At 72.8% G+C, this 57,671-nt stretch carries 45 protein-coding genes and 1 pseudogene; 22 read left to right on the top strand and 24 right to left on the bottom strand.

Features of this window, described 5'->3' with window-relative positions:
- Positions 1-121: 121 nt before the first annotated feature.
- The 6 genes from ACIBPB_RS16975 (at position 122) to valS (ending at position 10,435) form a co-directional block, all read left to right on the top strand.
- A complete protein-coding gene (locus tag ACIBPB_RS16975) occupies positions 122-1,636 on the top strand; it encodes a DNA-3-methyladenine glycosylase 2 family protein (RefSeq protein ID WP_396840503.1) in 1,515 nt (504 codons plus the stop codon).
- The gene (locus tag ACIBPB_RS16970; RefSeq protein ID WP_396840502.1) at positions 1,633-2,145 is read left to right on the top strand and encodes a methylated-DNA--[protein]-cysteine S-methyltransferase; all 513 of its coding nucleotides are present in this window, start codon (positions 1,633-1,635) and stop codon (positions 2,143-2,145) included. Before ACIBPB_RS16975 ends, ACIBPB_RS16970 begins: the two co-directional genes overlap by 4 nt.
- A 37-nt stretch (positions 2,146-2,182) precedes the next feature.
- Positions 2,183-3,994 carry an ABC transporter ATP-binding protein gene (locus ACIBPB_RS16965; protein ID WP_396840501.1) on the top strand — a complete coding sequence of 604 codons (1,812 nt, stop codon included), beginning with the start codon at positions 2,183-2,185 and terminating at the stop codon, positions 3,992-3,994.
- Between the two features lie 146 nt (positions 3,995-4,140).
- A complete protein-coding gene (locus ACIBPB_RS16960; protein WP_396840603.1) occupies positions 4,141-5,973 on the top strand; it encodes an ABC transporter ATP-binding protein in 1,833 nt (610 codons plus the stop codon).
- A gap of 196 nt (positions 5,974-6,169) precedes the next feature.
- On the top strand, positions 6,170-7,732 hold the full coding sequence (locus tag ACIBPB_RS16955; protein ID WP_396840500.1) for a S1 family peptidase: 1,563 nt from the start codon (positions 6,170-6,172) through the stop codon (positions 7,730-7,732).
- A gap of 87 nt (positions 7,733-7,819) precedes the next feature.
- A complete protein-coding gene (gene valS / locus ACIBPB_RS16950) occupies positions 7,820-10,435 on the top strand; it encodes a valine--tRNA ligase (RefSeq protein WP_396840499.1) in 2,616 nt (871 codons plus the stop codon).
- 96 nt (positions 10,436-10,531) lie between these two features.
- Here the strand turns inward: valS and ACIBPB_RS16945 are convergent, their stop codons facing one another.
- Genes ACIBPB_RS16945 through ACIBPB_RS16930 form a run of 4 tightly spaced genes read right to left on the bottom strand, consistent with a single transcriptional unit; the run spans position 10,532 to position 13,983 of the window.
- Complete coding sequence (locus tag ACIBPB_RS16945) at positions 10,532-11,242, bottom strand: ABC transporter permease (RefSeq protein WP_357314004.1); 711 nt, start codon at positions 11,240-11,242, stop codon at positions 10,532-10,534.
- Between the two features lie 2 nt (positions 11,243-11,244).
- Positions 11,245-12,198: an ABC transporter ATP-binding protein gene (locus ACIBPB_RS16940; RefSeq protein WP_396840497.1), complete on the bottom strand. Its 954-nt coding sequence runs from the start codon at positions 12,196-12,198 to the stop codon at positions 11,245-11,247.
- A complete protein-coding gene (locus ACIBPB_RS16935) occupies positions 12,195-13,076 on the bottom strand; it encodes an ABC transporter permease (RefSeq protein ID WP_396840496.1) in 882 nt (293 codons plus the stop codon). The genes ACIBPB_RS16940 and ACIBPB_RS16935 overlap by 4 nt, the downstream gene beginning before the upstream one ends.
- On the bottom strand, positions 13,069-13,983 hold the full coding sequence (locus ACIBPB_RS16930; protein WP_357314011.1) for an ABC transporter ATP-binding protein: 915 nt from the start codon (positions 13,981-13,983) through the stop codon (positions 13,069-13,071). Before ACIBPB_RS16930 ends, ACIBPB_RS16935 begins: the two co-directional genes overlap by 8 nt.
- A 166-nt stretch (positions 13,984-14,149) precedes the next feature.
- On the opposite strand from ACIBPB_RS16930, the gene cysC reads away from it, so the two are divergent.
- The 3 genes from cysC to galT all read left to right on the top strand — a co-directional run bounded on the left by cysC (position 14,150) and on the right by galT (position 17,875).
- Positions 14,150-15,679, top strand: a complete 1,530-nt coding sequence (cysC, locus tag ACIBPB_RS16925) for an adenylyl-sulfate kinase (RefSeq protein WP_396840495.1) — start codon at positions 14,150-14,152, stop codon at positions 15,677-15,679.
- A 334-nt stretch (positions 15,680-16,013) separates the two neighbouring features.
- Positions 16,014-16,802: a DeoR/GlpR family DNA-binding transcription regulator gene (locus ACIBPB_RS16920; protein ID WP_396840602.1), complete on the top strand. Its 789-nt coding sequence runs from the start codon at positions 16,014-16,016 to the stop codon at positions 16,800-16,802.
- Positions 16,799-17,875, top strand: coding sequence for a galactose-1-phosphate uridylyltransferase (galT, locus tag ACIBPB_RS16915; RefSeq protein ID WP_396840493.1), 1,077 nt, complete (start codon positions 16,799-16,801; stop codon positions 17,873-17,875). The genes ACIBPB_RS16920 and galT overlap by 4 nt, the downstream gene beginning before the upstream one ends.
- 339 nt (positions 17,876-18,214) lie before the next feature.
- Here galT and ACIBPB_RS16910 read toward each other — a convergent pair whose 3' ends face one another.
- The 3 genes from ACIBPB_RS16910 to ACIBPB_RS16900 form a co-directional block, all read right to left on the bottom strand.
- Positions 18,215-19,432: an NADP-dependent isocitrate dehydrogenase gene (locus ACIBPB_RS16910; RefSeq protein WP_396840492.1), complete on the bottom strand. Its 1,218-nt coding sequence runs from the start codon at positions 19,430-19,432 to the stop codon at positions 18,215-18,217.
- Between the two features lie 174 nt (positions 19,433-19,606).
- Entirely contained in the window at positions 19,607-20,557 is a 951-nt protein-coding gene (mdh, locus tag ACIBPB_RS16905; protein ID WP_396840491.1) for a malate dehydrogenase, read from the bottom strand.
- Between the two features lie 100 nt (positions 20,558-20,657).
- The gene (locus tag ACIBPB_RS16900; protein ID WP_396840490.1) at positions 20,658-21,521 is read right to left on the bottom strand and encodes a bifunctional methylenetetrahydrofolate dehydrogenase/methenyltetrahydrofolate cyclohydrolase; all 864 of its coding nucleotides are present in this window, start codon (positions 21,519-21,521) and stop codon (positions 20,658-20,660) included.
- 410 nt (positions 21,522-21,931) lie between these two features.
- On the opposite strand from ACIBPB_RS16900, the gene ACIBPB_RS16895 reads away from it, so the two are divergent.
- The 5 genes from ACIBPB_RS16895 to ACIBPB_RS16875 all read left to right on the top strand — a co-directional run bounded on the left by ACIBPB_RS16895 (position 21,932) and on the right by ACIBPB_RS16875 (position 27,747).
- Positions 21,932-23,536: an ABC transporter substrate-binding protein gene (locus ACIBPB_RS16895; protein WP_396840489.1), complete on the top strand. Its 1,605-nt coding sequence runs from the start codon at positions 21,932-21,934 to the stop codon at positions 23,534-23,536.
- 188 nt (positions 23,537-23,724) lie between these two features.
- Positions 23,725-24,663 (top strand): ABC transporter permease, encoded by a 939-nt coding sequence (locus tag ACIBPB_RS16890; protein ID WP_357314026.1) that lies wholly within the window; start codon positions 23,725-23,727, stop codon positions 24,661-24,663.
- A gap of 72 nt (positions 24,664-24,735) precedes the next feature.
- Positions 24,736-25,692, top strand: a complete 957-nt coding sequence (locus ACIBPB_RS16885; RefSeq protein WP_396840488.1) for an ABC transporter permease — start codon at positions 24,736-24,738, stop codon at positions 25,690-25,692.
- A gap of 5 nt (positions 25,693-25,697) precedes the next feature.
- On the top strand, positions 25,698-26,735 hold the full coding sequence (locus ACIBPB_RS16880; RefSeq protein WP_396840487.1) for an ABC transporter ATP-binding protein: 1,038 nt from the start codon (positions 25,698-25,700) through the stop codon (positions 26,733-26,735).
- A complete protein-coding gene (locus ACIBPB_RS16875; protein WP_396840486.1) occupies positions 26,719-27,747 on the top strand; it encodes an ABC transporter ATP-binding protein in 1,029 nt (342 codons plus the stop codon). The genes ACIBPB_RS16880 and ACIBPB_RS16875 overlap by 17 nt, the downstream gene beginning before the upstream one ends.
- Before the next feature lie 195 nt (positions 27,748-27,942).
- Here the strand turns inward: ACIBPB_RS16875 and ACIBPB_RS16870 are convergent, their stop codons facing one another.
- From ACIBPB_RS16870 to purN, 4 genes are all read right to left on the bottom strand, one after another.
- A complete protein-coding gene (locus ACIBPB_RS16870) occupies positions 27,943-30,576 on the bottom strand; it encodes a glycosyl hydrolase (RefSeq protein ID WP_396840485.1) in 2,634 nt (877 codons plus the stop codon).
- Between the two features lie 161 nt (positions 30,577-30,737).
- Positions 30,738-31,268 carry a hypothetical protein gene (locus ACIBPB_RS16865; protein ID WP_396840483.1) on the bottom strand — a complete coding sequence of 177 codons (531 nt, stop codon included), beginning with the start codon at positions 31,266-31,268 and terminating at the stop codon, positions 30,738-30,740.
- A gap of 259 nt (positions 31,269-31,527) precedes the next feature.
- A complete protein-coding gene (gene purH, locus ACIBPB_RS16860) occupies positions 31,528-33,096 on the bottom strand; it encodes a bifunctional phosphoribosylaminoimidazolecarboxamide formyltransferase/IMP cyclohydrolase (protein ID WP_396840482.1) in 1,569 nt (522 codons plus the stop codon).
- A complete protein-coding gene (gene purN, locus ACIBPB_RS16855) occupies positions 33,093-33,713 on the bottom strand; it encodes a phosphoribosylglycinamide formyltransferase (protein WP_046568411.1) in 621 nt (206 codons plus the stop codon). The genes purH and purN overlap by 4 nt, the downstream gene beginning before the upstream one ends.
- Before the next feature lie 241 nt (positions 33,714-33,954).
- Here purN and ACIBPB_RS16850 point away from each other — a divergent pair, with 241 nt between their 5' ends.
- Positions 33,955-34,548: a DUF4190 domain-containing protein gene (locus tag ACIBPB_RS16850; protein WP_396840481.1), complete on the top strand. Its 594-nt coding sequence runs from the start codon at positions 33,955-33,957 to the stop codon at positions 34,546-34,548.
- A gap of 60 nt (positions 34,549-34,608) precedes the next feature.
- On the opposite strand, the gene ACIBPB_RS16845 is transcribed toward ACIBPB_RS16850, so the two are convergent.
- The gene (locus ACIBPB_RS16845; RefSeq protein ID WP_396840479.1) at positions 34,609-35,907 is read right to left on the bottom strand and encodes a DUF6350 family protein; all 1,299 of its coding nucleotides are present in this window, start codon (positions 35,905-35,907) and stop codon (positions 34,609-34,611) included.
- Between the two features lie 158 nt (positions 35,908-36,065).
- On the opposite strand from ACIBPB_RS16845, the gene ACIBPB_RS16840 reads away from it, so the two are divergent.
- Positions 36,066-36,335 (top strand): DUF4190 domain-containing protein, encoded by a 270-nt coding sequence (locus tag ACIBPB_RS16840; RefSeq protein ID WP_396840478.1) that lies wholly within the window; start codon positions 36,066-36,068, stop codon positions 36,333-36,335.
- Between the two features lie 56 nt (positions 36,336-36,391).
- On the opposite strand, the gene sucD is transcribed toward ACIBPB_RS16840, so the two are convergent.
- The 4 genes from sucD to ACIBPB_RS16820 form a co-directional block, all read right to left on the bottom strand.
- Positions 36,392-37,279, bottom strand: coding sequence for a succinate--CoA ligase subunit alpha (gene sucD / locus ACIBPB_RS16835; RefSeq protein ID WP_357314055.1), 888 nt, complete (start codon positions 37,277-37,279; stop codon positions 36,392-36,394).
- Positions 37,280-37,281: 2 nt separating this feature from the next.
- Entirely contained in the window at positions 37,282-38,460 is a 1,179-nt protein-coding gene (gene sucC / locus ACIBPB_RS16830) for an ADP-forming succinate--CoA ligase subunit beta (protein WP_396840476.1), read from the bottom strand.
- A 182-nt stretch (positions 38,461-38,642) separates the two neighbouring features.
- A complete protein-coding gene (locus ACIBPB_RS16825; protein ID WP_396840475.1) occupies positions 38,643-39,209 on the bottom strand; it encodes a hypothetical protein in 567 nt (188 codons plus the stop codon).
- 1,237 nt (positions 39,210-40,446) lie between these two features.
- On the bottom strand, positions 40,447-40,851 hold the full coding sequence (locus tag ACIBPB_RS16820) for a cobalamin B12-binding domain-containing protein (protein WP_396840474.1): 405 nt from the start codon (positions 40,849-40,851) through the stop codon (positions 40,447-40,449).
- A 409-nt stretch (positions 40,852-41,260) separates the two neighbouring features.
- Between ACIBPB_RS16820 and ACIBPB_RS16815 the strand changes: the two genes are divergently transcribed.
- Positions 41,261-41,974 carry a M23 family metallopeptidase gene (locus tag ACIBPB_RS16815; RefSeq protein ID WP_396840473.1) on the top strand — a complete coding sequence of 238 codons (714 nt, stop codon included), beginning with the start codon at positions 41,261-41,263 and terminating at the stop codon, positions 41,972-41,974.
- A gap of 250 nt (positions 41,975-42,224) precedes the next feature.
- Entirely contained in the window at positions 42,225-43,010 is a 786-nt protein-coding gene (locus ACIBPB_RS16810) for a M23 family metallopeptidase (RefSeq protein ID WP_396840472.1), read from the top strand.
- Positions 43,011-43,071: 61 nt separating this feature from the next.
- Here ACIBPB_RS16810 and pcrA read toward each other — a convergent pair whose 3' ends face one another.
- Positions 43,072-45,543, bottom strand: coding sequence for a DNA helicase PcrA (pcrA, locus tag ACIBPB_RS16805; protein WP_396840471.1), 2,472 nt, complete (start codon positions 45,541-45,543; stop codon positions 43,072-43,074).
- A gap of 287 nt (positions 45,544-45,830) precedes the next feature.
- Between pcrA and ACIBPB_RS16800 the strand changes: the two genes are divergently transcribed.
- Entirely contained in the window at positions 45,831-46,187 is a 357-nt protein-coding gene (locus tag ACIBPB_RS16800; protein WP_396840470.1) for a chorismate mutase, read from the top strand.
- Positions 46,188-46,285: 98 nt separating this feature from the next.
- Here ACIBPB_RS16800 and ACIBPB_RS16795 read toward each other — a convergent pair whose 3' ends face one another.
- The 5 genes from ACIBPB_RS16795 to ACIBPB_RS16775 all read right to left on the bottom strand — a co-directional run bounded on the left by ACIBPB_RS16795 (position 46,286) and on the right by ACIBPB_RS16775 (position 52,044).
- Complete coding sequence (locus ACIBPB_RS16795; RefSeq protein ID WP_396840469.1) at positions 46,286-47,302, bottom strand: ABC transporter ATP-binding protein; 1,017 nt, start codon at positions 47,300-47,302, stop codon at positions 46,286-46,288.
- A complete protein-coding gene (locus ACIBPB_RS16790) occupies positions 47,295-48,338 on the bottom strand; it encodes an ABC transporter ATP-binding protein (protein WP_396840468.1) in 1,044 nt (347 codons plus the stop codon). The genes ACIBPB_RS16795 and ACIBPB_RS16790 overlap by 8 nt, the downstream gene beginning before the upstream one ends.
- Before the next feature lie 10 nt (positions 48,339-48,348).
- Positions 48,349-49,335: an ABC transporter permease gene (locus tag ACIBPB_RS16785; RefSeq protein WP_396840467.1), complete on the bottom strand. Its 987-nt coding sequence runs from the start codon at positions 49,333-49,335 to the stop codon at positions 48,349-48,351.
- Positions 49,328-50,254, bottom strand: a complete 927-nt coding sequence (locus ACIBPB_RS16780; protein ID WP_396840466.1) for an ABC transporter permease — start codon at positions 50,252-50,254, stop codon at positions 49,328-49,330. Before ACIBPB_RS16780 ends, ACIBPB_RS16785 begins: the two co-directional genes overlap by 8 nt.
- Before the next feature lie 146 nt (positions 50,255-50,400).
- Complete coding sequence (locus ACIBPB_RS16775; protein ID WP_396840465.1) at positions 50,401-52,044, bottom strand: ABC transporter substrate-binding protein; 1,644 nt, start codon at positions 52,042-52,044, stop codon at positions 50,401-50,403.
- 432 nt (positions 52,045-52,476) lie between these two features.
- Between ACIBPB_RS16775 and ACIBPB_RS16770 the strand changes: the two genes are divergently transcribed.
- Positions 52,477-53,211, top strand: coding sequence for a PIG-L deacetylase family protein (locus ACIBPB_RS16770; RefSeq protein ID WP_396840464.1), 735 nt, complete (start codon positions 52,477-52,479; stop codon positions 53,209-53,211).
- A gap of 50 nt (positions 53,212-53,261) precedes the next feature.
- On the opposite strand, the gene ACIBPB_RS16765 is transcribed toward ACIBPB_RS16770, so the two are convergent.
- Both ACIBPB_RS16765 and ACIBPB_RS16760 read right to left on the bottom strand, forming a co-directional pair.
- Entirely contained in the window at positions 53,262-53,939 is a 678-nt protein-coding gene (locus ACIBPB_RS16765) for a response regulator transcription factor (protein ID WP_357314088.1), read from the bottom strand.
- 2 nt (positions 53,940-53,941) lie between these two features.
- Positions 53,942-55,183 (bottom strand): PspC domain-containing protein, encoded by a 1,242-nt coding sequence (locus ACIBPB_RS16760; RefSeq protein ID WP_396840463.1) that lies wholly within the window; start codon positions 55,181-55,183, stop codon positions 53,942-53,944.
- Positions 55,184-55,382: 199 nt separating this feature from the next.
- On the opposite strand from ACIBPB_RS16760, the gene ACIBPB_RS16755 reads away from it, so the two are divergent.
- Together ACIBPB_RS16755 and ACIBPB_RS16750 are read left to right on the top strand one after the other, a co-directional pair.
- Entirely contained in the window at positions 55,383-57,161 is a 1,779-nt protein-coding gene (locus ACIBPB_RS16755; RefSeq protein WP_396840462.1) for a PspC domain-containing protein, read from the top strand.
- Positions 57,158-57,391, top strand: a pseudogene (locus ACIBPB_RS16750) (hypothetical protein); the annotation flags it as partial. The gene ACIBPB_RS16755 and the pseudogene ACIBPB_RS16750, both read left to right, overlap by 4 nt.
- Between the last annotated feature and the right edge of the window lie 280 nt (positions 57,392-57,671).

Genomic DNA, 57,671 nt, shown 5'->3' with positions numbered 1-57,671 from the left:
GCTCCGCCGACGCGCCGGCGGGGCGGGCGGGGACGGGGAGGGCCGAGGGGCGGGGAGGCGCGTACGGTCAGGTCCGAATCCCGCCAGCCGGCGGCGGGACCTGCGAGGCAGGATCGATGGCGTGGAGTTGGACTTCGAACGGTGCTACCGGGCCGTCGACAGCCGCGATCAGCGGTTCGACGGGTGGTTCTACACGGGCGTGACGTCGACCGGGATCTACTGCCGGCCGTCCTGTCCGGCGATGACGCCGAAGCGGCAGAACGTCCGGTTCTTCCCGTCGGCGGCCGCCGCGCAGGGCGCCGGGCTGCGCGCCTGCCGCCGCTGCCGGCCGGACGCCGCCCCGGGCTCCCCGCAGTGGGACGTCCGGGCGGACGTGGTGGGCCGGGCGATGCGGCTGATCGCGGACGGGGTGGTGGACCGGGACGGCGTGCCCGGGTTGGCCGCCCGGCTCGGCTACACCGAGCGGCACCTGCACCGGATGCTCCACGCCGAGCTGGGCGCCGGGCCGCTCGCGCTGGCCCGGGCGCAGCGGGCGCAGACCGCCCGGATCCTGATCGAGACCACCGAGCTGGGCATGGCCGAGATCGCCTTCGCCGCCGGGTTCGGCAGCGTCCGGCAGTTCAACGACACGGTCCGCGAGGTGTACGCGGCCACCCCGTCCGACCTGCGGATCAGCCGGGGCGGCCGGCCGGTGACGGGCGGGGCGGGCACCATCTCGCTGCGGCTGGCATACCGGCCGCCGTTGCACGCGGCGGCGCTGCTGGACTTCCTCGCCCTGCGCGCGCTGCCCGGGGTGGAGGAGGTCCGCGACGGGACGTACCACCGGGGGTTGCGGTTGCCGCACGGTCCCGGCAGCGTCGCGCTGACCCCGGCCGACGGCCACGTGGCCGCCACCCTGCGCCTGGCCGACCTGCGCGACCTGGCGCCGGCGGTGGCCCGCTGCCGTCGCCTGCTCGACCTGGACGCCGACCCGGTGGCGGTCGACGCCGTCCTGGCCGCCGACCCGGTCCTGGGGCCGGCCGTGCGGGCCGAGCCCGGGGTCCGGCTCCCGCACGCGGTGGACGGTTTCGAGATGGCCGTCCGCGCCGTCACCACCCAGCAGATCTCACTCCGGTCCGCCCGGACCACGCTCACCCACCTGCTCGCCGCCGTCGCCGGCGGCGGCCCGACCGGGCGCGGCGGCGTCGGCCCGGACGGGGACGGCCCGGACGGGGACGCCCCGGATGGCGGCGGCCCGGACGGGAACGACCGGCCGGAGCTGTCCGCTTTCCCAGATCCGGCGGCGGTGGCGGCGGCGCCGGACCAGGCGTTCCGGATGCCGGCCGCCCGGCGGGAGACGCTGCGCGCGCTCGCCCGGACGGTCGCCGCCGGCGACCTGGACCTGGAACCCGGCGGGGACCGGGAGGAGACGGTACGGCGGCTGGCCGCGCTGCCCGGGATCGGCCCGTGGACCGCCGGCTACGTGGCCATGCGGGCGCTCGGCGACCCGGACGCCTTCCTCCCCACCGACCTGGGTGTACGCCGGGGCGCGACCGCGCTCGGCGCGCCCGACGACCCGAAGACCCTGCACGCGTACGCGGACCGCTGGCGCCCCTGGCGGTCGTACGCGGTGATCCGACTCTGGAGAGCGGCATGAACACACTGGACAGCACCGTCATCGACACCCCCGCCGGCCCGTTCAGCGTCCTCACCGGACCGGACGGGGCGGTCCGCGCCGCCGGCTTCACCGCCGCCCCGGCCGATCTCGCGCCGCTCGTGCACCCGAGCCTGCGCGGCGAGTTGCGGGAGCGGGCCGACCTCGGCCCGGTGACCGCCGCGGTCCGGGCGTACCTGGCCGGCGAGCTGACCGCGATCGACACCGTCCCGGTGCGGCAGCACACCGACGGCGCCTTCCTGGCGCACGCCTGGCGGGTGCTGCGGGAGGTGAAGCCGGGCGAGCCGGTGACGTACACCGGGTTCGCCGGGCTGGCCGGCCGCCCCGCGGCGGTCCGCGCGGCCGCGGCGGCCTGCGCCCGCAACGCCGCCGCCCTCTTCGTGCCCTGCCACCGGGTGCTGCGCACCGACGGCACGCTCGGTGGCTACCGGTGGGGCCTGGACGTGAAGAACTGGCTTCTCGGGCATGAGGGACGGTTGACGGCTAGCTGACAGCCACCGTGTCGCACCCGGCCGCTACCGTCGGATAGTGCCTGCGCAGAGCGACGGCAACCCGGCGGTGCGTGACCACGCCCGTCCCCACCCGCTGCGCAACCTCTGGCGACTGCACCCCTACCTGCGCCCGTACGCGGCCGAGTTCTCCTGGCTGCTGCTCGCGGCGCTGGCCGCCACGGCGGCCGGCCTGGCGGTGCCGCTGGTGGTGCAGCGGGTGGTGGACGGGCCGGTGGCCCGGCACGACGAGGCCGGGCTGCTCCGGCTCGGCGCCCTCGCTCTCGCGCTCGGCCTGGCCGAGGCGGTGCTGATCTTCATCCGCCGATGGACCCAGTCCTCCTCCTCGGTCGGCATGGAGGCGGCGATCCGCGCCGACATCTACGCGCACCTGCAACGCCTCCCGGCCGGCTGCCACGACCGCTGGCAGTCCGGCCAACTGCTCTCCCGGATCACCGGCGACCTGTCGGTGATCCGCCGGTTCCTCTCCTTCGGCCTGCTCTTCCTGGTGCTCAACCTGGTCACCTACGCGGCCGTGGTGGTGCTGCTGATCCGGCTGCACCCGTGGCTCGGCCTGCTGGTGGCGGCGAGCGCGTTGCCGCTGTTCCTGATCAGCCGCCGGTTCGCCCGGCACTACCACGCGGCGTCCCGGCGGATGCAGGACCAGCAGGGCGACGTGGCCACCCTGGTCGAGGAGACCGCGCTGGGGCTGCGCACCGCGCGGGCGTACGGGCGGGGGCCGGAGCTGGTCACCCGCTTCGTGACCGGCGCGCGGGCCCTGCACGACACCGGCATCGGCAAGGCCCGGCTGCTGGCCCGCACCTCTGCGCTGTTCGACCTGGTCGGCAACCTCACCCTCGGGGTGGTGCTGGTCGCCGGGGCCACGGCGGTGGCCCGGGGCGGGCTCACCATCGGCGAGCTGGTCGCCTTCGTCAGCCTCCAACTGATGCTGATCTGGCCGGTGCAGTCGCTCGGCTGGATCATCGCCAACGGCCAGGAGGCGGCGACCGCCGCCGACCGGATCCAGGAGGTGCTGGACACCCCACCGGCCATCGTGGACGCGCCGCACGCCCGGACGCTGGACCGGGCCGAGGTGTGCGGCCGGCTGCGCTTCGAACGGGTGGGCTTCCGCTACCCGGGCGGGCCGCCGGTGCTACGCGAGATCGAGCTGACCGTCGAGCCCGGCGAGACGCTGGCCCTGGTCGGCGCGACCGGCTCCGGCAAGAGCACCCTGCTGTCCCTGGTCCCCCGGCTGCACGACGTCACCACCGGCCGGATCACCCTGGACGGGCACGACCTGCGCGACCTGCGCCTGGGCTCGCTGCGCCGACTGGTCGGGGTGGCCTTCGAGGAGCCCACGCTCTTCTCCATGTCGGTCTGGGAGAACCTCACCCTGGGCCGACCCGAGGCCGGCGAGGACGAGGTCCGCGCCGCGCTCGCGCTGGCCCAGGCGGAGTTCGCGTACGACCTGCCGTGGGGGCTGGCCACCCGGGTGGGCGAGCAGGGCCTCTCCCTCTCCGGCGGGCAACGGCAGCGGCTCGCGCTGGCCCGGGCGGTGCTCGGCCGGCCCGCGCTGCTCGTCCTCGACGACCCGCTCTCCGCGCTCGACGTGCACACCGAGGCGCTGGTCGAGGCGGCGCTGCGCCGGGTGCTGCGGGACACCACCGCGCTGCTGGTGGTGCACCGCCCCTCCACGGTGGCGCTCGCCGACCGGGTGGCCCTGCTCGACGGCGGGCGGATCGTCGCCGTCGGCACCCACTCGACGCTGCTGGCCGAGGTGCCGGCGTACCGGGCCGTGCTCTCCGCCGAGCCGGACCGGCGGCACGACGGCGCCGGGCTGGTCCGGTCGTGACAGGGGCCGCCGCCGGGCCACCCCGGATCCCCCGGCAGCGCGGTGACCCCGACCCCGACCACCCCCCGAAACCCGGCGACCCCGACTCCGACCCGGCACGCCGTCCCGGCAGGCCCGAGCCGTCGCGGCAGCCCGGCGAGCCGGAGCTGTCGCGGTGGCGGGGGCGGGCCACCGACCCGGACGCCGACCGCAGCCGGGCCGAGGACTCCGCGCCGGAGGCGGTCGCCCGGCTCCGGGCGCGCAGCCGCGTCCTGCTCGGCCGGGTGTTACGCCCGCACCGGCGCCGGCTCGCGCTCGCGGTGGCCCTGCTGCTGGCCCAGAACGCCGCCGCCATGGCCGGGCCCTACCTGGTCATGCTCGGCATCGACCGGGGCATCGGCCCGCTGCGGTCCGGTGACGCGGGTCCCCTGGTCGCCGTCGCGGCCGCGTTCGCCGTGGCCACCGGCACCGAGTACGCGGCCCGGCGCGCCTTCCTCCTGGTGGCCGCCCGGATCGGTCAGGCCGTGCTGCTCGACCTCCGCGGCCGGGTCTACGGCCACTTCCTCCGCCTCGACGTCGGCTTCCACGAGCGCTACACGTCCGGCCGGATGGTGTCCCGGCTGACCAGCGACCTGGAGTCGATCGCCGAACTGGTCGACGGCGGCATCGACAAGCTGGTGATGGCCGCGCTGTCGGTGCTCTCGGTGGCCGGCATCCTGCTCTGGCTCGACCTGCCGCTGGCCGCGGTCACCCTGCTCGCCTTCCCGTTCCTGTTCTGCCTGTCGCGGTGGTTCGCCCGCGCCTCCGCCGGGGCGTACCGGCGGACCCGGGAGGCGGTGGCCCTGGTCATCGTGCACTTCGTCGAGTCGTTGCGGGGCATCCGCGTGGTGCAGGCGTACCGGCGGGAGCCGCGCAACCAGCTCATCTTCGGGGCCGTCAACGACGGCTACCGGCAGGCCAGCCTCTCCGCCTTCCGGCTCATCGCGGTCTACTCGCCGGGCATCCGGCTGATCGGGAACCTGACCACCGCGCTGGTGCTCGCCTACGGCGGCGTCCGGGTCCTGGGCGGGCGGGCCGAGGTCGGCGTGCTCGCCGCGTTCCTGCTCTACCTGCGCCGCTTCTTCGAGCCGATGGAGGAGCTCAGCCAGTTCTACAACGCGTTGCAGTCGGCCACCGCGGCGCTGGAGAAGCTCGCCGGGGTGCTCGACGAACGGCCGGCCGTGGCCGAGCCGGCGCGGCCGGTGCCGCTGCCCGCCGTGGCGCGGCGGGGCGCGGTGGCGTTCCACGCGGTCCACTTCGGGTACCGGCCGGACGAGCCGATCCTGGCCGGGTTGGAGCTGACCGTGCCGGCCGGGCAGACCGTGGCGTTGATCGGGCCGACCGGGGCCGGTAAGTCGACCATCGCCAAGCTGCTCGCCCGGTTCCACGACCCGCCCGCCGGCACGGTCAGCCTGGACGGGGTCGACCTGCGGGACCTGGCCGACGCGGAGCTGCGCCGGGCCGTGGTGCTGGTGACCCAGGAGACCCACCTGTTCAGCGGCTCGGTGGCGGAGAACATCCGGTTCGGCCGCCCGGACGCCGACGACGCCGCGGTGGCGGCCGCCGCCCGGGCGATCGGCGCGCACGAGTTCATCGCCGCCCTACCCGACGGGTACGCCACCGACGTGCGCCGCCGCGGCAACCGGCTCTCCGCCGGGCAGCGGCAGCTCGTCGCGTTCGCCCGGGCGTTCCTGGCCGACCCGCGGGTGCTGATCCTGGACGAGGCCACCTCGTCGCTGGACGTGCCGACGGAACGCCTGGTGCAGCGGGCGCTGCACACGGTGCTGCGGGACCGCACCGCGCTGGTCATCGCGCACCGGCTCTCCACGGTGGAGATCGCCGACCGGGTGCTGGTCCTCGACGGCGGCCGGATCGTCGAGGACGGCCCGCCGGCCGAGCTGGCCGCGGCCGGCGGCCGGTACGCCGAGCTGCACCGGCGGTGGCGCGACTCGCTGATCTGAGCGGACCGCCGTCCCGCCGCCAGCACCGGCGGTTCCGGCGGCGCACCCGCCCCCGCGACGTCCGGTGGGACAGCGCCGGCAGGCCCGGCTACACTGGCCGCTCGTCGATCGGCCACCCTCCGCGCCGGGACTGCCGCACCGCGGTGCCGGCCGCGCTGCTGCCGATCGGGCACGCGGACACGGGGAGGATCGCGGCGTGCGCGCAGGACCAAGAACGATCATCATCGGGCTGGCGGTTGTCGCCACGGTGTCGGCCGGCGTCGCGACGCTGACCGCCGGGGCGGGCGCCCCGGATCCGGGCACCGCGCCGGCCGCCGCGGCCCGGCCGGCCGAGGACCAGACGAGCGGCGGCCCGGCCGGCGGCACGGCCGGATCGGCGGCCCCGTCGGCCTCCGGCGACCGCCGGCCCGTCCGGTCCGGCGCCGGCAGCGGATCGGCCGCCGGCCGGAGCAGCAGCGAGCTGGCCCAGGCCGCGCCCGCCTCGGTCGCCTACCTGACCGACCGCTACCGGATCCCGGCGGCCGAGGCGGCCCGCCGGCTGGCGTTGCAGGAGCGCTCCGGGGCGCTGGCCGGGACGCTGGCCGCCCGCTTCCCCGACGAGTACGGGGGCATGTGGCTGGACCAGGCCGGCGGCGGCCTGCTCACCATCGGGGCGACCCGGCCGGAGGCGATCCGCCCGGCCCTGGCGGCCGATTCCGACGCGGCCCACCTGCGGGTGGTGCCGGTGCGTGCCTCGTTGGCGCGGCTCACCGACGCCGCGGCCCGGCTCGCCGGCACCCTCGGCGTGACCGCGGGCGCCGACGTGGTGGTCGACCAGCGGGCCAACGAACTCGTCGTGCTCACCGACGGCACGGACGACGCGCGGCTGGCCGAGGCGCTCGCCGGAGCCGGCGTACCGGCCCGCAGCCAGGCCCGGATCGCGGCGGGCACCGTCGAGAAGGCCTGCGACCCGCGCTACTGCGACCAGGCCCCGATGCGCGGCGGGATCCGGCTGGACGTGCCCCGGGACAACGGCACGGTCGGCGGTTGCACCACCGGCTTCAACGTGCGCGACAAGAACAACGTCGACTACGTGCTGACCGCCGGGCACTGCGTGCTGAGCAGCACGCACACCCACCGGGACCGCACCTGGCACCAGTACCTCGGGCCGAAGAAGCCGGTCGGCTACGAGTCGACCAACCCGGGGCTCGGCGAGAACGCCTACCCGAACGACTACGCGATCATCCCGTACCAGAGCGGCGCGCTGCGCGGGTGGGCGTACCCGGTGCGCAAGACCGGCGGCACGCCCAGCCTGGTCAACTACTGGTGCGTCAAGGACAACCCGCGCTGCACCGGCAGCCGCGACGTCGCGATCACCGGGTACGTGCCGGTGACCCAGGTCAAGGCCGGCTGGGTGGTCTGCGCGACCGGCTCCGCGTACACGCCGAAGTCGGGCGAGGTGTACGTGGACTCCGGTGCCGGGGCCGGCTACCTGCCCGGCACCCGGTGCGGCGAGGTCCTCGGCACCAGCACCGGCGGCATCGACGTACGGATCTGCGCCCGGCCCGGGGACAGCGGCGGTCCGCTCTTCACCGAGACGGACGGCAAGGCGCTGGGCATCCTCTCCTTCGGCGACGACGGCTCCGGTGCGTGCACCAACCCCAACGAGCAGAACCACTACGCGCCGGTCTCCACCATCCTGGACCGGGCCAACGCGCGCACCGGGCTCGGGCTGCGCCTGGCCACCCAGGGCCCGTTCTACGTGCGGCCCACGCCCTGACCGGGCCGCCGGTGAGCCGCGACCGGCTCACCGGCGGCGCGCCGGAATGACGTCGCCCGGGCCCGGTGCGGGGCCTAGCATCGACGGATGACCGATACGGCGAGGACGGCCCGCGCCGGCATCCCCGAGCGTCCGACCCTGGACGGCATCGAGGAGACCTGGGCGCGCCGCTGGCAGGAGGACGGGACCTACACGTTCGACCGCTCGACGCCGGCTGTCCGGGATCGGGGCGCGGCGTCGGCCGCGCCGGACCCGGACGGTCGTGGGCAGGACGTGTACTCCATCGACACCCCGCCGCCGACCGTATCGGGCGAGCTGCACATGGGGCACGTCTTCTCCTACACGCACACCGACACGGTGGCCCGGTTCCAGCGGATGCGCGGCCGGAACGTGTTCTACCCGATGGGCTGGGACGACAACGGCCTGCCCACCGAGCGCCGGGTGCAGAACGTGTACGGGGTGCGGCCCGACCCGGCGCTGCCGTACGACCCGGACTGGCGGCCGCCGGCCACGCCGATCAGCGAGGCGGCCCGGAAGGACCCGGTCACCATCTCCCGGCGCAACTTCATCGAGCTGTGCGAGCTGCTCACCGCGGAGGACGAGAAGGTCTTCGAGGCGCTGTGGCGGCGGCTCGGGCTGTCGGTGGACTGGTCGCTGACGTACACCACGATCGGCCGGCTGGCCCGGGCGACGAGTCAGCGGGCGTTCCTGCGCAACCTGGCCCGGGGCGAGGCGTACCAGGCGGAGGCGCCGACGCTGTGGGACGTCGGGTTCGGCACCGCGGTGGCCCAGGCGGAGCTGGAGGACCGGGAGCGGCCGGGCGCGTACCACCGGCTGCGTTTCCGCCGCCCGGACGGCGGCGAGGTGCTGATCGACACCACCCGGCCGGAGCTGCTGCCGGCCTGCGTGGCGCTGGTCTGCCATCCCGACGACGACCGGTACGCCGACCTGGTCGGCGGGACCGTGCGCAGCCCGCTGTTCGGGGTCGAGGTGCCGGTGCACGCGCACTCGCTGGCCGACCCGACCAAGGGCACCGGCATCGCGATGGTCTGCACCTTCGGCGACCTGGCCGACGTGACCTGGTGGCGGGACCTGGAGCTGGACACCCGGGTGGTGATCGGCCGGGACGGTCGGCTGCTCCGCGAGCCGCCGGCCGGTGTGCCGGCCCAGCCGTACGCGGCGCTGGCCGGGCAGACCGTGAACGGGGCCCGACGGACCATCGTGGAGCTGCTGGCCGACGCCGGTGACCTGGTGGGCGAGCCGCGCCCGGTGACCCACCCGGTGAAGTTCTACGAGCGCGGCGACCGGCCGCTGGAGATCGTCTCCACCCGGCAGTGGTACCTGCGCAACGGCGGGCGGGAGCCGGGCCTGCGCGAGGAACTGCTGGCCCGGGGCCGGGAGCTGCGCTGGGTGCCGGAGCACATGCGGCACCGCTACGAGCACTGGGTGGGCGGCCTGACCGGGGACTGGCTGGTGAGCCGGCAGCGCTTCTTCGGCGTGCCGGTGCCGGTGTGGTACCGGCTCGACGACGCTGGCGAGCCGGACTACCGCAACCCTCTCACACCGGACGAGGCGGCACTGCCGGTCGACCCGTCCAGCGACCCGCCGCCCGGCTTCGACGAGGCGCAACGCGGGGTGCCCGGCGGCTTCGTCGGTGACCCGGACGTGCTGGACACCTGGGCCACCTCGTCGCTGACCCCGCAGATCGTGGGCGGCTGGGAGACCGACCCGGAACTGTTCCGCCGGGTGTTCCCGATGGACCTGCGCCCGCAGGGGCAGGAGATCATCCGGACCTGGCTGTTCGCCACGGTGGTCCGCGCGCACCTGGAGCACGGCGAGCTGCCCTGGCGGGACGCGGTGCTCTCCGGCTGGATCCTCGACCCGGACCGGAAGAAGATGTCGAAGTCCAAGGGGAACGTGGTCACCCCGATGGGCCTGCTGGAGCAGCACGGTTCCGACGCGGTGCGCTACTGGGCGGCCAACGGCAAGCCCGGGATGGATCTCGCCTTCGACCCGGCCCAGATCAAGGTGGGCCGCCGGCTCGCCACCAAGCTGCTCAACGCGTCGAAGTTCGCGCTGGGGCTGGGCGCCGCCGACGCGTTGCGTGCCCCGGCGACCGCGCCGCTGGACACCGCCATGCTCGCCGAACTGTCCGCCGTGGTCGCCACCGCGACCACGGCCTTCGAGGGGTACGACCACACCGCGGCCCTGATCGCCACCGAGGCCTTCTTCTGGCGGTTCTGCGACGACTACATCGAGCTGGTGAAGGAGCGCGCCTACGGCACCGGGCCGGGCGCCGACTCGGCCCGGGCGGCGCTGGCCACCGCCCTCTCGGTGCAGTTGCGGCTCTTCGCGCCGGTGCTGCCCTTCGTCACCGAGGAGGTCTGGTCCTGGTGGCGGTACGGGTCGGTGCACCGGTCGACCTGGCCCACCACGTACGAGGTGGGCCGGGCCGTCCAGGGGCCGGCCGACCCGGAGCTGCTGCGGCTGGCCGCCGACGCGCTGGGGCAGGTGCGCCGGGCCAAGTCGGAGCGGAAGCTGTCGATGAAGGCGGACGTGCCGCTGGCCGAGGCGCTCGGCCCGGCCGCCCTGCTGGAACGGCTCACCCTGGTCGCCGACGACGTCCGGGCGGCCGGCCGGATCGCCAAGCTCGACCTGCTGCCGGACCGCACCACCGAGCTGGTGGTCGCCTGCGCGTTCTGAACGCGTGGATCCCCGGCGAGAGTGGCCGCCGCGTCGCGGACCGCCGCTCTCGCCGGGGACCGGTGACCGCCCGGGAAGGGTGGGCGGTCGCGCGGATCAGCTCGTCTCGCCGGCCACGCTGAACGAGCGCAGCCGGTCGACGGCCAGCACCGTGCAGCCGGCCGCGAGCAGGGCGGTCAGCACGCCGGCGACCGGCACCGACACCGTGGTGCCGAGCAGGTCCGTGGGGGCCATCCGGTCGGCCAGCGCGATCACCCACTGCTGGACGGAGAGCACCTTGGTGCCGTCCACGAAGCGGCCGAGCAGCCCCTCCCAGATCAGCACATAGACCAGGCCGAGCAGCACCGGCCGGCGGGTGAGCAGGCTGAGCGCCAGGAACAGCGCCGAGTAGGCCAGCGCGCCGAGCGCCGACGCGGCGGCGAGCGCCAGTCCGAGGCGTACCGAATGGGCGAGCACGCCCGCGACGTAGAGCGGGATGGCGACGGTGGCCGCGCTGACCGCGGTGGCCACCGCCAGCTTGGGCAGCACGATCTGCCAGCGCGGCAGCGGCTTGGTGAGGATGTGCACCACCGTGCCGTCGTCGATCTCGGCGCCGAGCACGCCGGTGCCGATGATCAGCGAGACCACCGGCAGCACCACGGCGAGCCCGAGCCCGACCAGCACCGCCGGCCCCCACTGGCCGGGGTCGACGCCGAGCGAGCGGGAGAGGATCGCCAGCGCCAGCAGCAGCGCGGGCAGCGGGAGCAGCAGCAGGAACCGGCGCCGGCCGAAGAGGCCGCGCGCGGTGATCCAGGTAACGGTCGACATGGTCAGCTCCCCACCAGGTAGGAGAAGACGCTCTCCAACGATTCGTCCTCGGGCGTCAGCGACCGGACCCGGAGCCCCCGGGCCAGCGCGATCTTCGGCAGCGCCCGGGTGAAGGCGCCGTAGTCGCCGGCCCGGACGGTGAGCCCGGCGGGGCCCAGCTCCACCCCGGTCACCGACTCCTCGGCGATCAGCGCGACCGCGAGCGCGCGGTCGTCGGTGGAGCGGACCGCGAACACGTGCGGCCGGTTGGTCATCAGCCGGCGGATGGTCCGGTAGTCGCCGGAGGCGGCGAGCCGGCCGGCGACCATCACCTGCACGGTGCCGGAGACCTGCTCGACCTCCTCCAGGATGTGCGAGCTGAACAGGATGGTCCGGCCGGCGTCGCCGAGGCGGTGCAGCAGGGCCATCATGTGCAGCCGCTGGCGCGGGTCCATCCCGTTGAACGGCTCGTCCAGCAGCAGCACCCGCGGTTCGTGCACCAGCGCGGCGGCGACCCGGGTGCGCTGCCGCATGCCCTTGGAGTAGGTGCCGATCTTCCGGTCCTGCGCGCTCTCCATCTCGACCAGCGCGATCGCCCGGCGGGCCGCCTCCTCCGGGTCGGGCAGCCGGTGCAGCTTCGCGCTGGCCAGCACGAACTCGTACGCGCTGAGGAAGGTGTGCACGGCCTCCCGCTCGCTGACCAGGCCGAGCCCCCGGTAGACGTCGGGGTTGCGCCAGGTCGGCGCCCCGTCGAGGGTGACCTCGCCCCGGGAGGGCGCGAGGAAGCCGGCCATCATGTGCAGCAGCGTGGTCTTGCCGGCGCCGTTCGGCCCGAGCAGGCCGGTCACCCCGGGGCCGAGCCGCATGGTGACGTCGTTGACCGCCACCACGTTGCCGTACCAGCGGGACACGCCGGCGAGGTCGAGGGTCGAGGCGGGGGTCGCCGGGGCCGCCGGCTCCGTGCTGATCGTGGTCATCGGGCGGCCACCTTCCGGTATCGCAGCAGCAACAGGGCGACGCAGCCGGTCACCAGCAGCACGGCGGCGGCCACGTAGACCGGGCCGAAGCCGCCGATCTCGCTTTCGCTCTGCCCGGCGGGGACGAGCAGGTCGCCGAGGGTGTACTGGCCGACGGCATGGACCAGGGCGGTGGGCGAGCCGAGCAGCGCCAGCTCGTTGACCGTCCGGGACGGCATGATCGACAGGATGCCGACGATCGGTGCGGTCATCAGGAACACGGCCACGATGCCGCCGGCCGCGAACGCCCGCTTGCCGGTGAGCGAGGCGATGAGCAGCCCGATCGAGGCGAAGACCACCGCCCAGAGCGCCGCATAGAGCAGGCCGGGCAGCAGGTCGCCCAGCTCGTTCCAGACCCCGCGCATGCCGGTGTCGGTGGTGAACGCGGCGCCCAGGAACATCAGCAGTTGCGGCGCGCCGAGCAGCAGCCAGAGCGCGGTGGCCAGCGCGCCGAGCTTGGCCAGCGCGTAGTCGCCGCGCGGCAGCGGCCGGGAGAAGTAGAGCGGCAGCACGCCGCTGAGCAGGTCGCGGGAGACCAGCTCCGGTGCGACCACCGCGACGAAGAAGATGACCAGCCAGCTCATCGTGTCGGCGAACTGGGCGTACGTCATGACGACCTCGCCGAGCTGGGTACGCACCGCGGTGAGCCCGGCGGCCACGATGAACACGATGCCCATCACCAGCCACGGGAAGATCTTCGCCTTCGCGGAGCGGCCCAGCCCGAACGCGGTCCGCAGGCCGTGCAGGTAGAGCGCGCCGAAGACGTGCCGGCGGCCCAGCCGGGGACCGGTGTAGCGCTGGTATCCGATGTCGTGGATGACGCCGGTCGGTTCAGGCATGGCTGGGCTCCCTCGTGGCGAAGAGTTCGGCCACCCGGTGCCGGCGCTGGTCCAGCCGGTGCAGCGGGAGGTCCAGCTCGGCGACCGCGCCGAGGATCTGGTCGTAGGTGGCGTCGTCGGCCAGCGGCACGAGCAGCAGCCGGCCCTCCCGGCTCACCGGCAGGCCGAGCCCGGCGAGCCGGGTGGCGAGGTCGTCGGTGCCCTCGCTGACCTCCACGGCCAGCACGTCGGTGGCGGAGGTCATCGCGGCGACCCGGTCGGCGCGGAGCAGCCGCCCGCCGTCGATGGCGACCAGCGTGTCGCAGATCCGCTCGACCTCGCCGAGCAGGTGCGAGCAGACCACCACGGAGATGCCGAACTCGGTGCCGATCCGGTGGATGAGGGCGAGCATGGCGTCCCGGCCGGCCGGGTCGAGGCCGTTGGTCGGCTCGTCGAGCAGCAGCAGGTCGGGGTCGTGCACCAGGGCCTGGGCGAGCTTGACCCGCTGCTTCATGCCGGTGGAGTAGCCACCGACGGCCCGGTGCCGCTCCTCGTGCAGCCCGACGTGGCGCAGCGCCTCGGAGGCCCGTTCCCGGGCGACGGTGCGCGGCAGGCCGCTCATCCGGCCCAGATGGGTCACCAGCTCGGCGGCGGTGAGGTCGGGCGGCAGGGCGTCGTGCTCGGGCATGTAGCCGACCCGGGCGCGGACCGCCGCCGGGTCGGTGGTGGGGTCGAGGCCGAGCACGCTGACCCGGCCGGTGGTCGGGGCGAGCAGGCCCAGCAGGATCTTGATCAGGGTGGACTTGCCGGCGCCGTTGGCGCCCACCAGCCCGATGATCCCCGGCTCGACCGACACCGTGAGGTCGGCCAACGCGGTGACCCGGCCTCCGTACGTCTTGGTCAGCGACTCGGTCGCGAGCAGTGTCACGCCGACAGCCTAGAAAGTCGGGGCGGTCCCGGGTATCGGGAAACGCTCGGGGTTGCCCCTGATTCCGCCCCGACGCCGGATGCGGTGGACCGGGTCGGGAGTGGCGCTCTCGACCGATCGCCGGTGGGCTGAGAAACTGTGTGCCGGCCGGTGACTTGGGGGTTCGATGAACAACGGGTGGGTGCTGCCCGAGGACGTGTTGCGGGATGCGCCGACGTACGCGCTCCGCAACGCTGAGCTGGCCGATCTGGAGTTGCTGCTGACCGGGGCGTACGCCCCGCTGACCGGCTTCATGACCCGCGCCGACCTGGTCGCGGTGGGCCGGCGCGGCCGGCTGGCCGACGGCACCCCGTGGTCGGTGCCGGTGACCCTGCAGGTGCCGGCCGGACTGGCCGACGGGCTCGCGCTGGACTATCCGCCGCGCCGCGCGCTGGTGCTGACCGACGGCGAGGGCGCACCGGTCGCCGCCATGGACGTGACCGACGTCTGGCCGACCCGCGAGGGCGTGGTGGGCGTGGGGGGCGCGGTCCGCCGGCTGGGCGACGGCGGTCACGGGCCGTTCCAGCGGCTGCGGCGCAGCCCCGAGGAGATCCGTGCGCTGCTGCCCCCGGGGCGGGTGCTCGGCGTCTTCGCCGACCGTCCGCTGCACCGCCCGCAGCTCGCCCAGATCGCCCACGCCGCCCGCACCCTGGGCGCGCACCTGCTGGTGCTGATCCCGGTGGGCGAGGAGGCGACCGGCGGGCTGCCGGCCGAGGCGCTGGTCCGCGGCGTCTTCGCGGCCCGGGACCGGATGCCCCCGGCCACCCTGGTGGCGGTGCCGCTGGCCCGGCGGCGCGACGAGATCAGCGACGCCCTGCTGCGGGCCCGGGTCGCCGCCGCGTACGGGGTGACCCACCTGCTCTCCACCGAGGGCATGCTCTCCGGCGCGGGCCTGCGGGTGCTGGTGCCCCGGGAGCTGGCCTACGACAACCGGGACGGGCAGTGGCGCTGGCGGGAGGACATCCCGCCGCGCAACCGGCGGCTGGCGCTGAGCCAGGCGGAGATCGACGACCTGCTGGACCGGGGCTTCCCGCTGCCGGAATGGCACACCCCGCCGGCGGTGGCCAAGGAGCTGGCCCGGGCCCGCCCGCCCCGCCGGCACCGGGGCCTGGTGATCTTCCTGACCGGACTCTCCGGCTCGGGCAAGTCGACCATCGCCCGCGGGCTGGCCGACCTGCTCCGGGAGAACGGCGACCGGACCGTCACCCTGCTGGACGGGGACGTGGTGCGCCGGGAGCTCTCCGCCGGGCTGGGCTTCAGCAAGGCCGACCGGGACGCCAACGTGCGCCGGATCGGCTGGGTGGCCGCCGAGATCGCCCGGCACCGGGGCGTCGGCATCTGCTGTCCGATCGCCCCGTACGCGGCCGCCCGGGCCACCGCCCGGGAGATGGCGCACGCGGCCGGGGCGGGTTTCCTGCTGGTCCACGTGGCCACCCCGCTCGAGGTGTGCGAGCAGCGGGACCGCAAGGGCCTGTACGCCCGCGCCCGCGCCGGCCTGCTCACCGGGATGACCGGCATCGACGACCCCTACGAGGAGCCGACCGACGCGGACCTGCTGGTGGACACCTCCGACCTGGCCGTCGACGAGGCGGTGCAGCAGGTGATGGACCACCTCGTCGAGGCGGGCTGGGTGGAGCCCCGCCTCCGCTCGGCCTGACCGTCCCGCACCCGGCCGCCGCCTCGGCCGCGCGCCGGCCGTCCGGCGCCGGCCCGCCGACAGCCGCCTGGCCCGCGCTGGCCCGCCGACCGCCGCCTGGCCCGCGCTGGCCCGCCGACCGCCGCCTGGCCTGCGGTGGGTGCTGCCCGGCCTGCGCCTCGGGTGCCGTCCGATCCGCGCGCGGGCCGGCTGGTCCGGTCGCGGCCGTCCCGCCCTGGCCCGGGCGCGGCAGGTCCGCACCCCTTGCTTCCGTCGTGCGCTGGTGCGCGCTAGTGTTCGTCTTTGTTGGAACGCGTTCGACCGCGTGGAGACGTGGTGGCGGGAGGTGGGGCGGGTGCTGGCGCGGCAACGGCAGGCGGCCATCCTGGAACGGGTCCGCGCCTCCGGCGGGGTACGGGTCACCGACCTGGCCGGCGAGTTCGGCGTCTCCGACATGACCATCCGGCGCGACCTGGAGACGCTGCACGAGCAGGGCCTGCTGGCCAAGGTGCACGGTGGCGCCACGCTCGCCGGTCCCGGCTCCACCGACGAGCCCGGCTTCCACGCCAAGTCGGTCCGCCAGGCCGGCGAGAAGGCCGCCATCGCGGCCCGGGCCGCGCAGCTCGTCCCGCCCGGCGCGGCGGTCGCGCTCTCCGCCGGCACCACCACGGCCGGGCTGGCCCGCCGCCTGGTCGACGTGCCCGGCCTCACGGTGGTGACGAACTCGCTGCCGGTGGCCGAGATCCTGCACGTCGGCGGCCGGCCCGACCAGACCGTGGTGCTCACCGGCGGCGTACGCACCCCCTCGGACGCGCTGGTCGGCCCGCTGGCCGTGGCGGCGCTCGGGGCGCTCCACCTGGACCTGCTCTTCCTCGGCGTGCACGGGATCAGCGAACGGGCCGGGTTCACCACCCCGAACCTGATGGAGGCGGACACCGACCGGGCGCTCGTGGCGGCCGCGGACCGGCTGGTGGTGCTCGCCGACCACACCAAGTGGGGCACGGTCGGCATCTCCTCGATCGTCGGCCTCGACGCGGCGGACGTGCTGGTCAGCGACGACCGGTTGGCGCCCGACGCGCGACGGGTACTCGGGGACAGGGTGGGTGAGCTGGTCATCGTGCCGGCCACGGAGGGGGCGCAGTGAAGCGTACGCAGATCGAGCTGGCCGACGGCCGTGAGTTGATCTACTTCGACGAGCGGGACGACGCGGTCCGCGACCAGCCGGACCGGCGCGATCTGCCCCCGCCGCCGCCGGCCTCCCAACTCCGGTACGACCCGCTCACCGACGAGTGGGTGGCGGTGGCGGTGCACCGGCAGACCCGCACCTTCCTGCCCCCGGCCGACGAGTGCCCGCTCTGCCCGTCCCGGGGCGACCGGCTCAGCGAGATCCCGGCCCCGGACTACGACGTGGTGGTCTTCGAGAACCGCTTCCCGTCGCTGAGCCAGCGGCTCGCCGACGAACCGGCCACCGAGATCACCCCGTTCACCCCGGTCCGCCCCGGACGCGGCCGGTGCGAGGTGGTCTGCTTCACCGACGACCACAACGCCTCGTTCGCCAGCCTCTCCCCCCGCCGGGTGCGCACCGTGCTGGACGCGCTCGCCGACCGGACCACCGCGCTGAGCGCCCTGCCCGGCGTCGAGCAGGTCTTCCCGTTCGAGAACCGCGGGGTGGAGATCGGCGTGACCCTGCACCATCCGCACGGGCAGATCTACGCGCTTCCCTTCGTGACGCCGCGGACCCGCACCATGCTCGCCGCCGCCCGCCGGCACGCCGAGCACACCGGCGGCAACCTCTACGCCGACGTGCTCGCCGCGGAGCGCGCCGCCGGGGACCGGGTGGTGGCGGCCAACGACCACTGGACCGCGTACGTGCCGGCGGCCGCCCGCTGGCCGTTCGAGGTGCACCTGGCCCCGCACCGGCCGGTGCCGGACATCCCGGCGCTGGACGACGCCGAACGGGACGCCTTCGGCCCGCTCTACCTGGACGTGCTGCGCCGCTTCGACGGGCTGTTCGACCTGCCGATGCCGTACATCGCGGCCTGGCACCAGGCACCGGTGCGGATCGACCGCGAGCTGGGCCACCTGCACCTGCAGCTGTTCAGCGTCCGGCGGGCCAAGGACAAGCTGAAGTACCTGGCCGGCACGGAGTCGGCGATGGGCGTCTTCATCAACGACATCGCGCCCGAGCGGGCCGCGGAACTGCTCCGCGCCGCGTGACGGGAGGGGCCGCCTGACGCCTGCGGTGGTGCCGTGGCCCCTGCTCAACACCCGGGCCGGCCCGAGCCGGCGGAGCCGGCTGAGCCCGGTTTGCGCCGGACAACAGGGCGCGGGGGGCCCGGGACAGGGCCCCCCGCAAGGGAAGGGACGGCTGGCTGTGCGTGACAGCCGGGGGACGGCTGGCTGATCGCCGCGAGACGACCGCGTCAGCCCTCCTGGACGGGGACTGGCATCCGTCCACCCTGTTCAACGAGGCGCGCCAGGTCGAGGTGACGCGGCCTCGGGTACGCGGAAGCCCGCCGACCGGGCGGTCGACGGGCTTCCGGGCGAACGGAACGGTCAGGCGGCGAGCCGGCGGGCCAGGTTCTCGTCCAGCGCGTTCATGAACTCGTCGGTGGTCAGCCACGGGGCGTCCCGCGAGATGAGCAGCGCCAGGTCCTTGGTCATCTGGCCGCCCTCGACGGTGTCGACGATGACCTGCTCCAGGGTGTTGGCGAACTCGGTGACCGCCGGGGTGCCGTCCAGCTTGCCCCGGTGGGCCAGGCCCCGGGTCCAGGCGTAGATCGAGGCGATCGGGTTGGTCGAGGTCTTCTCGCCCTTCTGGTACTGCCGGTAGTGCCGGGTGACGGTGCCGTGCGCGGCCTCGGCCTCGACCGTGCGGCCGTCCGGGGTCATCAGCACCGACGTCATCAGGCCCAGCGAGCCGAAGCCCTGCGCGACGGTGTCGGACTGCACGTCACCGTCGTAGTTCTTGCAGGCCCAGACGAACCCGCCCTCCCACTTGAGCGCGGCGGCGACCATGTCGTCGATCAGCCGGTGCTCGTAGGTGATGCCGGCGGCCTCGAACTCCGACTTGAACTCGTTCTCGAACACCTCGGCGAAGATGTCCTTGAACCGGCCGTCGTACGCCTTGAGGATGGTGTTCTTGGTGGACAGGTAGACCGGGTAGCCGCGGTCCAGGCCGTAGCGCATCGAGGCGCGGGCGAAGTCCCGGATCGACTCGTCGAAGTTGTACATGCCCATGGCGACGCCGCCGCCGGGGAAGTTGGCGACCTCCATCTCCATCGGCGCGCCGCCGTCGGCCGGGGTGTAGGTGATGGTCACCGTGCCCGGGCCGGGGACGACGAAGTCGGTGGCCTTGTACTGGTCGCCGTGCGCGTGCCGGCCGATGATGATCGGCTTGGTCCAGCCAGGGACGAGCCGCGGCACGTTCGACATGATGATCGGCTCGCGGAAGACCACGCCGCCGAGGATGTTGCGGATGGTGCCGTTCGGCGACCGCCACATCTTCTTCAGGCCGAACTCCTCCACCCGGGCCTCGTCCGGGGTGATGGTGGCGCACTTGACGCCGACGCCGTGCTCCTTGATGGCGTTGGCGGCGTCGACGGTGACCTGGTCGTCGGTGGCATCGCGGTGCTCGATCGACAGGTCGTAGTAGTGCAGGTCGACGTCGAGGTAGGGCAGGATCAGCTGCTCCCGGATCTGCTTCCAGATGATCCGGGTCATCTCGTCGCCGTCGATTTCCACGACCGGGTTGTTTACCTTGATCTTCGCCATCGGCCGGCGCTCCTCTCGGGGGACACGTGCTCAAGCAGTACGAGCGTACTGGAAACCGCCCGGGACTGCCCCACCGCCCACCCCCGCCTTGTCGATCATGAACTTGTCGCCTCGACGGACCGCTACCACTTCATGATCAACGCGGTCGGGTGGGTGGGGGTGGGTGGGCTTGGGTCACATGTTGGCGACGTCGGCCTGCTTGGCGCGGACCGCCTCGGCGGCCTCCTTGAGGGCGGCCAGCTCGTCGGCGTCCAGGTCGGTCTCGACGACCCGCTTGACGCCCTCGGCGCCGATCTCGGCCTCGACGCCCAGGTAGACGCCGGCGATGCCGTACTGCCCGTCGACCCAGGCGCAGACCGGCATGACGTCGCCGGAGTCCTCGGCCACGGCCTTCGCCATCCGGGCCGCCGCGGCGGACGGGGCGTAGTACGCCGAACCGGTCTTGAGCAGCGCGACCACCTCGGCGCCACCGTTGCGGGTCTTGACGACCAGGTCCTCGATCTGCTCGGCCGGCATCACGTCGCGCAGCGGCTTGCCGTTCACCGTGCTCTTGGACGGGACCGGGACCATGGTGTCGCCGTGCGAGCCGAGGGTCAGCGTCTTCACCGACTTGACCGGTACGTTCAGCGCCTCGGCGACGAAGTTGGTGAAGCGGGCGGTGTCCAGCATGCCGGCCTGGCCGAGCACCCGGTTCTTGGGGAACTGGGTGGCGAGCTGGGCCAGCGCGGTCATCTCGTCGAGCGGGTTGGAGACGACGATGACGACGGCGTTCGGGGCGTACTTGGCCACGTTCTCGGCGACCTGGCGGACGATCTTGGCGTTGGTCTCCAGCAGATCCATCCGGCTCATGCCCGGCTTGCGCGGCAGGCCCGCGGTGATGACCACGACGTCCGAGCCCTCGATGGCCTCGTAGCCCTCGCCGTTCGGGCCGGTGGTGACGCCGACGACCTTGGTCTCGAAGCCCTCGACCGCCCGCGACTGGTTGAGGTCCAGCGCGAGGCCCGCCGGCTTGCCCTCCACGATGTCGGTGATCACGACGGTGTCGAAGACGTCGTACTCGGCCAGGCGCTGTGCGGTGGTGGAGCCGTAGAAGCCGGCCCCGACGACAGTGACCTTCTTACCCATGGTCGTCCCACTCCCTGATACCAGTCGGTTTTCCGGACCGTATCAGCCATCCTGGCACTGATCGGGCCAGGGGCGGACAGTTATGACATGCCTGGGCGGGTCAGTCCTGCCGCTCCGCGCGCTCGACCACGTTGGTCAGCAGCATGGCCCGGGTCATCGGGCCGACCCCGCCCGGCATCGGCACCAGCTTGCCCGCCACCTCGACCACCTCCGGGTCCACGTCGCCGGTGTAGCGGCCCTTGCCGTCCGCGCCGACCACCCGGGTGATGCCCACGTCCACCACGGTCGCGCCGGGGCTGACCATGTCGGCGGTGAGCAGACCCGGCACCCCGGCCGCCACGATCACGATCTCCGCCTCGCGGGTGCGCGCGGCCAGGTCCAGCGTGCCGGTGTGGCAGAGGGTCACCGTCGCGTTCTCGCTGCGCCGGGTCAGCAGCAGGCCGAGCGGTCGGCCGACCGTGTTGCCCCGGCCGACCAGGGCCACCCGGGCGCCGCGCAGCGGCACGTCGTGTCGGCGCAGCAGCTCGATGATGCCGCGCGGGGTGCAGGGCAGCGGGGCGTCGTAGCCGAGGACGAGGCGGCCCAGGTTGACCGGGTGCAGCCCGTCGGCGTCCTTTTCCGGGTCGATCAGCTCAAGCGCCCGCTGGGTGTCCAGGTGCGCCGGGAGCGGCAGCTGGACGATGTAGCCGTGGCAGGCCGGGTCGGCGTTCAGCTCGGCCAGCACCGCGTCGAGCTGCTCCTGGGTGGCGTCGGCGGGCAGCTCGCGCCGGATCGAGGCGATGCCCACCTCGGCGCAGTCCCGGTGCTTGCCGTTGACGTACGCCTGGGAGCCGGGATCCGCCCCGACCAGGACCGTGCCCAGTCCGGGGGTGATGCCCCGCTCCGCCAGCGCCTTGACCCGCGCCCGCAGCTCGTCCTTGATCTCCGCCGCGGTCGCCTTGCCGTCGAGGATGGTCGCCGTCACGCATGGATCGTCTCACGGCGCGCGCCGGGCGGGTCGCCGACGGCGAACGGTGACGATCCGTCAGGTGGCGATTGTCACTGAGAGTAACCAAATGTGCCGCAGGCCACGCCCGGAGCCGGACGCCAGACACCGGACCGGACGACCGGGACGGCCTCGCCGGATCAACCCGGCCGCATCGTGAGCACGCCGTATCGCGCAGCCGCGCGGGGCAGAAGCCCTGGCCAGAGGCATTTACGGGTTTTGCCGTACCACGCCGACCCGGCGGCGACAAGCCCGGTCGGCACCTTCCGTTACCGGTTCGCAACCCTTCCGTTGTCGATCGCCAGCGCGCGACCTACCGTTACCGATCGTTGCGCAGCGTTACCCAGCGTCGGGCCTGACTGCGCAGCATGAGGAGATGAGGAGAGTTCATGCGTGTTCGTAGACTCGCCGCCTGGGCCGCCCTCCCGCTCGTGGTGACGCTGGGCCTGGCGGCCTGCGGCAGCGGCGGGAACGGTGACTCGAGCGGCAGCGGCCAGGGTGCGGGCGTCAGCATCCAGATCGCGGAGCCGCAGCACCTGGTTCCCACCAACACCACCGAAACGTCCGGCTCGCAGGTGCTCGCCGGCCTGTTCAGCCCGCTCGTCGACTACGACGCGCAGAACAAGCCTTACGAGGTGGCCGCCGAGTCGGTGACGTCGTCCGACAACAAGGTCTGGACGATCAAGCTCAAGGACGGCTTCACCTTCCACGACGGCCAGAAGGTCACGTCGGACGACTACATCAACGCCTGGAACTACGGCGCGTACGCGCCCAACGGCCAGGGCGCCAGCTACTTCTTCGAGAAGATCGCGGGCTACCAGGACCTGCAGGGTGAGAAGCCGAAGGCCACCACGATGTCCGGCCTGGAGAAGGTGGACGACCTCACCTTCCGGGTGACCCTCTCCGAGCCGTACATCGACTTCAAGTCGATGCTCGGCTACACCGCGTTCTACCCGCTGCCGAAGGCCGCGTTCTCCGCGCCGGGCGTGCTCAACGACTCGTACGAGCAGGCGCCGATCGGCCAGGGCCCGTTCAAGATGAAGGGCACCTGGCAGCACGACAGCAAGCTCGAGGTCGAGCGCTACGACGCCTACCCGGGCGAGAAGCCCCGGGTGAAGGACGTCGAGTTCCGGGTCTACCAGCAGCTCACCGCCGCGTACTCGGACCTGCAGTCGGACAACCTCGACGTGCTGCCGACCATCCCGACGGAGAACCTGAGCACCGCGCAGAGCGACCTGGGCGACAACTACCAGACCAGCCCGATGTCGTCGTTCCAGTTCCTGGCCTTCCCCACGTTCGAGAAGGAATACAGCAAGCCGGACGTGCGCAAGGCGATCTCGATGGCGATCGACCGGGACGAGATCACCAAGTCGATCTTCAAGGAGTCCCAGCAGTCCGCCCGCTCGTTCGTCTCGCCGGTCCTGCCGGGCTACCGGGACAACACCACGGGCGCCGCGGGCCAGTTCAACCCGACCGAGGCCAAGAAGCTCTACCAGGCCGCCGGCGGCCCGTCGAAGATCACCATCTCCTACAACGGGGACGGCGGCCACAAGGACTGGGTCGACGCGACCTGCAACCAGCTCAAGGCCAACCTGGGCGTCGACTGCGTCGGCTCGGCCGAGCCGAAGTTCGCCGACCTGCTGACCAAGGTCGAGAAGAAGCAGCCGGTGGGTCTGTTCCGGATGGGCTGGGTCATGGACTACCCGTCCATGGAGGACTACCTCGGCCCGCTGTACAGCACCAACGGTTCGTCGAACTACTACGGCTACAGCAACCCGGAGTTCGACCGCCTGGTCAAGGAGGGCTCGGCCGCTCCCACCCAGGAAGAGGCGATCAAGAAGTACCAGCAGGCCGAGGACATCCTGGCCAAGGACATGCCGGTGATTCCGCTCCGCTTCGGCGAGAACGTGTTCGGGCACTCCAACAAGGTCAAGAACGTCCAGATGGACCTGTTCCAGCGGGTCAACCTCGTCAAGATCGAGGCGGCCGGCTGAGCTGACCACGGCACGGGCCACCCGGGGCGACCCGGGTGGCCCGCACGTGGCGGTGCGGCCCGCCGACGGCCCGCGGGGCCGATCCCGGCACGGGCCGCGCCGGCCCGAGGGGACCGGTGGCTAATTTCCGGTACACCAGAGATGTCATCCAGCGCCCCTTTCGCGCTATTCCGGAGAGACTGGCAAGCATGTTCCGCTTCATCCTGCGGCGCCTCCTGCAGATGGTCCTCGCGTTCTTCGGGACCACGCTGATCGTCTACGCGCTGATGTTCGCCGGGCAGGGCGACCCGATCCAGGCCCTCGCCGGGGAGCGACCGGTGACCGCGGCCCAGCGGGCATATCTCACGGAGAAGTACCACCTGGACGCCACCGGCGTCGGCGGCTTCTTCTACCGCTACTTCGACTACGTCAAGAACCTGCTCCAGGGCGACCTGGGCCAGTCGCTCACCGGCCGGCAGATCGGCGACATCCTCCAGCAGGCCTGGCCGGTCACCGTCCGGCTGGCGCTCATCGCGCTCGCCGTGGCCATCCTCTTCGGCGTCACGGCCGGCGTGATCGCCGGTATCCGCCGGGCGAGCATCTTCGACAACTCGACGCTGGTGCTCACCCTGCTGGTGCTGGGCATCCCGACCATCGTCCTGGCCCCGCTCGCGCAGTACTTCCTCGGCGTCAAGTGGCAGCTCTTCCCGCCCACCGCCGGGGCCCAACCGAGCCTCTACGCGCTGCTGCTGCCCGGCATCGTGCTCGGCTCCCTGTCGCTGGCCACCGCCCTGCGGCTGACCCGCACCTCGGTGGCGGAGAACCTGCGCGCCGACTACGTCCGGACCGCCCGGTCGAAGGGCCTGGTCAAGCGGCGGATCGTCAGCGTCCACGTGCTGCGCAACTCGCTCATCCCGGTGATCACCTTCCTCGGCGTCGAGCTGGGCAACCTGATGAGCGGCGCGATCATCACCGAGGGCGTGTTCAACATCCCCGGCGTCGGCTTCAACCTGTTCCGCGGCATCCGCACCGAAGACGGCCCGCTGGTGGTCGGCATCGTCAGCGTGCTCGTCGTGGTCTACCTGATCTCCAACCTGGTGGTGGACGTCCTGTACGCCGTACTCGATCCGAGGATCCGCTATGAGTGAGCGCAGCGAACGAACCAACAACGCGGTGCGCCGGACCGCTCGTGGCCGCGCCGAGCGGAACGAGGTGCGGGCATGAGCGATTTCGAGACCGTGGCGGCCACGGAGAACCAGGCCGCGCGGCGCGGCGTCTCCGGCGAGCCCGGCACCCCCAACCAGGTCGGCGCCCCGCAGAAGGCGCGCAGCCTGGCCGGTGACGCCTGGCGGGACCTGCGCCGCAACCCGATCTTCTGGATCAGCCTGGGCCTGGTCGTGCTCTTCACCGCGATGGCCGCCGTGCCGTCGCTGTTCACCGGCAACGACCCGCGTGACTGCCTGCTCTCCCGGCAGCACGCCGGGCCGTCCGGCGCGGCCATCCTCGGGTACGACTTCCAGGGCTGCGACGTCTACGCCCGGGCGGTCTACGGCACCCGGGCCTCGCTGCTGGTCGGTGCGATCGCCGCGCTGGCCACCGGCGTGATCGCGCTGCTGGTCGGCATGCTCGCCGGCTACTTCGGCGGCTGGGTGGACGCGGTGCTCTCCCGCGTGATCGACATCGTGCTCGGCATCCCGCTGCTGCTCGCCGCGATCGTGCTGCTCAAGCGGGTCAGCACCAGCAGCGACAACATCCGGCTGTTCGCGGTGATCTTCGTACTGGCGGTGCTCGGCTGGACCACCGCGGCCCGGGTGGTCCGCTCCTCGGTGATCACCGCCAAGGAGCAGGACTACGTGGCCGCGGCCCGGATGCTCGGCGCCGGCAACGGCCGGATCATGTGGCGGCACATCCTGCCGAACGCGCTCGCCCCGGCGATCGTGGTGCTCACCATCGCGCTCGGCTCGTTCATCGCGGCCGAGGCGACCCTGAGCTTCCTCGGCATCGGCCTGAAGGCCCCGACCATCTCCTGGGGCCAGGACATCGACACCGGCCGCATCCACATGCGGGAGTCGGCGACCCCGCTGATCGTCCCCTCGGCCTTCCTCGCGCTGACCGTGCTCGCCTTCATCATGCTGGGCGACGCGATCCGCGACGCCTTCGACCCGAAGCTGCGGTGAACCTGATGACTGAGTCCGCGGTCCGGCCCACGCCGGCCTCCCCCACCCCGCCCGGCGGCCACCTGCTCGACGTACGGGACCTGCACATCGAGTTCCGCACCCGGGAGGGCGTGGCCAAGGTGATCAACGGGGTGTCGTACCACCTCGACGCAGGCGAGACCCTGGCCGTGCTCGGCGAGTCCGGCTCCGGCAAGTCGGTGACCGCCCAGGCGATCATGGGCATCCTGGACACTCCGCCGGCACACATCACCGCCGGTCAGATCCGCTACCAGGGCCAGGACCTGCTGACCCGGTCCGAGGAGCAGCGCCGGCAGGTACGCGGCAAGGAGATCGCGATGATCTTCCAGGACGCGCTGTCGGCGTTGAACCCGGTCTTCCCGGTCGGCTGGCAGATCGGCGAGACGCTGCGCCAGCGCGAGGGGATGTCCCGGGCCGACGCCCGCCGCCGGGCCGTCGAGCTGATGGACCTGGTGAAGATCCCGGCCGCGGCGAAGCGGCTCGGCGACTACCCGCACCAGTTCTCCGGCGGCATGCGCCAACGCGTGATGATCGCGATGGCGCTGGCCCTGAACCCGAAGGTGCTGATCGCCGACGAGCCCACCACGGCGCTCGACGTCACCGTGCAGGCCCAGATCATGGACCTGCTGGCCGACCTGCGCCGCGACCTCGACATGGCGATGATCCTGATCACCCACGACCTCGGCGTGGTGGCCGGCGTGGCGGACCGGATCGCGGTCATGTACGCCGGCCGGATCGTCGAGCACGCCGACGTGCGCTCGCTGTACCGGGCACCGGCGCACCCGTACACCAAGGGTCTGCTGGAGTCGATCCCGCGGCTGGACGTCCGCGGCCAGGCGCTCGCCACCATCAAGGGACTGCCGCCGAACCTCATGCGGATCCCCTCCGGCTGCCCGTTCCACCCCCGGTGCCCGTACGCGCAGCAGGTCTGCGTGGACGAGGTGCCGCACGACCTGGTCCTCGGCGACGGCCGGACCAGCGCGTGCCACTTCGCCCAGGAGGTCCGCGATGACAGCGCCCGCTAGCCCGACCAAGGTCCGCGGCGAGACGATCCTCTCCGTCGACAACCTGGTCAAGCACTTCCCGATCAGCCAGGGGGTGCTGTTCAAGAAGCAGATCGGCGCGGTGAAGGCCGTCGACGGGGTCAGCTTCGAACTGCGCCGCGGCGAAACCCTCGGCGTGGTCGGCGAGTCCGGTTGCGGCAAGTCCACCCTGGCCCGGCTGCTCATGCGGCTGGAGACGCCGACCGCCGGCCGGGCCACCCTGGAGGGGCGGGACCTGTTCAAGGCCTCCGGCTCCGAGCTGCGCCGGCTGCGCCGGAACATGCAGATGGTGATGCAGGACCCGTACACCTCGCTCAACCCGCGGATGACGGTCGGCGACATCATCGGCGAGCCGTTCGACATCCACCCCGACGCGGCCCCGAAGGGCAGCAAGCGGGGGCGGGTGCAGGAACTGCTGGACGTGGTCGGGCTCAACCCCGAGCACATCAACCGGTACCCGCACCAGTTCTCCGGCGGCCAGCGGCAGCGCATCGGCATCGCCCGGGCGCTGGCCCTGCGACCCGAGATCATCGTCTGCGACGAGCCGGTGTCCGCCCTGGACGTCTCCATCCAGGCCCAGGTCATCAACCTGCTCGAGCAGCTCCAGGACGAGTTCGGGTTGTCGTACATCTTCATCGCCCACGACCTGTCGGTGGTCCGGCACATCTCCGACCGGGTCGCCGTGATGTACCTCGGCAAGATCGTGGAGATCGGCACCGAGGACGAGATCTACGAGCGGGCCACCCACCCGTACACCCAGGCGCTGCTCTCGGCGGTGCCGGTGCCCGACCCGGACGCCCGGACCGACCGGAGCATCATCCGGCTCACCGGCGACGTGCCGAGCCCGGCCGACCCGCCGTCGGGCTGCCGGTTCCGGACCCGCTGCTGGAAGGCGCAGGAGGTCTGCGCCACCCAGGAGCCGCACACGGTGCTGCGGGCGGCCGACCCGCACCCGTCGGCCTGCCACTTCGCCGAGGTGCGCCCGGCCGCCTGAGCCCCGTCGCCCTCGCGGCGGCCCGGCCCCGGCCGGGGCCGTGAGGCAGCGGCCGCAGGTTTCCGAGCCGGGGCCGTCAGGCAGCGGCCGCCGGTTTCCGGGCCGGGCACGACGAAGGACCCGTCCGGAACCGGACGGGTCCTTCTGCCGTCCGGTCCGGCCCGGATCGGGAACCGGGCCGGACCGGACGACGCCTCAGAGCTGGGCCAGGTCGAACGCCCAGATCCCGCGACCGTGGGTCGCCACGTAAACCGAGTTGTCCGCCGCGTTGTACTCGACGTCCATGCCGACGGTCAGCGGCAGGCCGGTGCCGAGCCGCTGCCAGTCGGTGGCGCCGGGCGCGCGGTAGAACGTGGCCAGGTCGGTGGCGAGCACCAGAGCGCCGTTCGACAGCTCCTTGATCGAGCTGGCCGGCACGTCCGGCAGGTTCGCCGAGACGTCCTTCCAGGTCGCACCCGCGTCGGTGGTCTCGAAGACGTGCCCCACGCCGGCGCCCGGCCCCTCGGTGAACCGGCGGGAGAAGCCGTTGACCGCGAGGTAGGCGTGCGCCGGGTTGGCCGGGTCGATCCCGACGCCCTGCAGGAACCGGTTCGGGAAGTCACCCGGCAGGGTGACCTGGTGCCAGCTGGCCGGGTCGTTCACCTTGCCGACCGCGAGCCCCCGGGCGAACCCGGCGTTGTTGCACGGGCCGCACCAGCCGACGTACGCCGTCCCGCCGGAGACCGCGACGGAGGTGGCGGTGTGTCCGGCGCCCAGGTCGAACACGTTGGTCCAGCCCTTGCCGTCCTGGATGGCGTAGCCCTTGGTGTTCACCCAGACGTGCTGGCCACCGGCGACCCAGACCTTCGCGTCGTGGTCGTCGGGGGCGAACGGCGCGATGAACCGGGCCAACTCGTCGCCCGGACGGGAGGTGTACGGCTGGATGTCCCGCGAGGTGGAGTCCGCCAGCGTGCCGGAGCCGGTGTTGGCGTTGCAGTTCTCGGTCACCCGCATGGCCAGGTTGGTGTACTCCTGGACCTGCCGGCAGCCGTTCGCCGGGTCGGCCTGCGCGTCGCCGCCGTCACCGCCGAAGTGCGAGCCCATCACCGTGTCGCCGGGGCGCAGGATCGAGGTGCCGTTGTCCTGCAGACCACCGGAGACGATGGTGCCGGCCTTCGCCGGGTCCCTGCCCAGCGCCACCGAGTAGTACTGGAGGGCGTCGATGGTGCCGTCGTTCAAACTCTGCCAGTCGGTGGCGTGCCCGTCCTTGTCGGTCCTGCCGTTGATCGGCCGGCGGTACACACCGCCGTCGTTGCCGACGTAGACGAAGCCGTTGCCGACCGCCACCGAGTGCTGGTCGGAGTGGGTGGTCTTGTGGCAGGTGTTCTGCGCGTCGTGGATGTTCCAGCAGGAGAAGTTGAAGTTCCAGTACGGGCCGACGGTCTTCCAGTTGGCGCCGGCGTCGGTGGACTCGTAGACCTCCTCCAGACCCGCCCAGACGTGGTTCGGGTTGGCCGGGTCCACCGCCAGGAACTGGTTGTACCAGGCCTGGATGCCCGGGCCGTAGCCCTTGCCCATCACGGTCTGCTTGAGCGCGGAGCCGGAGTTGCCCAGCTTCGACGAGTCGGCGATCTTGTTCCACGGGCCGGCCGGGTTGCCGGTGTTGGAGACGTAGATGCCGTCCAGGTAGCTGTTCACGTTGCCGGCCGGCTTGTTGAGCAGCCGCGGCGACTGGTTGATCGCGTAGAGCTTGCCACCGTCGGCGGAGAAGGCGAACGTCACGTAGCCGATGTCGTCGGCCGGCATGGCGCCGGTCGGGTTGACCTTCGTCCAGCCGCCGGCCGTGTAGTCGGCGGTCTCGTAGAAGCCGTTGTAGGTGTCGCCGGAGCGCCAGGCCGAGGCGACCACCACGTGCTTCGGGTTGCGCGGGTCCTGGGCCACGTCGTTGACGATGTTCTTGTACGCGGCGTTCGCGTCGCCCGCGTCGGCCCCGCCCGGCAGATAGCTGGGGTTCGGCGCGAACTCCAGCTTCCAGGCGCCGGACGTGCTGCTCATCGGGTGCGAGAAGAGGCCCCGGTTGGTGGCGACCCAGACCTTGCCGTCGAAGAAGCGCAGCTTGTTGATGACCGTGCTCTCCAACTCGGTCCCGCCGACCCGGTCGGTCGGCTTGAACGCGCCCGACTTCGGGTTGGCCAGCCGGTACACCCCGGCACCCACGTACGAGGTGCCGCCGGTGTTCCCCTCGCCGGTGGCGTACCAGAGCGAACCGTCACCGGCGAGCACGATGTCGCCGCTGGAGAGCGTGGGCAGCGCGTCCGTGATCGGCGTCCAGCTCCGGCCGCCGATCGAGGAGCGCCACACGCCGCCGTCCGCGCCGGCCGCGTAGACGTAACCGCTGTTGTCCGAGGCCAGGCCGGTGATCCGGCCGGTGACCAGGCCGGCGCCCCCGGAGGAGTTCGACGCGTAGTCGCGGTAGCGGGGGTCGTCGCCGTCGTACTTGATCTTGGTGACCTCGCGCCAGCTGCCGCCGGTCCTGGCGAGCCCGTTGAGCTGGCTCAGCGCGTTCGAGTACGCGCCGGGCGACACGATGCCCGGGGCGTACCGGGCCTGAGCGAACTGCTCGGCGATGGTGCGGGCCTCGAAGGCCTCCTCGCCGGCCTCCTCGGACGACTCGCCGGCCGCCATCTCCATGAACTCCCTGGGATGCCAGGGCATGTTGGCGCCCGGCTCATCGGCCAGGCCGAGGGCTTCCCGCACCTCGTGGTTGGTGGCGACGACGCCACCGAGCGCGGCGGTGAGCACCAGCGCGCCCGCGATGGTCGCCGGCTTGCGCCAGCGGAACTTGGACATGTGAATCCTCCGGGATTCAAGGGATCCGGGCGGATGGCCCGGGTGGAAACCGGGGCGGCGGATTGGCGCCCACGGTGCGTTCGCGATCGGACGGACACCGTCCGCTGTCGACCCGGCGCGCGACGAAGAGCGTCGGTCGCGGCGGGCAGGGTGGCGAGGGGTCAGCCGACGGCCGGTGGTGCCCGACCGGAGAGGGTGCCGCGCGGCGGCAGCGGCAGGGCCGGCTGCCGGTAGCGGATCGCGGCGACCGTCTCGGCGGGCGTGCCGTCGACGCGCACGGGCGCCACGAGGAGGAGATCGTCCGGTCCGTCGGATTCGACGCCGGCGCGGTGGTCACCACCGGGTCCGCCGAGGAACTCCGTCCACCGCACCGGCGGAGCGTCGGAAGGCGTGCGGCGCACGTCGACGGCTCGGGGGTCGCCGGGGGGCGGGGTGGGACGGTCCGGCAGGGAGACCGGTGTGTCGACGACGACTCCACGTCGTGGCGCGGCGTCGGACACGCCGAGCGGGAGTCGTCGCCCGGTCCGTCCGTCCGGAAGAAGAACGGACGGGCCGTCGTGGACGATCGACCGGTGCGCGGCGGTGACCACCGCGCCGGGATCAGGGGTCCCCTCCACAGCGGGCGCGCCGAGGCCGGCCAGGACGAACGCCAGCGCGGCCACGGCGGCGGTCAGCCGGTCCAACACGCGCATGGGCACACCTGGGGGGAGGGCGAGCCGCTCGGGCGGGCGGCGCGCGGGGCCGGCCGACGGGAGCAGGGCGACGGAGAGAACGGGGAGGGTCGATCGCTTGCTGCGGGACAACGCTAGCAACAACTTTCGCAACCCGGCAATGGGCGACCGTCGTACTTTCGGCTGGTCAGCGCCGCGCTCGTGACATCGCTCCGACAAGGACGGCCAACACATGAAACAGGGGCGCGGCCGGGTCGGCCGCGCCCCTGTCGTCGAGCTGTCAGTGGAAGAAGTGCCGGGTGCCGGTGAGGTACAACGTGACCCCGGCCTCCTTGCACGCCGCGATCGTCTCCTCGTCCCGGATCGAGCCGCCGGGCTGCACGATCGCCCGGACACCGGCCTCGATGAGGATCGCCGGGCCGTCGGCGAACGGGAAGAACGCGTCCGAGGCGCAGACCGCGCCGCGGGCCCGGTCGGCGCCGGCCCGGCTCACCGCGAGCCGCGCCGAGTCCACCCGGTTGACCTGTCCCATCCCGACGCCGACGGTGGCGCCGTCGCGGGCCAGCAGGATGGCGTTGCTCTTCACCGCGCGGACCGCCCGCCAGGCGAACGCGAGATCGCGCAGGGTCGCCTCGTCGGCGGCCGTACCGGTGGCCAGCGTCCAGGTGGACGGGTCGTCGCCCGCCGCGTCGATGGCGTCCCGCCGCTGCACCAACACGCCGCCGCTGACCTGCCGCCACTCGGTCGCCGCCGGCGCGAAGGAGGGCGCCCGCAGCAGCCGGATGTTCTTCTTCGCCTGGAGGATCTCCACCGCGCCCTCGTCGAAGCCCGGCGCCACCAGCACCTCGGTGAAGATCTCCGCGACCTGGCGGGCCAGCTCCACGCTGACCGGCCGGTTCACCGCGATCACCCCGCCGTACGCGGAGACCGGGTCGCAGGCGTGCGCCTTGCGGTGCGCCTCGGCCACGTCCGCGCCGACCGCGATGCCGCACGGGTTGGCGTGCTTGATGACGGCCACCGCCGGCTGCTCCGGGAAGTCGTGCGCGGCCCGCCAGGCGGCGTCGGCGTCCACGTAGTTGTTGTAGGACATCTCCTTGCCGTGCAGCTGCTCGGCCTGCGCGAGACCGGCCGGGCCGGCCGGGTCGGCGTAGAGGGCCGCCGCCTGGTGCGGGTTCTCCCCGTAGCGCAGCACCGCCTGGCGGCGCAGGGCCAGCCCGGCGAAACGCGGCGGCCAGTCGGCGTCCGCCGGGTCCTGGGCGAACCACTCGGCCACGGCCACGTCGTACTCGGCGATGTCGGCGAACGCGCGGGCCGCCAGCGCCCGCCGCTGGGCCAGCGTGAAGCCGCCCTCGGCGAGGGCGTCGAGCAGCGCCGGGTACGCCGCCGGGTCGGTCACCACGGCCACCGAGGCGTGGTTCTTCGCCGCGGCCCGGACCATCGCCGGCCCACCGATGTCGATCTGCTCGACGCACTCGTCCCGGCTGGCACCGGAGGCGACCGTGGCCTGGAACGGGTAGAGGTTGGACACCAGCAGGTCGATGCCGGCGATGCCGTGCTCGTCGAGCTGGGCGGCGTGCGCGTCCTTGCGCAGGTCGGCGAGGAGACCACCGTGGATCTTCGGGTGCAGCGTCTTCACCCGGCCGTCGAGGATCTCCGGGAAGCCGGTCACCTGCTCGACCGGCGTCACCGGCACGCCCGCGCCCGCGATCGTCGCGGCGGTGCTGCCGGTGGAGACGATCTCCACCCCCGCCTGGTGCAGGGCGCCGGCCAGCTCGACCAGGCCGGTCTTGTCGTAGACGCTGACCAGTGCCCGCCGGATCGGGCGCCGGACGTCCTCAGTCGTGCTCACGGAACAGTGACCTTTCTGCCGGTGATCGTCCAACCGTCACGGACCAGCCGACCGACCTGCTCGACGAGCTGGCGCCGTTCGGCGGACTTGATGCGCTCGGTGAGCGTCTCCTCGTCGTCGTCGTCCAGCACCGGGACGGCGACCTGGGCGACGATCGGGCCGGTGTCCATCCCGGCGTCGACGAAGAACAGGGTGGCCCCGGTGACCTTCACGCCGTACTCGAGCGCGTCCCGGGGGCCGTGGATGCCGGGGAACGCCGGCAGCAGGGTGTTGTGCGTGTTGAGGTAGCGGTCGCCGAACGCGCCCAGGAAGTGCGGGCCGACCAGCTTGAGGAAACCTGCGCTGATCACCAGGTCCGGCTCGTGCTCGGCGACCCGGGCGGTCAGCGCCTTGTCCCAGTCCTCCCGGGACGGATGGTCCTTGAGCCGCTCGACGAAGGAGGGCACCCCGGCCGCCGCGGCCCGGTCCAGACCGGCGATCCCGTCCCGGTCGGCGCCGACGGCGACGACCCGCGCCCCGTAGCCGGGGTCGGCGGCGGCGTCCAGCAGGGCCTGGAGGTTGCTGCCGGAACCGGAGACGAGGACGACGAGGCGGGCGACGGACGCGGGCTCGGTCACCGGGCAACCCTATCGGGCCGGGCCGGCCGTCCGGCGTTCGGGCGCGGCATCGCGGCTGATCTCCGCGGTGGCGCCGACACGATACGCTGCCGACGCCCGGTGCCGGCGTACGCCCGGCCCGGCGTCGACATCGTGACCTTGGTCCCGGGCCGTGTGTCGCGGCGTCCCGGTGCTGGGCGGAATGATGAGCGGCAGCGACCGACCATGGACCGTCGACCCCCAGTTTGAGGAGCAACCAGCAATGCAGCCCGGTTACCCCGGTCAGGACCCGTACGGCCAGCAGCAGCCCCACCAGGACCCGACCTCCCCGCAGTACGACCCGTACGCGCAGCCGCCGCAGGCCCCGCAGTACGGGCAGCAGCCGACCTCGGGTCAGCCGTACGGGCAGGACCCCTACGCGCAGCCGCCGCAGGCCCCGCAGTACGGCCAGCAGCCGACCTCGGGCCAGCCGTACGGCCAGCCCACCTCCGGCCAGCCCTACGGGCAGGACCCGTACGCCCAGCAGCAGCAGCAGCCGTACGGCGCCGCCCCGCAGTACCCGGCGGCCGGCTACCCGACCGGGCAGGGGCAGAACAACAACACCCTCGGCCTGATCGGCATGATCGCCGGCATCGCGTCCATCGTGTTCGCGCTCTGCTGCACCCCGCTGGGCATCATCGGCGGCATCGCCGGCGTGGTGCTCGGCATCCTGGGCCAGAAGAAGGTCCAGCAGGGCCAGGCGACCAACGGGGGCCAGGCCAAGGCCGCGCTGATCTGCGGCGGCATCGGCATCGTGCTCTCCATCATCAGCGCGGTCGCCGGCGCCGCGATCAACCTGAACAACATCGGCTCCTGAACCGGCCGAACGGAGGGGGCGTCCACCCGTGGGACGCCTCCTCCGCCGGTCCGCCGTCGGTCAGCGGGAGACAGTGGCGGTGCGGGTGAGCGCCCGGGTGGCGGCGGCACCGAGCAGCGCGCCGGCGGCGACGACCAGGGTCGCCACCCCGGCCACCAGCCACGGCGCCGGGCCGATCTCGGCCAGCCGGCCGCCGCCGAGCGGCCCGCCGGAGAGCGCGGCGGCCGCGCCGAGCAGCAGCCCGGCGACCGGGCCGGCGAGCGCCGCCGAGGCGAGCAGCGGGGGCCAGTCCGGCGCCGTCCGCCCGTCGCCGGCGGCCCGCAGCAGCCGCCGGGCCAGCAGCCAGCCGGCGGCCATCCCGGCCAGCACGGGCACCGCGAGCAGCCCCACCCCGAGCCCGTCGACCGGGCCGCGCGGCAGGCCGGCGAGCAGCGGTACGGCCGGCAGCGCGCCCACCGACACCTCGCTGGTCCGCACGGCCGTGTCGGTGCCCATGGCGAAGCCGGGACCGAGCAGGTAGCTGGCCGACCAGACGGTGGCGTTCGGCGCGTACGCCAGGCTGACCAGGGTGATCCCGGCCTGACCGGCCACCCCGGTCCGGTACGCCCCGATCATGTCCGCGGCGTCACCGCCGCCGGTCGCCACGGACAGCCCGGCCGCCCCGGCGCCGGCGCCGAGCAGCAGCAGCCCGGCCACCAACCCGGTCCGCACGCCGTTGCGCAGGGCGGGGGCGGCGCGGTGCGCCAGCAGCACCGACACCCCGGTGGTCCGGGCCGCACCGACCAGCGCGGCGAGCGTGCCGACCACGGCGCAGGTCACCCCGGCGCGGGACGGGGACACCCGCAGGCCACCGGCGCTCACGAGGACCGCGGCAAGGACGCCGAGCAGCGCGTACCCGATGCCGACCGCGACCGCGACGGTGAGCGCCTGCCGGACCGACCGGCCACCGCGGGCGCCGATGGCCCGGCTGACGTGCACCCCGGCCCGGGTGAGCCGCCAGACGGCAAGCGCGCTGAGCGCGAGCGGCGCCAGGCCCAGCGGCCCGGCGGAGGTCTCCAGCGGCACCCCGTGCCCGAGCAGCCAGCCGGCCAGGCCGGCACGGGCCGCCCCGGTCAGCCCGCCGGCGTCCTCGCTGAGCTGGGCCAGGCCGAGCACCAGGGCCACCGGCAGCCAGGACGTCACGGCCGCCCAGAGCGCCGCCACCCCGGCGGCAACCGGCAGCGGGGCCCGGCCACGCGGCGCCTCCCCGGACCGGGGCGCGGGCACCCGCGGCCCGCGCCCGTCACGGTCGGCGGGCCGGGCGTCGGCGGGTCGGGCATCGGCGGTACGGCGGGGCTGGTCAGGGGTGACGGGTGACATCGGCTCTACTCTGGCATGCCGGGGCGGTGCCGGCAGTCCGATACCGCCGTGGGGGCGACGGCGAGTTCCGTGATCCACGCTTTCCCGGCCCCAAATCCGGTTTAGCCTCGGGCCAGGACGCGACCTTCCGTCGCGGCACCGACCGCTCGGAGGAAGCCGTGAACGCTCCGTATCCGCCGCCGCCACCGCGACCGGCCGCCGGCCGGGACCGGACCACCCTCTGGGGCATCCTCGGGATCATCACCGGCCTGCTCTGCTGCGGCCTGCTGGGCATCGTGTTCGGCTACCTGTCGATCCGCGACGCCCGCCGGTTCGGCAAGTCCCAGCTGCTCGGCTGGCTGGCCATCGCGTTCGGCGTCATCAACATCGTCGCCAGCGCCATCATCCGGGCCCGCGGCAGCTACTACTACCCGTACTGGTACCGGTAGGACGCCGAAGGGGGCCGACCGGGAACGGTCGACCCCCTCGGCACGTAACGGACCGCTCAGCGGTTGGACATGATCTCCCGCATCAGCTTGGCGGTCTCGGTCGGGGTCTTGCCGACCTTCACGCCGACGGCCTCGAGCGCCGACTTCTTCGCGTCGGCGGTGCCCGCCGAGCCGGAGATGATCGCGCCCGCGTGGCCCATGGTCTTGCCGGGCGGGGCGGTGAAACCGGCGATGTAGCCGACCACCGGCTTGGTGACGTTGGCCTTGATGAACTCGGCCGCGCGCTCCTCGGCGTCGCCGCCGATCTCGCCGATCATCACGATCGCGTCGGTCTCCGGGTCGGCCTCGAACGCGGCCAGGGCGTCGATGTGGGTGGTCCCGATGATCGGGTCACCGCCGATGCCGACGCAGGTCGAGAAGCCGATGTCCCGCAGCTCGTACATCATCTGGTAGGTCAGCGTGCCGCTCTTGCTGACCAGGCCGATCCGGCCGGAGCCGGTGATGTCGGCCGGGATGATGCCGGCGTTGGAGGCGCCCGGCGAGGCGATGCCCGGGCAGTTCGGCCCGATGATCCGGGTCCGCTCCCCCTTGGCCACGTTGTACGCCCAGAACGCGGCGGTGTCGTGCACCGGCACGCCCTCGGTGATCACCACGGCCAGGTCGATCCCGGCGTCGATCGCCTCGACGACCGCGGCCTTGGTGAACTGCGGCGGCACGAAGATGACCGTGACGTCCGCCCCGGTCTCCTTCATGGCGTCGGCCACGGTCGCGAAGACCGGCAGCTCGGTGCCGTCGAAGTCGACGGTCTGGCCCGCCTTACGCGGGTTGGTGCCGCCGACGATGTTGGTGCCGGCGGCCAGCATCCGCCGGGTGTGCTTGGAACCCTCGGAGCCGGTCATCCCCTGCACGATGACCTTGGAGTCCTTGGTCAGCCAGATTGCCATTGTCAGACCCCCGCAGCGGCCAGCTCGGCGGCCCGCTCGGCCGCGCCATCCATGGTGTCGACCCGCTCGATCAGCGGGTTGTTCGCGCCGTCGAGGATCGCCCGACCGGCCTCGGCGTTGTTGCCGTCGAGCCGGACGACGAGCGGCTTGGTGACCTGCTCGCCCCGCTGCTCGAGCAGGGCCAGCGCCTGCACGATGCCGTTGGCAACCGCGTCGCAGGCGGTGATGCCGCCGAAGACGTTGACGAAGACGCTCTTCACCGACGGGTCGGAAAGGACGATCTCCAGGCCGTTCGCCATCACCGCGGCGCTCGCGCCGCCGCCGATGTCGAGGAAGTTGGCCGGCTTCACGCCGCCGTGCCGCTCGCCCGCGTACGCCACCACGTCGAGGGTGGACATGACCAGGCCCGCGCCGTTGCCGATGATGCCGACGGCACCGTCGAGCTTGACGTAGTTGAGGTCCTTCTCCTTGGCGGCCTGCTCCAGCGGGTCCACCGCGGCCTGGTCGACCAGGGCCTCGTGGTCCGGGTGCCGGAACGCGGCGTTCTCGTCCAGGGTGACCTTGGCGTCCAGCAGCAGCACCTTGCCGTCACCGGTCTTGGCCAGCGGGTTCACCTCGACCAGCGTGGCGTCCTCGGCGACGAACGCCTGCCACAGCTTGACCGCGACCTCGACGACCTGGTCGGCGACCTCGGCCGGGAACCCGGCCGCGCTGACGATCTCGCGCGCCTTCGCCTCGTCCACGCCCGTGTTGGCGTCGATCGGGGCCTTGACGACCTTCTCGGGGGTCTCCGCGGCGACCTGCTCGATGTCCATGCCGCCGGCCACGCTGGCGATGCAGAGGAAGGTGCGGTTCGCCCGGTCGAGCAGGTACGAGAAGTAGTACTCCTCGGCCACGTCCGCGGTCACGGTGATCATGACCTTGTGGACGGTGTGACCCTTGATGTCCATGCCGAGGATGTCGGTGGCCCGGGCCACCGTCTCCTCGGCGCCCTCGGCCAGCTTCACGCCGCCGGCCTTGCCGCGGCCACCGACCTTCACCTGCGCCTTGACGACCACCCGGCCGCCGAGGCGTTCGGCGATCGCGCGGGCCTCCTCCGGGGTCGTGGCGACGCCGCCGGCGAGCACGGGCAAGCCGTGCCGCTCGAACAGGTCCCGCCCCTGGTACTCGTACAGGTCCACGATTGCGCGTCCCGTCCCGTCTCCGCGGCGCGCCGTCGCGCCGCCACCAGCTTCGGAAAATCAGTTTGACGCCTGTCATCAGAAGAGACAGGCCATTTGCCGCAGCCTAACGAGATGGGAACCGGCGGCAACCGAGCGGGTGCGCGGTGTGCGGTAATGCACAACCGGCGGCGTCCGGGAGATCAACCGACCCGGCAGCGGCCCGCCGCGTAGCCGACGACCGCTCGCATGATCTCCTCCTCCGGCCGGTCGGCGAAATTGATCGTCGCGGTGAAGCCGGTGCCGTAGAAGGCCTGTTGCAGGCCCGAGTCCAACGCGGTGAAGGCGCCCAGGCCGGCGGCGACCCGCGGGTCGCGCGGCTTGACGCAGAGCATCCGCTCCAGCGCCCACCGGCGCGGGTAGATGTGCTCGATCGCCGCCCACGGCAGCCAGATCGCCTGCCCCCGGGTGGGCCGGGTCTTGATCCACAGTCCGTGCGGCCCGACCGCGAGCACCGGGCCACCGGAGGTGATCATCCAGAGCTGGAAGCCGAGCAGCAGCGCGAACAGCAGCATGAACGCCGGGACGGCGAGCAGCACCAGCCGGTCGGCTTCGCCGCCGGAGACCGCCGCACCGAGCGGGCAGCCCAGCACCAGACCGATGAGCAGGATCAGCACCCCGAAGAGCAGGGCCCGCTTGCCCACGCTCTGCCGGAGCACGAACGGCAGGTCCTCGGGGATCCGCCGGGTCGTCACCGCGGTCGGCCCCACCCCGCCCGGGTACGCCGCTGCGCCCGGGTACCCCGGCGGGGTGCACGGCTGCGCCGGGCTGGCCCGGCAGCGGCGGGCGGACCAGCCGGGCCGGCTGACCGGGGGGCCCGGGGTGTTGCGGTTGCGGCGCCCAGCCCTGGGGTTGTGCCGTCCAGGCCGGCGGCTGCGCCGGATATCCCGGCCCGGCGGGGTGCTGCGCCGGCCCACCCGCGCTGCCGGGCTGCCCCGGCCAAACCGCGTTACCCGGCTGTGCCGGCCAACCCCCGCTACCCGGCTGCGTCGGCCAACCCCCGCTGCCCGGCGGTGGCGACCAGCCCGGCGCGGACGATGGCTGGCCCGCTCCGGGCGATGCCTGGCCGGGCTGCTCCGGCTGCGCAGGCCCGCCCGGCGGGGCCAGCGGCTGGCCCGGCGGACCAGGGTGTGCCGGCCAGCCCGCACCGCCCGGCTGCTGCGGGACCTGGGCGGCCGGCTGTGATGGGACAGCGCCGGCCGACTGCGGTGAGCCGTGCCCCTCCGGTGGTGGCTGCGCCGCGCCGGCGGTCGGCGGCTCCCCCGGCTCCGGATTCGAGGCGGGGTGCGACGGCTGGGTCACGGCGGGCTCCCGGCAGGGTCGTCGAGTGCGGACGCGGTACGGGCAGCCACACCATACGATCCCCGCCCTCCGCGCCGCGGCCCCGCGGCCCCCGCGGCCCGCTCCCCGGTTGCCCCGGGCGCGCCCTGGCCCCGCTACCGGATCGGAGAGCCGCGCCGCGCCGCCGCGGAAACGACAACATGCCGAGAATCGCGGTCTCCGCGGGTCAGGAAACACCGGATCGCCGCACCTTGCGCCCTGCGACGACCAACGCGGAGGCAACGCGCGGGCAGCGCGGCGACAAGGCGGCGACAACGCGACGGGCAACGCGACGGGCAGCGGGGGGCGACAACGCGCGGGCAGCGCCTCAACGGCCGGAAGCGACCCCCGGCCCGCAGGAACGTAGGGCCCGGTTCAGCCGTACGGGGGATGTTGGGGGAGGTGCGTAACCCCCTGGTGAGGGCGTCGTTGAGTCTGATGTCGGAGCGCTGGTCAAGCGCGACGGCGGGAGACGGCCGATGCCCTGTCGGTCGAGGGGTGGCGGCGGGGCATCGTGCATAGAGGGGCCGGGCGTGTGAGGGGTGCGTCCGGCCTCTCCCCCTGCCCGGACACCGGCACCGGCCCCCGGCGCAGCCGCGCCTATCGGGTGCAGCCGCGCCTATCGGGTCAGGCGACCGGCTGAGCGACGTTGGTCCGGACCCAGTCCACGATCGACTGGGTGGTCGCGCCCGGGGTGAAGATCTTCGCGACGCCGAGCTGCTCCAGCTCGGGGATGTCGGCGTCGGGGATGATGCCGCCGCCGAAGACCACGATGTCGGTGGCGTCGCGCTCGGCGAGCAGCTCGAGCACCCGCTTGAAGAGGGTCATGTGCGCGCCGGAGAGCACGGAGAGGCCGACGGCGTCGGCGTCCTCCTGGATCGCGGTCTCCACGATCTGCTCCGGCGTCTGGTGCAGGCCGGTGTAGATGACCTCCATGCCGGCGTCCCGCAGGGCACGCGCGACGACCTTCGCGCCCCGGTCGTGGCCGTCCAGGCCGGGCTTCGCGACGACGACCCGGATCCGAGAGCTCATCAGCGCACACCTTTCCCCGGCTACCGCACTCCTTCGACTGAACGAACGGTAACCCGGCCGGGCCGCGGCCGGAAACCCGGGCCGACCCCTACCCGCGATGGGAGTCCCATTAACGGCGGATCCGCCCGGCGGGAAGCTGGACGCCTCCGCCGAACGGTCACTGTACGCGACGAACGGGCAGTTACCGGGCCACCCGACCGGCGGCACGAGCTATGACAAGGCCGGACGGAAACGGACAGAATGAAACGCCAATTCGGCGCTTCGGCTTGTGACAGGAGTGGCGGTTGGCTAACGTGTCCACGGTTGTCATCAAGTCCACGGACGGGTGATGACGCGGCCACCGGACGTTCAACCGAGCTTCACCGAACGGTCCGAGGTCGCATCGGATCCCCGACAACGGAGGGTATGCGTGCGCCAGCGCCTGTCGTCTGAGCCCGATAGATATCGCGGCCGCCGCCGCGTACCCACCCCCCCGCGGAGCCGCTACGCCGCGGTCGTCACCACCGCCTTCGTCGGAGCCGGCATCGTCGCCCTCGGCGCGAACGCCCTCCCGGACGCCAAGAGCGTCAGCCCGTCGGTCCTCGACGAGCTCCGCCAGGCCTCGGTCACCAGCCAGGACGCCGCCGCCCGTGCCGACTCCGCGGACCGCGCCACGCGTGACGACCGCGCCGAGAGCAAGGCCGCCACCGAGCAGGACGTCTGGCTGCTCCCGCTGCACGGCTACGACTTCAACGGGCCCTACGGCATGCGCTGGGGCAAGCTGCACACCGGCATCGACCTGGTGGCGGCGGAGGGCACGCCGTACCTCGCGATCCACGACGGCACGGTCACCAAGGCCGGCTGGTTCGGCGGGTACGGCTACACGGTCATCGTCCAGCACGCCGACGGCAGCGAGGCCATCTACGGGCACTCCTCCGCGGTCAACGTGCGGGAGGGCCAGCAGGTGAAGGCCGGCGACCAGCTCGGCCTGGTGGGCAACACGGGCCACTCCTACGGCTCGCACCTGCACCTGGAGATCCACGTCAAGGGGCAGCCGCTGGACCCGGTGCCGTGGCTGGCGGACCGCGGAGTGGACATCAAGCTGCAAGTCGAGGCAATCTACGCCGACGTAGCCGCGTCCTGACGCTGCGTATCGCCCATTGACCGCCCGGATCAGTCGATCCGGGCGGTTTTCGTTGCGGCAAAGTCTGCCAGGTCACAGGCAGAAGTGTGAGCGGCGGCACACCCCTGCATGATCCTTTTCCGGCGGGAACCGCCCGGACGGGCACGAAGCCGGCGAGCAGCCGTCGGCGGCCGGGCGTCGCACCGGGAGCCCGTACCCGGCGAAGGCACGGCCGACACCAGTATTTCGAGGTCAACGTGCCCCTCGACTGATGAAGGTCCCCGTGCAGGAAGACAACTCCCGCCAGAACGAGAACGCTTTGGACGCCCCCGCCCGGCACCGGCGCACGCGCCCGGTCCGGCGCACCACATACCTGGCCGTCGGTGCGGTCGCGCTGGTCGCGCTCGGCCTCGGCGGCGTCTCCGTCGTCACCGCCGACCACGGCACCCCGAACCCGGCCGCCGCCGTCGATCTGGAGGCCGAGGCGCGCGCCGAGGCCGCCGCGCGCGCCGACCGCTCGGCCCGCGAGTCGACCGCGCCGGTCACCCCGTCCGCCACCCCGGCCAGCCCGTCGCCGAGCCCGAGCACGGCCAGCCCGAAGCCGACGAAGACCGCCGCCGCGAAGCCCAAGCCGAAGAAGGTGGTCAAGCCGAAGCCCACCTGGGTCATCCCGATGAAGGGCGCCGCCATCACCTCCTGCTACGGGCAGCGGTGGGGCACCCTGCACGCCGGCATCGACTTCGCGATGCCCGCCGGCACCCCGATCCACGCCGCCTTCGCGGGCACCGTGGTCAAGGCCGGGGACGCCGGCGACGGGTACGGCAACTCGGTCTTCGTCGACCACCACAACGGCTACCTGACCCACTACGCGCACCAGAGCCGGCTGCTCGTCAGCGTCGGCGACCGGGTGAGCGCCGGCCAGGTCATCGGCTACGAGGGCGCCACCGGCGACGCCACCGGCCCGCACCTGCACTTCGAGGTGCACCAGGGCCAGATGTGGAACCAGATCGACCCGGCGCCGTTCCTGCGCGCCCGGGGCATCGACGTGGCCTGCTGACCGCACCGGCACGAGCAACGGCCCGGTCCGGCGTCTCGCCGGGCCGGGCCGTGTCACGTGGTCAGAGCTTGTCGATCGGGGCGTGCCGGAGCACCAGCCACATGGTCTGGTCGCCGAAGTCGATCTGCGCCCGGGCGCCCGGGCCGTGCCCCTCGACGGCCAGCACCCGGCCCAACCCGTACCGCTGGTGGTTGACCCGGTCCCCCGCCGCCACCTTCGGGGCCTGCTTCAGCTCGCTGGCCGTGGACAGCCGGCTGGCGTCCACCCCGAGCCGCTTGGCGAGCTGGGTCGCCTTGGGCGTACCCCCGGTGAAGCCGGCCCGCCCGCCGGGCGCGCGGTCCGCGCGGCCGCCGACGCCGCCGCCCCCGCCGGCCCACGAGGTGTACGACCCCTCGGTCCGCTCCCAGCGGACCAGGTCCGGCGGCAACTCCTCGAGGAAGCGCGACGGCGGGTTGTACGCGGGCGCGCCCCAAGCCGACCGGGTGACCGCCCGGGACAGGTAGAGCCGTTGGCGGGCGCGGGTGATGCCCACGTACGCGAGCCGGCGCTCCTCCTCCAGTTCCCGGGTGTCGCCCAGCGAACGCAGGTGGGGGAAGACGCCGTCCTCCAGGCCGGTCAGGAAGACCACCGGGAACTCCAGGCCCTTCGCGGTGTGCAGCGTCATCAGGGTGACCACACCCTGGTGGTCCGGGTCGTCGGCGGGGATCTGGTCGGCGTCGGCGACCAGCGCCACCTGCTCCAGGAAGCCCGCCACGGTGGCCCGCTCGTCCTCGCCGCCCAGCGCCTCGATCCGCTCGGTGTACTCCCGGGCGACGCTGACCAGCTCCTGGAGGTTGTCCACCCGGCCGGCGTCCTGCGGGTCGAGGCTCTCCTCCAGCTCGCTCAGGTAACCCGAGCGGGTGAGCAGCGCCTCCAGCACCTCCTCCGGAGTGCCGGTGTCGGCCAGCTCGCGGGCGCCGTCGAGGAGGGCGACGAACTCGGCGATGCCGTTGGCGGCCCGGGTGGAGATCCCCGGGGCGTCCTTGGCCCGGCGCAGCGCCGCGCCGAAGGAGATCCGGTCCCGGCTCGCCAGCGCCTCGACGCACGCCTCGGCCCGGTCGCCGATGCCCCGGCGCGGGGTGTTCAGGATCCGGCGCACGCTGACCGTGTCGTCGGGGTTGACCACGGCGCGCAGGTAGGCCAGCGCGTCCCGGACCTCCTTGCGCTCGTAGAAGCGCACCCCGCCGACGACCTTGTACGGCAGGCCGACCCGGATGAACACCTCCTCGAAGACGCGGGACATCGCGTTGGTGCGGTAGAAGACCGCCACGTCGGCGGGGCGGGTGTCCCCCTCGTCGACCAGCCGGTCGATCTCCCGGGCCACCCAGTCGGCCTCGGCGTGCTCGGTGTCGGCGACGTAGCCGACGATCTGCTCGCCGGCCCCGGCGTCGCTCCACAGCCGCTTGGGCTTGCGGGAGGTGTTCCGGTCGATCACCGCGTTGGCGGCGTTGAGGATGGTCTGGGTGGAGCGGTAGTTCTGTTCCAGCAGGATCGTCCGGGCGTCGGTGAAGTCGCGCTCGAACTCGAGGATGTTGCGGATGGTCGCGCCGCGGAACGCGTAGATCGACTGGTCGGCGTCGCCGACCACGCAGAGCTCGGCCGGCGGCAGCCCTTCGGTGCCGGAGACCAGCTCCTTGATCAGCACGTACTGGGCGTGGTTGGTGTCCTGGTACTCGTCGACGAGGACGTGCCGGAACCGGCGCCGGTAGCTCTCCGCCACGTGCGGGTGCGACTGGAGCAGGTGCACGGTCGTCATGATCAGGTCGTCGAAGTCCAGCGCGTGCGCCTCGCGCAGCCGCCGCTGGTAGAGCGTGTAGGCCTCGGCCAGGGCGCGCTCGTTGGGACCCTTGGCCCGGCCGGCGAACTCCTCCGGGTCGACCAGCTCGTTCTTGAGGTTGGAGACCTGGGCGGCCAGGCCGCGCGCCGGGTAGCGCTTCGGGTCGAGGTCCAGCTCGCGGGTGACGAGCTGCATCAGCCGGCGGGAGTCGTCGGCGTCGTAGATCGAGAAGGTCGACTTCAGGCCGGCGTGCTCGTGCTCGGCGCGCAGGATCCGGACGCAGGCCGAGTGGAAGGTCGACACCCACATGAGCCGGGCGCGCGGGCCGACCAGGGCGGCCACCCGCTCCTTCATCTCGCCGGCGGCCTTGTTGGTGAAGGTGATCGCGATGATCTCGCCCGGGTGCACGTCCCGCGCGGCGAGCAGGTACGCGATCCGGTTGGTCAGCACCCGGGTCTTGCCGGAGCCGGCGCCGGCCACGATCAGCAGCGGCGAGCCGGCGTGGGTGACCGCGTCCCGCTGCGGCCCGTTCAGCCCGTCGAGGAGGGCCTGCGGGCCCGGTCGGGCACCCGGCGACCCCGCCCCACGCCACAGCGCCGCACCGGCCGCCACACGGCCGGGAGCACCGCCCACCGGTGGCGAGGCGGAAGGAGGGCCGGCGTCGCCGTGCGGCGCGGGCTCGGGCGGGGACGCGGGGATGTCGAAGAGAGGATGCATCGCACGGCGAGTCTATGCCGCGCGCCGGACACTTCCCGACCGCGCGGCACCGACGGGACCGAGGAGTCACGTCCCACCAGTTGGCGGCTTTCCTTGCGCACCGCGCCCGCGGGTCGGCATACTCGACGGCGTGTTCGATCAGCGCTTCTACTTTTACTACGGCACCGGGAGTCCGGCAGCCGTAGGTCGCGCCTGATCACAGACCTGCAAAGCCCCGGGCTCGGAGAGCCCGGGGCTTTTTCGTCCCGGGATCCGGGCACCGGGCCCGAGACCCGAGAGGGACGACGATGATGACTGACGTGGTGGAGTCCAGCGGCAGCCTGGCGCGGCCCGGCCGGACCGACGGCACCGAGCCGACCGGGGCGGCGGCCGGCACCGGCACCGGCACCGACGACTCAGCGGCCGCCGAGCGGATCGTGGCCATCCGGGAGCGGATCGACGAGATCGACCGCACCATCATCGCGCTCTGGCAGGAGCGGGCCGCGCTGTCCCAGGAGGTCGGGGCCACCCGGATGGCGTCCGGCGGCACCCGGCTGGTGCTCTCCCGTGAGCGGGAGATCCTGGAGCGGTTCCGGCAGGCGCTCGGCGCGGACGGCACCCAGTTGGCGTTGCTGCTGCTGCGGGCCGGCCGCGGCCCCCTGTGACGGGGTGCGGCGGCGGCGTGGACGCGGCCGCACCGACCCCGGATACGACGGACCGCCTGCCGGCGTCAGCGTGACGCCGGCAGGCGGTCCGGGTTGGATCAGGCCGCCTCGTGGGTCGGCACGATCTCCCGCCGCTCGGCGAAGTGGCAGGCGCTCGGGTGGTCCGAGCCCCGCCGGATCTGGAGCAGCGGCACCTCCTGGGCACAGAGGTCCTGCGCCTTCCAGCACCGGGTGCGGAACCGGCAGCCCGAGGGCGGGCTGACCGGGGAGGGGACGTCACCGGTGAGCCGGATGATCGCCTTGTTGTCCCGCAGCGTCGGGTCCGGCACCGGCACCGCCGACAGCAGCGCCTGGGTGTACGGGTGCGTCGGGCGCTCGTAGATCTCGTCCTCGGAGCCGATCTCCACCATCTTGCCGAGGTACATCACCGCGACCCGGTCGGAGAGGTGCCGCACCACCGACAGGTCGTGGGCGATGAAGACGTACGACAGCCCGAACTCCGCCTGGAGCTTCTCCAGCAGGTTCATCACCTGGGCCTGGATGGAGACGTCCAGGGCGGACACCGGCTCGTCACAGACGATGATCTCCGGCCGCAGGGCCAGCGCCCGGGCGATGCCGATGCGCTGCCGCTGGCCGCCGGAGAACTGGTGCGGGTACCGGTTGATGTGCTCCGGGTTCAGCCCGACCAGGTCGAGCAGTTCCTTGACCTTGGTGCGGCGGGAACCCTTCGGGGCCACCTCCGAGTGGATCTCGAACGGCTCGCCGATCAGGTCACCGACCGTCATCCGCGGGTTCAGCGAGGTGTACGGGTCCTGCATCACCAGCTGGATCTGCCGGCGCAGCCGGCGCAGCGCGCCGCCCCGGAGCTGGGAGATGTCCTGCCCCTTGTAGAGCACCTGACCGGCGGTCGGCTTCTCCAGGTTCATCAGGACCCGGGCCAGCGTCGACTTGCCGCAGCCGGACTCGCCCACGACGCCCAGGGTCTCCCCGGCCTTCAGCTCGAAGGAGACGCCGTCGACCGCCTTGACCTGACCGATGGTCTTCTTGAACACGATGCCCTGGGTCACCGGGTAGTGCTTGACCAGGTCACGGACCTCGATGATGTTCTCAGTCACGGCTCACGAGCTCCTCGGCGAAGTGGCAGGCGCTGGCCCGGCCGCTGCCGACCTGCAGCAGCGGAGGCACCTTCTCCCGGCACACCGGCTGCGCCATCGGGCAGCGCGGGTTGAACGGGCAACCCGGCGGGATGTTCATCAGGTTCGGCGGGAGCCCCTTGATCGTCCGGAGCTCCTGCCCCTTCTCGTCCATCCGCGGGATCGAGTTGAGCAGGCCGAGCGTGTAGGGGTGCGCCGGCTTGGCGTACAGCTCGTACACGTCGGCTTCCTCGACGATCCGGCCGGCGTACATGACCGCGATCCGGTCCGCGACGTCGGCGACCACGCCGAGGTCGTGGGTGATCAGGATCATGCCCATCCGCCGCTCCCGCTGAAGCTCGCCGAGCAGGTCCATGATCTGGGCCTGCACGGTCACGTCCAGGGCGGTGGTCGGCTCGTCCGCGATCAGCACCTCGGGGTCGAGCGCCAGCGACATGGCGATCATCGCGCGCTGTCGCATGCCGCCGGAGAACTGGTGCGGGTAGTTGCTGTACCGGCCCTTGGCGTTGGGGATCTTCACCTGGTCGAGCATCTCGATCGCGTGCTTCTTGGCGTCCCCGCGGCTCATGCCGCGACGGATGCGGAACTGCTCGGCGATCTGGAAGCCGACGGTGAAAACCGGGTTGAGAGCGGAGAGCGAGTCCTGGAAGATCATCGCAATGCCCTCGCCACGGATCCGACGCCGCTGCTCGGCGGACATCTTGAGCATGTCCTTGCCGTGGAAGCGGACCTGGCCACCGGTGACGAAGCCGGGCGGGGTGTCGAGGATGCCCATGATGGTCTGCGCGGTCACGCTCTTGCCGGAGCCGGACTCGCCGAGCACGGCGAGGGTCTCCCCCGCGTCGACGTGGTACGTCACACCGTTGATGACCTTGGCGACGCCGTCCCGGGTACGGAACTCCACCCGGAGGTCGTCGACCTCGAGCAGCCGGCCGGCGGGGCGGCCGGATCCGTCGGCGCCCGGAGCGGACTGCTCGGAGACGAGAATGTCGGACAACTCAGTTCCCCTATCGGAGCTTCGGGTCGAGGGCCTCGCGGACCGCCTCACCGAGCATCACGAAGCTCAGCACGGCGGTGACGAGGAACGCGGCCGGGAAGAACAGCAGGAACGGCGAGACCCGGATGTAGTTCTGCGCCTCGCTGATCATGATGCCCCAGGACACCACGGGGCTCTTCAGCCCGATACCCAGGAAGGAGAGCGTGGCCTCGGCGCCGATGAACGAGCCAACCATGATCGTGCCGTAGACCAGCAGCGGCGCCAGGCAGTTCGGCAGCAGGTGCTTGAGGATGATCCGTCCCGTGCTGGCGCCCAGGGCCCGGGCCGCGACGATGTAGTCGGCCTCCTTGGTGGCCAGCACCGAGGAGCGCATCAACCGCATCACGACCGGCCAGCTCAGCACGGTCAACGATGCGATCACCAGGCCCATGATCGTCCACTCGCCGTTGTCGGTGCCCGACCCGTTGAAGGTGGTCAGGATGACGATCGAGCCGAGCACGAACGGCAGGCCGAAGAAGATGTCCGCGGCCCGCGAGAGCAGCGCGTCCACCCAGCCGCCGCGGTAGCCGGCGATGATGCCCATGGTGCCGCCGATCAGCAGCGTGCCGATCACGGAGAGCAGCGCCACCACGATGGAGGCGCGGGCACCGTAGATGGTCCGGGCGTAGACGTCCCGGCCCTGCACGTCGTAGCCGAACCAGGCCGACGACGAGGGCTCGACCCGGCTGCGCCCCAGGTCACCGTTGACCGCGTCGCCACTGGTGAACAGCCACGGGAAGGCGGCCATCAACACGAACACCAGGATGATGGCCGCGGAGATCCAGAACAGTGGCTTACGCCGCAGGTCGCGCCACGCGTCGCCCAGCAGGCTGCGCGGCCTCTCCCGCTTCTGCGCGCTCTCCGGCAGGCCGGCGTTCGTGGGCGCACCGGAACCGGCCTCGGTCGGCATGGTCGCGGGCGGCGTCGAGATGATCGACGCGGTACTCGGGTCACTCATAGCGGATCCTCGGGTCAAGGGCGGCGTAGAGCAGGTCCACCAGCAGGTTCATCGCCAGATAGACGAGCACCAGGACCACCACGATGCCGACAACGGTAGCGCTCTCCTTCGTGACAATCGCCCGCAGCACCTGGCGGCCGATGCCGTTGATGCCGAAGATGCCCTCGGTGATGATCGCGCCGCCCATCAGGGCACCGAGGTCGGTACCGAGCAGGGTGACCACCGGGATCAGCGAGTTGCGCAGCAGGTGCACGCCGACCACCCGGCGCATCGGGAGGCCCTTGGCGATGGCGGTACGGACGTAGTCGGCGCGGCGGTTCTCCGCGATGCTGGTCCGCGCCACCCGGGCGATGTACGCCGACGAGGCGCTGCCCAGCACGAAGCCCGGCACGATCAGCTCGCTGAGCCGCATCTCGTTGGAGACGGTCGGGGTGATGATGCCCCACTTGACCCCGAGGAACCACTGGAGCATGAAGCCGATGACGAAGACCGGCAGCGCGATCAGGAACAGCGACGAGACGAGGACCAGGTTGTCCAGGAAGCCGTTGCGCCGCAGACCGGTCAGCACGCCCGCGCCGAGGCCGATCACGGCCTCGATGGTGAGCGCCACCACCGCCAGCTTCAGGGTGTTGGGGTACGACGTCATGATGATGTCGCCGATCTGGCGACCACTGTAGGTGACGCCGAAATCACCCTGGAAAAGGTCCTTCATATAGCTGGCGTACTGCACCCAGATCGACTGGTCGAGGTGATACTTCTCGGTCATCATCGCCCGGAAGTTGTCCGGGCAACCGCGGTCGCCGCACTTGCCGGCGAAGGGGTCGCCGGGCACCGACCAGACCAGCCAGTAGATCAGGAAGGTCGTGCCGATGAAGACCGGCACGAGTTGCAGCAGCCGTCTCAAGAGATAACGGCCCATGGGGTGGTCCTCCAGACAGGGGGCGCGTCGGACGGCCGACACGGTGGTGACAAACGTGCGAGGGGTTTGTTGTACACCCCCTCGCGGAACGGCCCCGGGTCGGGCTCACCGGTAGGCGAGCCCGACCCGGGGTCAGACCGTTCGGGTCAGAGCTCGACCGAGGTGATGTCGAGTTCGCCGACGTTGGTCAGCTCCATCTTCTTGATCTTCTCCGAGTGGCCGGACTGCTCGCCGCTGAAGTAGATCGGCATCGCCGGGACGTCCTGGTCAATGATCTTGACCGCCTCGGCGAACTTCTTGTGGGCCTCCTCGAGGCTGGGGGCCGACGAGGCCTCCTTGGCGAGGGCGTCCACCTGCGGGTTGCTGTACAGACCGTCGTTCGAGGAACCGTTGGTCACGTAGAGCGGGTTGATCCAGTTCTCCACGTCCGGGTAGTCCTGCTGCCAACCGGCACGGTAGGCGCCGGTCATCTTGTGGGCGTTGATGTTGGCCCGGAAGACCGCGAAGGTCGGCACGCCGACAGCGACGGCGTCGATGCCCAGGTTGGTCTTGATCTGCTGGGCGACGGCCTCCATCCACTCCTTGTGGCTGGCGTCCGCGTTGTACGACAGGGTCAGCTTGCCGGTGAAGCCGCCGGCCTCCTGCAGGAGCTGCTTCGCCAGGGTCGGGTCGAACTTGCAGGCGGTGCAGTCGCCGGGCGTCGCGCCCGGGGTCAGCGGGTTGGCCCAGCTGTCGGCCGGCTTGCGGTTACCGAAGAAGATCTTGTCGGTGACCTGCTGCCGGTCGATGGCGTGCGAGATCGCGGCCCGGAGCTTGGGGTTCTTGAACTTCGAGTCGTAGATCGGGAAGGCGATGATGCCGTTGGACGGGACGGTCGTCTGGATCGCCCGGTCGCCCAGGTCGGTCTTCCACTTGTCACCGGCCAGCGAGGAGACCGGCACCTGCTGCTGGAAGTCCAGGTTGCCGGAGACCAGGTCGCTGTAGGCGGCCGTGTCGTCCTGGTAGATCTTGACGGTGACGTCCTTGATCTTCATCTTGTCGCGCAGGTTGTAGTCGTCGAAGCGGGTGAGCTTGATCTCGACGTCGTCCTGCCACGAGACGAGCTTGACCGGGCCGTTACCGATCGGCTTCTTGCCGAACTCCTCGGGCTTCTGCGAGAAGAAGGCGTCCGGCAGCGGCATGAAGGCGCTGTAGCCGAGCTTGGTCGGGAACACGGCGGTCGGCGCGGAGAGCGTGACCTCGAAGTTCCAGTCGTCGACGACCTTCAGGCCGGACATCTCCTTGGCCTTGGGCTCGGGGGCCTTCTTCGGGCCGTCCGGGCCGTCCGGGTCCTCGGTGTAGGTGTCGTTGAAGCCCTGGATGTCGGAGAAGAAGCTGGCGTTCTGCGCGCCGTTCGGGCCGTACGCAGCCCAGTTCCAGGCCTTGACGAAGCTCTCGGCCTTGACGGTGCTGCCGTCGTGGAACTTGGTGTTCTGCTTGATCTTGATCTTGAAGACCTTGGAGTCGCTCGTCTCGATCGACTCGGCGAGCGCGTTCTGCGGCGCGCCACCGTTGTTGGGGTACTCGACCAGGCCGGTCCACATCCAGTCGATGATCTTGCCGCCACCGGTCTCGGTGGTGTTCGCCGGAACCAGGGGGTTCTCCGGCTGGGTGCCGTCGATGACGATGGCACCGTCCGCGCTGGCGCCGGGGTCGCCACCTTCGTTGTCGCCGCTGGAGCAGCCGGACGCGATGAGCGCGAATGCCGCGCCCACCGCGAGCGCGCCGCTCGCCCGCTTCGAGACTCTCATTCCGAGGGGCCTCCTCTTTCTAACCTGGTTCCGTCGTGGGTTTCACGCACGTTTGGGGGGTGACGCCACCGCCGGCCCGAAGCACAGGTCGGCGGTTTACCGCAGGGGAAATCGGGACACCCCCAAGGGCACCGATCCGCCGGGCACCACATCCTCGGTGAACGCCACCGCGCAGGGTCGACAGCCACGCGGCGTCACGCGAAGGCAGCGTCACGTGGTCGGCGGGCCCGACGGGGTGCCCCACACCGGGGGTGAGGTGCTGCCACTGTGACACCCACCAGCCCTTTCCGTGAAGGTGCCGTTATCAAGACGTTAGTTGGCCGCCACGTTGCCGATACTTGAAAAAAGATCATGAAAGGGGCCGGTCGTACCGCCATGAACAGGCAGGACAGCGCCACTTCGGGCGACTCCGCACGCGTAGGCTGAGGCGCTGTGAGCTTCCCGCCCTCCGCTCCGCCGCTGCCCGACGTCCGGCGAACCCTCGCGGTTTTTGCCCATCCGGATGATGTGGACTTCGGCTGTGCGGGCACCGTCGCGCGCTGGGTGGACGAGGGCGTCGAGGTGGCGTACCTGATTGTCACCCGGGGTGACTCCGGCGGCTTCGACGAGACCCCGCGCGAGCAGATGCCCGCCCGGCGCGAGGCCGAGCAGCGGGCCGCCGCCGCGGCGGTCGGCGTACGCCGGGTCGACTTCCTCGACGGACACCAGGACGGCACCCTCACGCCCAGCCTGGAGCTGCGCCGCCAGATCACCGCGGCGATCCGCCGGTTCCGCCCGGACCGGGTGCTGACCAGCTCCCCGCTGCGCCGCTGGGAGCACCTGGCCGGCCCGAGCCACCCCGATCACCTGGCGGTCGGCGAGGCCACCACCTGCGCGGTCTACCCCGACTCGCGCAACCGCTTCGCCTTTCCGGAGCTGCTCGACGCGGGGCTGGCGCCCTGGGTGGTCCGGGAGATCTGGTACGCCGGCGGCCCCGGCCCGGACCACGTGGTCGACGTGACCGACCAGCTCGACCGCCGGATCGCCGCGATGCGGGCACACCACTCCCAGACCGCGCACCTGGACGTGCCGACCTGGGTCCGGGACCGGCTCACCACCATGGCGGACAACGCCGGCCTCCCCGCCGGCCGGCTGGCCGAGGCGTTCACCGTGCTGCGCACCGAGTGAGCCCGGCGACCGCTGGCGAACAGCGGTCGGGTGCGGCGCCGCTGGGCGGCTCAGACCAGCCGGCGGTCGGCCGCCCAGCGGGACAGCTCGTACCGGTTGGACATCTGGAGCTTGCGCAGCACGTTGGAGACGTGCGTCTCGACCGTCTTGATCGAGATGAACAGCTCCTTGGCGATCTCCTTGTACGCGTACCCCCGGGCCAGCAGCCGCAGCACCTCGCGCTCCCGGTTGGTGAGCTGGTCCAGCTCCGGGTCGGCGACCGGGGCGTCCGGACGGGCCGCGAAGGCGTCCAGCACGAACCCGGCCAGCCGAGGGCTGAACACCGCGTCCCCGTCGGCCACCCGGCGGATCGCGTCGGTCAGCTCGTCCGGCGAGATGGTCTTCGTGACGTACCCCCGGGCGCCGGCCCGGATCAGCCCGATCACGTCCTCGGCCGCGTCGGAGACGCTCAGCGCCAGGAACCGCACCTGCGGGTGGGTACGGCGCATCGCCTCCAGCACCGCCCGGCCACCGCCGTCCGGCATGTGCACGTCGAGAAGCACCACGTCGGGCTGGGTGGCCGCGATCCGGCTGACCGCCTCGGCCACCGTGCTCGCCTCCCCCACCACCTCGACGTGCGCGCCGAGTTCCGCGCGTACCCCCGCCCGGAACATGGCGTGGTCGTCGACGAGGAAGACCCGCAGCCGTCCGTCCCGCGCCGCCAGGTCGACGGGTTCCTGCTCGGCCATGGTCACTTGTCCCTTTCCGCTGTGGAGCCGTTGCCGCTGATCGGCAGGATCAGCCGGACCTCGGTCCCCTCCCCCGGCTCGGACCGGATCTCCGCCCGGCCGCCGTGCCGCTTCATCCGCCCGATGATCGAACCCCGGACGCCGTGCCGGTGATCCTCCACCGTATCCGGGTCGAAGCCCTTGCCCCGGTCCCGGACGAAGACACTGACCTGGTCGGGCTCCACCTCGGCGTAGAGCGAGACGGTTCGCACCTCGGCGTGCCGGGCCGCGTTGACCAGCGCCTCGCGGGCCGCCGCGACCAGCGCGCCGACCCGCTCGTCGGTCTCCCGGTCGCCCACCACCACCGCCTCGACGGTGATCGCGAAGGTGTCCTCCACCTCGGCGGCGGCCTGCTCCAGCGCGGCGGCGAGCCGTTCGGTGGGCGAGGCGGTCGGCTTGTAGAGCCAGTTGCGCAGTGACCGTTCCTGACCTCGGGCCAGCCGCTGCACCGTCTTGACGTCGCTGGCGTTGCGCTGGATCAGCGCCAGGGTGTGCAGCACCTGGTCGTGCACCATGGCGGCCAGCTCGGCCCGCTCCTGCTCCCGGATGCGCCCCTCGCGCTCGGAGCGGAGCTGGTTCCAGGTGCGCCAGAGCACCGGGCCGGTCACCACACCGACCCCGGCCAGGCCGACCAGCGCGAAGATCACGCCGTTGAGGATCGCGTCGAAGTTCTGCGCCGGGGAGTAGACCGCCGCGACGCCGATGATCCCGACGGCGACGAGCAGCCCGCCGCCGATGAACCGGAGCACGAACGCCCGCCGGTCGCTCTCCTCCACGACCGCGCCCAGCCAGGGCACCGGCACCGTGTCGCCCCACTGGCGGCGGCGCTCCGGGGCGGACTGGTGCCAGATCACGCCGGCGCCGACCGCGATGATCGCGACGAGCCAGCCGGCCGTGCCGGCCGCGCCCACCGAGTGGAAGGCGAGCACCTGGATCATCAGCACGCCCAGCCCGATGGCCACGAACGGCAGCAACTGGCCGAGGTCCCGGCGGGGCGGCAGGGCGGTGTCGCCCGGCCGGGGCGGCACCACCGCCCAGAACGCGGCGTACAGCAGCAACCCGAGGCCGTTCAGGCCGAGCAGCACCATGAAGGCGATCCGGACCCGGAGCACCGAGATGCCGAGGTGCTCGGCGAGGCCGGCGGCCACCCCGGCGGCCAACCGGTGGTCGGTGGTCCGGTAGAGGCGCCGCGGTTGCGGGGTCACGGTGCTGCTGATCGGAGGCTCCCGGGTCGGGGGACGGGTGATGCGGGCCGGTCTGCGCCGGCACCGTCCCGATCGTCACACGGGCAGGCCCGCCGGGACCACGGGGACGCCCCCGACATTCGCCGGCCGCGGATCTCAGGGTGGCGTCAGGGTCGGGTCCGGAGGTCGTTCGGGCGGCCGGCGCAGCAGGATCTACAGCATGAGCGAGGACGCCGCCCGTCCGCCCCAGCCCGGGGCGGCAGCACAGGACGGGCCACCACCACCCCCACCGGGACCGGCACCCACCACCGCCGGTCCCTCGGCCGCGCCGCCACCCGGGGCGCAGACCGCCGGCTCCGCGCCGTTCCCCGGCGCGCCGCCGGCCGGGTACGCTCCGCCACCCGGCGGCACCGGCTTCACGTCCCGGTACGGGCTGGTCCGCCCGCGCGACGGCCGGTACCTGGCCGGGGTCTGCGCGGCGATCGGCCGGGCCACGAACACCGACCCGGTGCTCTGGCGGGTGCTCCTCGCGGTGCTGGGCTTCTTCGGCGGGATCGGCATCCTGGTGTACGTCACCGCCTGGCTGATCATCCCCGGTGAGGGCGACACCGCCTCCCCGGTGGAGTCGATGCTCGGCCGCGGCCGGTCCAGCATGTCCCCGGTCACCGTGATCGTGCTCAGCATCGTGGTCGCCGTCGGCTTCGGGTACGTCGTCACCAACGCGTTCCGGGCGATCCTGCTCGGCGCGGTGATCCTGATCGGCGGTGCGTTGATGCTCAACCGGGACGCCCGCGGCCCCGGCGCCGGCCAGCCCGCGCCCGCCGGGCCCGGCACGCCGCCCGGCCCGGTGCCGCCGGCCGCCACCCCACCGGCCGCCGCCACCTGGCCCGGGCCGTCCCCGACCCCGCCGGCGGGCGCGGCGAGCCCGGGCCCCTGGGCGCCGCCCGCCGCCGCGCAGCCGGCCTGGTCGACGCCGGCCGCCGCGCCGGACCCGACCGTCGCCGCGGCCCCCTCAGGGCCGCCCGCCGCGCCGCCCGCCGGCTACGAACCCACCCTCGCCGACCCCACGACCGCCCAGCCGGCCTGGTCCGGCTCCGCACCCACCACCGCGCAGCCGGCCTGGTCAGCCGGTGGCTACCCGGAGTCGACGCCGGTCTCCGGCGGTCGGACCGGCACCACCTGGCCGGCCGCCGGCACGCCGGGCTGGCCGGGCGCGCCGACCACCGGCGCACCGGTCGGGGAGGCGGTGGCCGGGCCGGTCCCGGCGGGTGCGCCGCTGCCACCGGGCGGCTACCGGCCGCCCTTCGCGCCGCACGGCCCGTACGCCGGGCCGACGCCGCCGGTGCCGGCGCCCCCGGCCCGGCCGGTCCGCCCCCCGAAGCGGCCGAAGGAGCGCTCCGCCCTCGGCCCGGTGACCTTCTCGCTGATCTTCCTGGCGCTCGGCGTGGTGGGCGTGCTCGACCTGCTGGACGTCTTCCCGGTGGGCGCCGCCGGCTACTTCGCCGCCGCGCTGGCCACCATCGGCCTCGGGCTGCTGGTGGGCACCTGGTTCGGCCGGGCCCGCTGGCTGATCGCGCTCGGCCTGGTGACCGCGGTGGCGCTCGGCTTCGCCACCGTCGCCGAGTCCTACGACCGGGTCCGCGGCATCGACGGCGACGTCACCTGGGCCCCGGTCGACTTCCGGGACCTGGCGAACCGCTACGAGAACAACTTCGGCGACGCGGTGCTGGACCTGCGCGCGATCGACTTCGACAAGAAGGACACCCAGGTGACGGTGGCAGTCAACTTCGGTGAGGTCACCGTGGTCGTACCGCCGAAGGTCGACGTCACCACGGTGGCCGACGTGAACGCCGGCGACGCCACGGTCTTCGGCCGGCGCACGGGCGGGCTGAACGGACGCCAGTGGGAGAACACCGACCTCGGCGCCGACGGCCGCGGCGGCGGCACCCTGCGGCTGATCGTCCACGTGAACGCCGGCAACCTGGAGGTGACCCGGTGAAGGCCCACCGCACCGACCTCGTGTCGTTCGCCTTCGGGCTGGTCTTCCTGGCGCTCGCCCTCTGGTGGCTGCTCGCCCAGATCCTCGGGCTCACCCTGCCCCCGGTCGGCTGGTTCCTGGCCGGCGCGCTCATCCTCATCGGCCTGCTCGGCCTGCTCGGGGCGCTGCGCTCCGGGCGGCACGCCGGGGACGGCGCCGCAGAGCAGCCGGCGGCCACCGTCGCGGCGCCGTACGAGGACGCGACGCCGACCAGTGGCGTCACCGGCGGGGTGGCGGCCGACGAGTGGCCCGGGACGGCCGTCACCGACGACCTCGCCCCGGCCCGGGAGGACCGTCCCTACGGAGGCGAGCCGCGCTGGTCCCCGACCAGGCCGCCGGTCGGCGAGGAGGCCCCGGTCACCCGCGAACTGCCGGTCACCGACGACCTCGCCCCGGCCCGGGAGGACCGTCCCTACGGAGGCGAGCCGCGCTGGTCCCCGACCAGGCCGCCGGTCGGCGAGGAGGCCCCGG

Origin of the sequence: Micromonospora sp. NPDC049836 (genome assembly GCF_044465125.1) — a bacterium.
Classification (GTDB): domain Bacteria; phylum Actinomycetota; class Actinomycetes; order Mycobacteriales; family Micromonosporaceae; genus Micromonospora.
The sequence above is the reverse complement of the archived record's forward strand: the minus strand, read 5'-3'. Positions and strand labels throughout refer to the sequence as shown.

Excerpts from the sequence above, each read along its gene's own strand:
- ACIBPB_RS16970 (WP_396840502.1), top strand. The coding sequence starts at position 1,633 with ATGAACACACTGGACAGCACCGTCATCGACACCCCCGCCGGCCCGTTC.
- valS (WP_396840499.1), top strand. The coding sequence starts at position 7,820 with ATGACCGATACGGCGAGGACGGCCCGCGCCGGCATCCCCGAGCGTCCG.
- ACIBPB_RS16945 (WP_357314004.1), bottom strand. The coding sequence starts at position 11,242 with ATGTCGACCGTTACCTGGATCACCGCGCGCGGCCTCTTCGGCCGGCGC.
- ACIBPB_RS16940 (WP_396840497.1), bottom strand. The coding sequence starts at position 12,198 with ATGACCACGATCAGCACGGAGCCGGCGGCCCCGGCGACCCCCGCCTCG.
- ACIBPB_RS16935 (WP_396840496.1), bottom strand. The coding sequence starts at position 13,076 with ATGCCTGAACCGACCGGCGTCATCCACGACATCGGATACCAGCGCTAC.
- cysC (WP_396840495.1), top strand. The coding sequence starts at position 14,150 with ATGAACAACGGGTGGGTGCTGCCCGAGGACGTGTTGCGGGATGCGCCG.
- ACIBPB_RS16910 (WP_396840492.1), bottom strand. The coding sequence starts at position 19,432 with ATGGCGAAGATCAAGGTAAACAACCCGGTCGTGGAAATCGACGGCGAC.
- mdh (WP_396840491.1), bottom strand. The coding sequence starts at position 20,557 with ATGGGTAAGAAGGTCACTGTCGTCGGGGCCGGCTTCTACGGCTCCACC.
- ACIBPB_RS16895 (WP_396840489.1), top strand. The coding sequence starts at position 21,932 with ATGCGTGTTCGTAGACTCGCCGCCTGGGCCGCCCTCCCGCTCGTGGTG.
- ACIBPB_RS16890 (WP_357314026.1), top strand. The coding sequence starts at position 23,725 with ATGTTCCGCTTCATCCTGCGGCGCCTCCTGCAGATGGTCCTCGCGTTC.
- ACIBPB_RS16885 (WP_396840488.1), top strand. The coding sequence starts at position 24,736 with ATGAGCGATTTCGAGACCGTGGCGGCCACGGAGAACCAGGCCGCGCGG.
- ACIBPB_RS16880 (WP_396840487.1), top strand. The coding sequence starts at position 25,698 with ATGACTGAGTCCGCGGTCCGGCCCACGCCGGCCTCCCCCACCCCGCCC.
- ACIBPB_RS16875 (WP_396840486.1), top strand. The coding sequence starts at position 26,719 with ATGACAGCGCCCGCTAGCCCGACCAAGGTCCGCGGCGAGACGATCCTC.
- ACIBPB_RS16870 (WP_396840485.1), bottom strand. The coding sequence starts at position 30,576 with ATGTCCAAGTTCCGCTGGCGCAAGCCGGCGACCATCGCGGGCGCGCTG.
- ACIBPB_RS16865 (WP_396840483.1), bottom strand. The coding sequence starts at position 31,268 with ATGCGCGTGTTGGACCGGCTGACCGCCGCCGTGGCCGCGCTGGCGTTC.
- ACIBPB_RS16850 (WP_396840481.1), top strand. The coding sequence starts at position 33,955 with ATGCAGCCCGGTTACCCCGGTCAGGACCCGTACGGCCAGCAGCAGCCC.
- ACIBPB_RS16845 (WP_396840479.1), bottom strand. The coding sequence starts at position 35,907 with ATGTCACCCGTCACCCCTGACCAGCCCCGCCGTACCGCCGATGCCCGA.
- sucD (WP_357314055.1), bottom strand. The coding sequence starts at position 37,279 with ATGGCAATCTGGCTGACCAAGGACTCCAAGGTCATCGTGCAGGGGATG.
- ACIBPB_RS16820 (WP_396840474.1), bottom strand. The coding sequence starts at position 40,851 with ATGAGCTCTCGGATCCGGGTCGTCGTCGCGAAGCCCGGCCTGGACGGC.
- ACIBPB_RS16810 (WP_396840472.1), top strand. The coding sequence starts at position 42,225 with ATGAAGGTCCCCGTGCAGGAAGACAACTCCCGCCAGAACGAGAACGCT.
- pcrA (WP_396840471.1), bottom strand. The coding sequence starts at position 45,543 with ATGCATCCTCTCTTCGACATCCCCGCGTCCCCGCCCGAGCCCGCGCCG.
- ACIBPB_RS16800 (WP_396840470.1), top strand. The coding sequence starts at position 45,831 with ATGATGACTGACGTGGTGGAGTCCAGCGGCAGCCTGGCGCGGCCCGGC.
- ACIBPB_RS16785 (WP_396840467.1), bottom strand. The coding sequence starts at position 49,335 with ATGAGTGACCCGAGTACCGCGTCGATCATCTCGACGCCGCCCGCGACC.
- ACIBPB_RS16780 (WP_396840466.1), bottom strand. The coding sequence starts at position 50,254 with ATGGGCCGTTATCTCTTGAGACGGCTGCTGCAACTCGTGCCGGTCTTC.
- ACIBPB_RS16775 (WP_396840465.1), bottom strand. The coding sequence starts at position 52,044 with ATGAGAGTCTCGAAGCGGGCGAGCGGCGCGCTCGCGGTGGGCGCGGCA.
- ACIBPB_RS16765 (WP_357314088.1), bottom strand. The coding sequence starts at position 53,939 with ATGGCCGAGCAGGAACCCGTCGACCTGGCGGCGCGGGACGGACGGCTG.
- ACIBPB_RS16755 (WP_396840462.1), top strand. The coding sequence starts at position 55,383 with ATGAGCGAGGACGCCGCCCGTCCGCCCCAGCCCGGGGCGGCAGCACAG.